The sequence below is a fragment of the Cylindrospermum stagnale PCC 7417 genome, assembly GCF_000317535.1.
Taxonomy (GTDB): Bacteria; Cyanobacteriota; Cyanobacteriia; order Cyanobacteriales; family Nostocaceae; genus Cylindrospermum; species Cylindrospermum stagnale.
The window spans coordinates 3,446,096-3,502,149 of the sequence record NC_019757.1 but is presented as its reverse complement, the minus strand read 5'-3'; the positions used below and the strand labels follow the sequence as shown (position 1 = coordinate 3,502,149).

At 42.6% G+C, this 56,054-nt stretch carries 70 protein-coding genes (2 of these 70 running past the window's edge); 48 read left to right on the top strand and 22 right to left on the bottom strand.

The features are described 5' to 3' along the window. The 28 genes from rplB to prfA all read left to right on the top strand — a co-directional run. Positions 1-149, top strand: partial view of a 50S ribosomal protein L2 gene (gene rplB, locus CYLST_RS14485; RefSeq protein WP_015208469.1) — the end only. 715 nt of this gene lie to the left of the window's left edge; 149 of the gene's 864 nt are visible here — the last part of the coding sequence; the start codon falls outside the window, past its left edge; the stop codon is at positions 147-149. A gap of 189 nt (positions 150-338) precedes the next feature. Then, a complete protein-coding gene (gene rpsS / locus CYLST_RS14480; RefSeq protein WP_015208468.1) occupies positions 339-617 on the top strand; it encodes a 30S ribosomal protein S19 in 279 nt (92 codons plus the stop codon). A 72-nt stretch (positions 618-689) separates the two neighbouring features. Continuing rightward, a complete protein-coding gene (gene rplV / locus CYLST_RS14475; protein ID WP_015208467.1) occupies positions 690-1,049 on the top strand; it encodes a 50S ribosomal protein L22 in 360 nt (119 codons plus the stop codon). A gap of 52 nt (positions 1,050-1,101) precedes the next feature. Further along, the gene (gene rpsC / locus CYLST_RS14470) at positions 1,102-1,869 is read left to right on the top strand and encodes a 30S ribosomal protein S3 (RefSeq protein ID WP_015208466.1); all 768 of its coding nucleotides are present in this window, start codon (positions 1,102-1,104) and stop codon (positions 1,867-1,869) included. Between the two features lie 93 nt (positions 1,870-1,962). Beyond that, positions 1,963-2,388: a 50S ribosomal protein L16 gene (gene rplP, locus CYLST_RS14465; RefSeq protein ID WP_015208465.1), complete on the top strand. Its 426-nt coding sequence runs from the start codon at positions 1,963-1,965 to the stop codon at positions 2,386-2,388. Between the two features lie 3 nt (positions 2,389-2,391). After that, positions 2,392-2,619 carry a 50S ribosomal protein L29 gene (gene rpmC / locus CYLST_RS14460; RefSeq protein WP_015208464.1) on the top strand — a complete coding sequence of 76 codons (228 nt, stop codon included), beginning with the start codon at positions 2,392-2,394 and terminating at the stop codon, positions 2,617-2,619. Between the two features lie 6 nt (positions 2,620-2,625). Then, a complete protein-coding gene (gene rpsQ / locus CYLST_RS14455) occupies positions 2,626-2,877 on the top strand; it encodes a 30S ribosomal protein S17 (protein ID WP_015208463.1) in 252 nt (83 codons plus the stop codon). Between the two features lie 42 nt (positions 2,878-2,919). Continuing rightward, positions 2,920-3,288 (top strand): 50S ribosomal protein L14, encoded by a 369-nt coding sequence (gene rplN, locus CYLST_RS14450; RefSeq protein WP_015208462.1) that lies wholly within the window; start codon positions 2,920-2,922, stop codon positions 3,286-3,288. After that, on the top strand, positions 3,288-3,638 hold the full coding sequence (rplX, locus tag CYLST_RS14445) for a 50S ribosomal protein L24 (protein WP_015208461.1): 351 nt from the start codon (positions 3,288-3,290) through the stop codon (positions 3,636-3,638). Before rplN ends, rplX begins: the two co-directional genes overlap by 1 nt. Before the next feature lie 69 nt (positions 3,639-3,707). Beyond that, the gene (rplE, locus tag CYLST_RS14440; protein WP_015208460.1) at positions 3,708-4,256 is read left to right on the top strand and encodes a 50S ribosomal protein L5; all 549 of its coding nucleotides are present in this window, start codon (positions 3,708-3,710) and stop codon (positions 4,254-4,256) included. A 20-nt stretch (positions 4,257-4,276) separates the two neighbouring features. Then, the gene (rpsH, locus tag CYLST_RS14435; RefSeq protein ID WP_015208459.1) at positions 4,277-4,678 is read left to right on the top strand and encodes a 30S ribosomal protein S8; all 402 of its coding nucleotides are present in this window, start codon (positions 4,277-4,279) and stop codon (positions 4,676-4,678) included. An 82-nt stretch (positions 4,679-4,760) separates the two neighbouring features. Further along, positions 4,761-5,309, top strand: coding sequence for a 50S ribosomal protein L6 (gene rplF / locus CYLST_RS14430; RefSeq protein ID WP_015208458.1), 549 nt, complete (start codon positions 4,761-4,763; stop codon positions 5,307-5,309). A gap of 2 nt (positions 5,310-5,311) precedes the next feature. Next, positions 5,312-5,674: a 50S ribosomal protein L18 gene (rplR, locus tag CYLST_RS14425; RefSeq protein WP_015208457.1), complete on the top strand. Its 363-nt coding sequence runs from the start codon at positions 5,312-5,314 to the stop codon at positions 5,672-5,674. Between the two features lie 255 nt (positions 5,675-5,929). Then, positions 5,930-6,457, top strand: coding sequence for a 30S ribosomal protein S5 (rpsE, locus tag CYLST_RS14420; protein WP_041233659.1), 528 nt, complete (start codon positions 5,930-5,932; stop codon positions 6,455-6,457). A gap of 48 nt (positions 6,458-6,505) precedes the next feature. After that, the gene (rplO, locus tag CYLST_RS14415; protein ID WP_015208455.1) at positions 6,506-6,952 is read left to right on the top strand and encodes a 50S ribosomal protein L15; all 447 of its coding nucleotides are present in this window, start codon (positions 6,506-6,508) and stop codon (positions 6,950-6,952) included. 71 nt (positions 6,953-7,023) lie between these two features. Beyond that, positions 7,024-8,337, top strand: coding sequence for a preprotein translocase subunit SecY (gene secY / locus CYLST_RS14410; protein WP_015208454.1), 1,314 nt, complete (start codon positions 7,024-7,026; stop codon positions 8,335-8,337). Beyond that, positions 8,337-8,891 (top strand): adenylate kinase, encoded by a 555-nt coding sequence (locus CYLST_RS14405; RefSeq protein ID WP_015208453.1) that lies wholly within the window; start codon positions 8,337-8,339, stop codon positions 8,889-8,891. The genes secY and CYLST_RS14405 overlap by 1 nt, the downstream gene beginning before the upstream one ends. 217 nt (positions 8,892-9,108) lie before the next feature. Next, complete coding sequence (gene infA, locus CYLST_RS14400; RefSeq protein ID WP_006276978.1) at positions 9,109-9,333, top strand: translation initiation factor IF-1; 225 nt, start codon at positions 9,109-9,111, stop codon at positions 9,331-9,333. Positions 9,334-9,432: 99 nt separating this feature from the next. Further along, positions 9,433-9,546 carry a 50S ribosomal protein L36 gene (gene rpmJ / locus CYLST_RS33395; RefSeq protein WP_010998333.1) on the top strand — a complete coding sequence of 38 codons (114 nt, stop codon included), beginning with the start codon at positions 9,433-9,435 and terminating at the stop codon, positions 9,544-9,546. A 111-nt stretch (positions 9,547-9,657) separates the two neighbouring features. After that, on the top strand, positions 9,658-10,038 hold the full coding sequence (rpsM, locus tag CYLST_RS14395) for a 30S ribosomal protein S13 (RefSeq protein WP_015208452.1): 381 nt from the start codon (positions 9,658-9,660) through the stop codon (positions 10,036-10,038). 54 nt (positions 10,039-10,092) lie between these two features. Then, on the top strand, positions 10,093-10,488 hold the full coding sequence (gene rpsK, locus CYLST_RS14390) for a 30S ribosomal protein S11 (RefSeq protein ID WP_015208451.1): 396 nt from the start codon (positions 10,093-10,095) through the stop codon (positions 10,486-10,488). Between the two features lie 349 nt (positions 10,489-10,837). Next, the gene (locus tag CYLST_RS14385) at positions 10,838-11,785 is read left to right on the top strand and encodes a DNA-directed RNA polymerase subunit alpha (protein ID WP_015208450.1); all 948 of its coding nucleotides are present in this window, start codon (positions 10,838-10,840) and stop codon (positions 11,783-11,785) included. Between the two features lie 33 nt (positions 11,786-11,818). After that, positions 11,819-12,169, top strand: a complete 351-nt coding sequence (rplQ, locus tag CYLST_RS14380; RefSeq protein WP_015208449.1) for a 50S ribosomal protein L17 — start codon at positions 11,819-11,821, stop codon at positions 12,167-12,169. Positions 12,170-12,253: 84 nt separating this feature from the next. Continuing rightward, positions 12,254-13,111 (top strand): tRNA pseudouridine(38-40) synthase TruA, encoded by an 858-nt coding sequence (truA, locus tag CYLST_RS14375; RefSeq protein ID WP_015208448.1) that lies wholly within the window; start codon positions 12,254-12,256, stop codon positions 13,109-13,111. Between the two features lie 63 nt (positions 13,112-13,174). Then, positions 13,175-13,630 (top strand): 50S ribosomal protein L13, encoded by a 456-nt coding sequence (gene rplM, locus CYLST_RS14370; protein WP_015208447.1) that lies wholly within the window; start codon positions 13,175-13,177, stop codon positions 13,628-13,630. Beyond that, a complete protein-coding gene (gene rpsI, locus CYLST_RS14365) occupies positions 13,630-14,046 on the top strand; it encodes a 30S ribosomal protein S9 (RefSeq protein ID WP_015208446.1) in 417 nt (138 codons plus the stop codon). The genes rplM and rpsI overlap by 1 nt, the downstream gene beginning before the upstream one ends. A 132-nt stretch (positions 14,047-14,178) precedes the next feature. After that, on the top strand, positions 14,179-14,418 hold the full coding sequence (gene rpmE, locus CYLST_RS14360) for a 50S ribosomal protein L31 (protein WP_015208445.1): 240 nt from the start codon (positions 14,179-14,181) through the stop codon (positions 14,416-14,418). Positions 14,419-14,519: 101 nt separating this feature from the next. Beyond that, positions 14,520-15,620 carry a peptide chain release factor 1 gene (gene prfA / locus CYLST_RS14355; protein ID WP_015208444.1) on the top strand — a complete coding sequence of 367 codons (1,101 nt, stop codon included), beginning with the start codon at positions 14,520-14,522 and terminating at the stop codon, positions 15,618-15,620. 9 nt (positions 15,621-15,629) lie between these two features. On the opposite strand, the gene CYLST_RS14350 is transcribed toward prfA, so the two are convergent. Beyond that, positions 15,630-16,076, bottom strand: a complete 447-nt coding sequence (locus CYLST_RS14350; protein ID WP_015208443.1) for a hypothetical protein — start codon at positions 16,074-16,076, stop codon at positions 15,630-15,632. Positions 16,077-16,266: 190 nt separating this feature from the next. On the opposite strand from CYLST_RS14350, the gene CYLST_RS14345 reads away from it, so the two are divergent. From CYLST_RS14345 to CYLST_RS14300, 10 genes are all read left to right on the top strand, one after another. Continuing rightward, positions 16,267-16,629 carry a helix-turn-helix domain-containing protein gene (locus CYLST_RS14345; RefSeq protein ID WP_015208442.1) on the top strand — a complete coding sequence of 121 codons (363 nt, stop codon included), beginning with the start codon at positions 16,267-16,269 and terminating at the stop codon, positions 16,627-16,629. A gap of 251 nt (positions 16,630-16,880) precedes the next feature. Next, a complete protein-coding gene (locus tag CYLST_RS14340) occupies positions 16,881-17,243 on the top strand; it encodes a helix-turn-helix transcriptional regulator (protein ID WP_015208441.1) in 363 nt (120 codons plus the stop codon). 91 nt (positions 17,244-17,334) lie between these two features. Then, a complete protein-coding gene (locus tag CYLST_RS14335; protein WP_041233658.1) occupies positions 17,335-17,793 on the top strand; it encodes a DUF29 domain-containing protein in 459 nt (152 codons plus the stop codon). Between the two features lie 74 nt (positions 17,794-17,867). Next, positions 17,868-20,555, top strand: coding sequence for a DNA methyltransferase (locus CYLST_RS14330; protein ID WP_015208439.1), 2,688 nt, complete (start codon positions 17,868-17,870; stop codon positions 20,553-20,555). Between the two features lie 115 nt (positions 20,556-20,670). Then, complete coding sequence (locus tag CYLST_RS14325; protein ID WP_015208438.1) at positions 20,671-21,471, top strand: Rpn family recombination-promoting nuclease/putative transposase; 801 nt, start codon at positions 20,671-20,673, stop codon at positions 21,469-21,471. 206 nt (positions 21,472-21,677) lie between these two features. Continuing rightward, positions 21,678-23,372: an ABC-F family ATP-binding cassette domain-containing protein gene (locus tag CYLST_RS14320; protein ID WP_015208437.1), complete on the top strand. Its 1,695-nt coding sequence runs from the start codon at positions 21,678-21,680 to the stop codon at positions 23,370-23,372. A 221-nt stretch (positions 23,373-23,593) separates the two neighbouring features. Further along, positions 23,594-25,192, top strand: a complete 1,599-nt coding sequence (gene gpmI / locus CYLST_RS14315; protein WP_041233657.1) for a 2,3-bisphosphoglycerate-independent phosphoglycerate mutase — start codon at positions 23,594-23,596, stop codon at positions 25,190-25,192. A gap of 70 nt (positions 25,193-25,262) precedes the next feature. After that, the gene (secG, locus tag CYLST_RS14310; RefSeq protein WP_015208435.1) at positions 25,263-25,496 is read left to right on the top strand and encodes a preprotein translocase subunit SecG; all 234 of its coding nucleotides are present in this window, start codon (positions 25,263-25,265) and stop codon (positions 25,494-25,496) included. A gap of 19 nt (positions 25,497-25,515) precedes the next feature. Further along, on the top strand, positions 25,516-26,385 hold the full coding sequence (locus CYLST_RS14305; RefSeq protein ID WP_015208434.1) for a Zn-dependent protease: 870 nt from the start codon (positions 25,516-25,518) through the stop codon (positions 26,383-26,385). A gap of 72 nt (positions 26,386-26,457) precedes the next feature. Further along, positions 26,458-26,733: a hypothetical protein gene (locus tag CYLST_RS14300; RefSeq protein ID WP_015208433.1), complete on the top strand. Its 276-nt coding sequence runs from the start codon at positions 26,458-26,460 to the stop codon at positions 26,731-26,733. Between the two features lie 93 nt (positions 26,734-26,826). Here the strand turns inward: CYLST_RS14300 and CYLST_RS14295 are convergent, their stop codons facing one another. Next, positions 26,827-27,270 (bottom strand): DUF29 domain-containing protein, encoded by a 444-nt coding sequence (locus CYLST_RS14295; protein WP_015208432.1) that lies wholly within the window; start codon positions 27,268-27,270, stop codon positions 26,827-26,829. 124 nt (positions 27,271-27,394) lie between these two features. On the opposite strand from CYLST_RS14295, the gene CYLST_RS14290 reads away from it, so the two are divergent. Beyond that, positions 27,395-28,012 carry a Uma2 family endonuclease gene (locus CYLST_RS14290; protein ID WP_015208431.1) on the top strand — a complete coding sequence of 206 codons (618 nt, stop codon included), beginning with the start codon at positions 27,395-27,397 and terminating at the stop codon, positions 28,010-28,012. 113 nt (positions 28,013-28,125) lie between these two features. Here the strand turns inward: CYLST_RS14290 and CYLST_RS14285 are convergent, their stop codons facing one another. The 7 genes from CYLST_RS14285 to CYLST_RS14255 form a co-directional block, all read right to left on the bottom strand. Further along, entirely contained in the window at positions 28,126-29,094 is a 969-nt protein-coding gene (locus CYLST_RS14285) for an orange carotenoid protein N-terminal domain-containing protein (protein WP_015208430.1), read from the bottom strand. A 949-nt stretch (positions 29,095-30,043) separates the two neighbouring features. Further along, positions 30,044-31,192, bottom strand: coding sequence for a glycosyltransferase family 4 protein (locus CYLST_RS14280; protein WP_015208428.1), 1,149 nt, complete (start codon positions 31,190-31,192; stop codon positions 30,044-30,046). A 350-nt stretch (positions 31,193-31,542) separates the two neighbouring features. Further along, positions 31,543-33,192 carry an MFS transporter gene (locus tag CYLST_RS14275; protein ID WP_015208427.1) on the bottom strand — a complete coding sequence of 550 codons (1,650 nt, stop codon included), beginning with the start codon at positions 33,190-33,192 and terminating at the stop codon, positions 31,543-31,545. Further along, entirely contained in the window at positions 33,179-34,087 is a 909-nt protein-coding gene (recO, locus tag CYLST_RS14270; RefSeq protein ID WP_015208426.1) for a DNA repair protein RecO, read from the bottom strand. The genes CYLST_RS14275 and recO overlap by 14 nt, the downstream gene beginning before the upstream one ends. 100 nt (positions 34,088-34,187) lie before the next feature. After that, positions 34,188-34,868, bottom strand: a complete 681-nt coding sequence (gene deoC, locus CYLST_RS14265) for a deoxyribose-phosphate aldolase (RefSeq protein ID WP_015208425.1) — start codon at positions 34,866-34,868, stop codon at positions 34,188-34,190. Between the two features lie 309 nt (positions 34,869-35,177). Beyond that, positions 35,178-36,305, bottom strand: a complete 1,128-nt coding sequence (locus tag CYLST_RS14260) for a DNA cytosine methyltransferase (RefSeq protein WP_015208424.1) — start codon at positions 36,303-36,305, stop codon at positions 35,178-35,180. 146 nt (positions 36,306-36,451) lie between these two features. Then, the gene (locus CYLST_RS14255; protein ID WP_015208423.1) at positions 36,452-37,198 is read right to left on the bottom strand and encodes a hypothetical protein; all 747 of its coding nucleotides are present in this window, start codon (positions 37,196-37,198) and stop codon (positions 36,452-36,454) included. Positions 37,199-38,127: 929 nt separating this feature from the next. On the opposite strand from CYLST_RS14255, the gene CYLST_RS14245 reads away from it, so the two are divergent. Next, positions 38,128-38,382 carry a hypothetical protein gene (locus CYLST_RS14245; RefSeq protein ID WP_015208421.1) on the top strand — a complete coding sequence of 85 codons (255 nt, stop codon included), beginning with the start codon at positions 38,128-38,130 and terminating at the stop codon, positions 38,380-38,382. A gap of 17 nt (positions 38,383-38,399) precedes the next feature. Here CYLST_RS14245 and CYLST_RS14240 read toward each other — a convergent pair whose 3' ends face one another. The 7 genes from CYLST_RS14240 to rsfS all read right to left on the bottom strand — a co-directional run bounded on the left by CYLST_RS14240 (position 38,400) and on the right by rsfS (position 44,658). After that, a complete protein-coding gene (locus CYLST_RS14240; protein ID WP_015208420.1) occupies positions 38,400-38,936 on the bottom strand; it encodes a dihydrofolate reductase family protein in 537 nt (178 codons plus the stop codon). A 73-nt stretch (positions 38,937-39,009) separates the two neighbouring features. After that, positions 39,010-40,440: a YcjF family protein gene (locus CYLST_RS14235; RefSeq protein ID WP_015208419.1), complete on the bottom strand. Its 1,431-nt coding sequence runs from the start codon at positions 40,438-40,440 to the stop codon at positions 39,010-39,012. A 41-nt stretch (positions 40,441-40,481) separates the two neighbouring features. Further along, positions 40,482-40,964 (bottom strand): group I intron-associated PD-(D/E)XK endonuclease, encoded by a 483-nt coding sequence (locus CYLST_RS14230; protein WP_015208418.1) that lies wholly within the window; start codon positions 40,962-40,964, stop codon positions 40,482-40,484. A gap of 29 nt (positions 40,965-40,993) precedes the next feature. Continuing rightward, complete coding sequence (locus tag CYLST_RS14225) at positions 40,994-41,908, bottom strand: hypothetical protein (RefSeq protein ID WP_015208417.1); 915 nt, start codon at positions 41,906-41,908, stop codon at positions 40,994-40,996. A gap of 562 nt (positions 41,909-42,470) precedes the next feature. Continuing rightward, positions 42,471-43,424 carry an asparaginase gene (locus CYLST_RS14220; protein WP_015208416.1) on the bottom strand — a complete coding sequence of 318 codons (954 nt, stop codon included), beginning with the start codon at positions 43,422-43,424 and terminating at the stop codon, positions 42,471-42,473. A gap of 275 nt (positions 43,425-43,699) precedes the next feature. After that, entirely contained in the window at positions 43,700-44,200 is a 501-nt protein-coding gene (locus CYLST_RS14215; RefSeq protein WP_015208415.1) for a CGLD27 family protein, read from the bottom strand. After that, the gene (gene rsfS, locus CYLST_RS14210; RefSeq protein WP_015208414.1) at positions 44,197-44,658 is read right to left on the bottom strand and encodes a ribosome silencing factor; all 462 of its coding nucleotides are present in this window, start codon (positions 44,656-44,658) and stop codon (positions 44,197-44,199) included. The genes CYLST_RS14215 and rsfS overlap by 4 nt, the downstream gene beginning before the upstream one ends. A 94-nt stretch (positions 44,659-44,752) precedes the next feature. Here rsfS and CYLST_RS34530 point away from each other — a divergent pair, with 94 nt between their 5' ends. Then, positions 44,753-45,010 (top strand): hypothetical protein, encoded by a 258-nt coding sequence (locus CYLST_RS34530; protein ID WP_157162585.1) that lies wholly within the window; start codon positions 44,753-44,755, stop codon positions 45,008-45,010. A gap of 6 nt (positions 45,011-45,016) precedes the next feature. Here the strand turns inward: CYLST_RS34530 and CYLST_RS34525 are convergent, their stop codons facing one another. After that, complete coding sequence (locus tag CYLST_RS34525) at positions 45,017-45,193, bottom strand: hypothetical protein (protein WP_157162584.1); 177 nt, start codon at positions 45,191-45,193, stop codon at positions 45,017-45,019. Between the two features lie 55 nt (positions 45,194-45,248). After that, positions 45,249-46,298 (bottom strand): anti-sigma factor antagonist, encoded by a 1,050-nt coding sequence (locus CYLST_RS14205; protein ID WP_015208413.1) that lies wholly within the window; start codon positions 46,296-46,298, stop codon positions 45,249-45,251. Positions 46,299-46,498: 200 nt separating this feature from the next. On the opposite strand from CYLST_RS14205, the gene CYLST_RS14200 reads away from it, so the two are divergent. Beyond that, positions 46,499-47,296 carry a 7-carboxy-7-deazaguanine synthase QueE gene (locus tag CYLST_RS14200; protein ID WP_015208412.1) on the top strand — a complete coding sequence of 266 codons (798 nt, stop codon included), beginning with the start codon at positions 46,499-46,501 and terminating at the stop codon, positions 47,294-47,296. Positions 47,297-47,529: 233 nt separating this feature from the next. Here the strand turns inward: CYLST_RS14200 and CYLST_RS14195 are convergent, their stop codons facing one another. Beyond that, positions 47,530-48,174: a DUF3318 domain-containing protein gene (locus CYLST_RS14195; RefSeq protein ID WP_015208411.1), complete on the bottom strand. Its 645-nt coding sequence runs from the start codon at positions 48,172-48,174 to the stop codon at positions 47,530-47,532. 77 nt (positions 48,175-48,251) lie between these two features. After that, positions 48,252-48,809 carry a hypothetical protein gene (locus CYLST_RS14190; protein WP_015208410.1) on the bottom strand — a complete coding sequence of 186 codons (558 nt, stop codon included), beginning with the start codon at positions 48,807-48,809 and terminating at the stop codon, positions 48,252-48,254. A 220-nt stretch (positions 48,810-49,029) separates the two neighbouring features. Between CYLST_RS14190 and CYLST_RS14185 the strand changes: the two genes are divergently transcribed. From CYLST_RS14185 to CYLST_RS14160, 6 genes are all read left to right on the top strand, one after another. Beyond that, positions 49,030-50,109: an amino acid ABC transporter substrate-binding protein gene (locus tag CYLST_RS14185; protein WP_041233655.1), complete on the top strand. Its 1,080-nt coding sequence runs from the start codon at positions 49,030-49,032 to the stop codon at positions 50,107-50,109. Positions 50,110-50,173: 64 nt separating this feature from the next. Further along, positions 50,174-51,076: an amino acid ABC transporter permease gene (locus CYLST_RS14180; RefSeq protein WP_015208408.1), complete on the top strand. Its 903-nt coding sequence runs from the start codon at positions 50,174-50,176 to the stop codon at positions 51,074-51,076. A 39-nt stretch (positions 51,077-51,115) separates the two neighbouring features. Then, the gene (locus CYLST_RS14175; protein WP_015208407.1) at positions 51,116-52,264 is read left to right on the top strand and encodes an amino acid ABC transporter permease; all 1,149 of its coding nucleotides are present in this window, start codon (positions 51,116-51,118) and stop codon (positions 52,262-52,264) included. Between the two features lie 218 nt (positions 52,265-52,482). Next, positions 52,483-53,223 (top strand): amino acid ABC transporter ATP-binding protein, encoded by a 741-nt coding sequence (locus CYLST_RS14170; RefSeq protein ID WP_015208406.1) that lies wholly within the window; start codon positions 52,483-52,485, stop codon positions 53,221-53,223. A gap of 203 nt (positions 53,224-53,426) precedes the next feature. Next, positions 53,427-54,449, top strand: a complete 1,023-nt coding sequence (locus CYLST_RS14165) for a hypothetical protein (protein WP_015208405.1) — start codon at positions 53,427-53,429, stop codon at positions 54,447-54,449. Between the two features lie 40 nt (positions 54,450-54,489). Further along, positions 54,490-55,290, top strand: coding sequence for a phospholipase D-like domain-containing protein (locus tag CYLST_RS14160; protein ID WP_015208404.1), 801 nt, complete (start codon positions 54,490-54,492; stop codon positions 55,288-55,290). A 22-nt stretch (positions 55,291-55,312) separates the two neighbouring features. On the opposite strand, the gene CYLST_RS14155 is transcribed toward CYLST_RS14160, so the two are convergent. Continuing rightward, positions 55,313-55,534, bottom strand: coding sequence for an AbrB/MazE/SpoVT family DNA-binding domain-containing protein (locus CYLST_RS14155; protein WP_015208403.1), 222 nt, complete (start codon positions 55,532-55,534; stop codon positions 55,313-55,315). Positions 55,535-55,677: 143 nt separating this feature from the next. Then, on the bottom strand, positions 55,678-56,054 hold the end of the coding sequence (locus CYLST_RS14150) for a ferredoxin:protochlorophyllide reductase (ATP-dependent) subunit N (protein WP_015208402.1). It continues 1,027 nt past the right edge of the window; the window shows 377 of its 1,404 coding nt (coding positions 1,028-1,404); the start codon falls outside the window, past its right edge; its stop codon occupies positions 55,678-55,680.

The following is a 56,054-nucleotide window of genomic DNA, read 5'->3' as shown; positions in this document are numbered from 1 at the left end:
CGCCTATCGGTAGACCAGGACCTGTGACACCTTGGGGTAAACCTACCTTGGGTGCTAAGACACGGAACCGGAAGAAACTCAGCAGCAAATTGATTGTGCGTCGTCGCCGCAAATCTTCTAAACGTGGTCGTGGCGGTCGTCAGTCCTAGAATTTGAAATTTTGGATTTTAGATCGGGTCTACTTTTAAGCATTCAAAATTTGTGAATTCTGAGCAGAAGCCTAATTATCCAAAATCCGAAATTCTAAATCCAAAATTCCTCCGGGTTCCGCAGTCGCTCATTGGGGAGACGCCCAAGACCGCGCTGCATCACCAAAATCCAAAATCCAAAATCTAACTATGGGTCGTTCTCTAAAAAAAGGTCCTTTCGTCGCTGATCATCTGCTCAGTAAGATTGAAAAGCTGAACGCTAAAAACGAAAAGCAAGTTATTAAAACTTGGTCGAGAGCTTCGACAATTTTGCCCCTGATGGTAGGTCATACCATAGCGGTTCACAATGGTCGCCAACACGTTCCAGTTTTTGTAAATGAGCAAATGGTAGGGCATAAGCTGGGGGAATTTGCCCCAACTCGTACCTACAGGGGTCATGGAAAAAGTGACAAAAAAGCAGGCAGATAGTCAATAGCTCTTAGTCCTTAGTCCTTAAACTAATGACTATTGACTAATGACTATTGACAAATGGAGAAAATTATGGCTACTGATACTACTGAAGCAAAAGCGATCGCGCGTTATATCCGCATCTCTCCCTACAAAGTACGCCGTGTCCTCGATCAAATTCGGGGACGATCATACAGAGAAGCGTTAATCATCCTAGAATTCATGCCCTATAGAGCTTGTGAACCAGTATTAAAGGTTCTCAGAAGTGCCGCTGCCAATGCCGAGCATAATGCTGGGCTAGATCGAACTGATTTGGTGATTACCCAGGCATACGCCGATCAAGGCCCGGTTCTGAAGCGGTTCCAGCCCAGAGCTCAGGGACGAGCTTACCAAATTCGCAAGCCGACGTGTCATATCACTGTTGCTGTTGCTGCTAACGCCACTGCCCAATAAGCACGCTTACACGAAAAACTGCGTAAAGTAAGAAATTTTAGAGGAAGCATTTGTGGGACAGAAGATTCATCCAGTTGGTTTTCGGCTGGGTATTACCCAAGAGCACCAATCCCGTTGGTTTGCCGTTCCTGACCGTTATCCAGAATTGCTACAAGAAGACTACAAACTTCGTCAATACATAGAACAAAAGCTCGGCAGACTGGCGCCAAATAACGCCGGGATTTCCGAGGTGCGGATTGAGCGCAAAGCTGACCAAATCGACCTAGAGGTACGCACAGCCAGACCTGGTGTAGTAGTAGGTCGTGGTGGTCAAGGTATCGAAGCTTTGCGTACCGGACTTCAAGAACTTTTGGGTAGCAATCGCCAAATTCGCATTAACGTAGTTGAAGTGCAACGAGTTGATGCTGATGCCTACCTGATTGCAGAATACATCGCTCAACAATTGGAACGCCGTGTTTCATTCCGTCGGGTAGTACGGCAAGCAATCCAGCGTGCCCAAAGGGCTGGTGTTCAAGGTATTAAAGTGCAAGTTAGTGGTCGGCTCAACGGTGCAGAAATTGCCCGGACAGAGTGGACTCGTGAAGGTAGAGTACCTCTACATACCTTACGGGCTGACATTGACTACTCTTATTGCACAGCCAAAACGGTTTATGGCATTCTCGGCATCAAAGTTTGGGTGTTTAAAGGAGAAATTATCCCTGGACAGGAAGAAACTCCTCCACCACCTACAACCCGTGATCGAGATCGCGATCGCGAACCTCGTCGTCGTCAACAACAACGCCGTCGCCAGCAATTTGAAGACCGCTCAAATGAGGGGTAATAAGTCATGGGTAATAGGTAATAGGAAATAAAAGAACTAATTACCAATTACCAATTACCTTTTTCCCAATTACCGATTACCAATTAGTAAGTCATGTTAAGTCCTAGAAGAACTAAATTCCGCAAACAACAACGCGGACGGATGGAGGGTCTCGCCAGCCGTGGTAGCACCTTCAATTTTGGTGATTTTGCACTCCAAGCTCAAGAGCCAGCTTGGATCACCTCCCGGCAAATTGAAGCTTCTCGTCGGGCAATGACCCGTTATATCCGCAGAGGTGGACAAATCTGGATTCGGATTTTCCCAGATAAACCTGTAACAATGCGTCCCGCAGAAACTCGGATGGGTTCCGGTAAGGGTTCACCAGAGTTTTGGGTAGCCGTAGTTAAGCCTGGGCGAATTTTATTTGAAATCGGTGGTGTGACCGAAGAAATAGCCCGTGAAGCTATGCGTTTGGCTTCACATAAGCTGCCTATAAAAACTAAGTTTCTTGTCCGCTCTCAACCACAGGAGCAGGAGTAGGTTATGCCGCTTCCCAAAATTTCAGAAGCTAGAGAATTAAGTGACGATAAACTGTCTGAGGAAATTCTCGCAGTTAAAAGAAAACTATTTCAGTTGCGCTTGCAAAAAGCAACAAGACAACTAGAAAAGCCCCACCAGTTCAAACACGCCCGACATCGCCTAGCCCAATTGCTGACGGTAGAGGTAGAACGCAAACGGGCAGCAAGTGTATCGGCTAAAGCAGAAAAGTAGGAGATTATGGCAGTCAAAGAACGAGTCGGCTTGGTAGTGAGCGACAAAATGCAAAAAACGGTGGTAGTCGCTATCGAAAACCGAGCTCCCCATCCCAAGTACGGCAAAATTGTAGTTAAAACCCAGCGCTATAAAGTCCACGACGAAGATAATAAGTGCAAAGTGGGCGATCGCGTTCGGATTCAGGAAACCAGACCCCTGAGTAAAACTAAGCACTGGCAAGTAACAGAAATCCTCAACGCCAAAGCTACCACGTAAATAGTTGTTACAAAGTTAACAACGACCTTAGGGAGACCGATTGTGATTCAACCCCAAACTTACCTAAATGTCGCAGATAATAGCGGTGCCCGCAAACTAATGTGCATCCGCATCTTAGGCGGTGGTAACCGTCGTTATGGCGGCGTAGGCGATAAGATTATCGCCGTTGTCAAAGATGCCCAACCCAACATGGCTGTAAAAAAGTCTGATGTCGTGGAAGCTGTAATTGTCCGTACTCGCAAAGCTATAAATCGTGATAGCGGCATGTGTATTCGCTTTGACGATAACGCCGCAGTAATCATCAACAAAGATGGTAATCCCAGAGGTACACGGGTCTTTGGACCAGTTGCACGGGAACTGCGTGACAAAAACTTTACCAAAATTGTTTCTCTGGCTCCGGAGGTGCTGTAATGGCAAAACAGCCGCAACCCAAAGTTTTTTATAAAATGCACGTCAAAACTGGGGACACTGTGCAAGTAATTGCTGGCAAAGACAAAGGTAAAGTTGGAGAAGTGCTCAAAGCTCTGCCCCAACTCAGCAAAGTCCTTGTCAAAGGTGTAAATATTAAAACTAAGCACGTTAAACCCCAGCAAGAAGGAGAATCAGGGCGGATTGTCACCCAGGAATTCCCCATCCATAGCTCTAACGTGATGCTTTATTCCACGAAACAAAACGTCGCTAGTCGCATCTGTTACACTTTCACCCCAGAAGGCAAGAAAGTACGGAAGCTGAAGAAAACCGGCGAGCTACTTGATAAATAGTCAATAGCACAACACAAAAGACACAAAACTTTCCCTGACCAAGCCCAGGGATAATCAGGACGAAAAAATATGGCGGCAACAAGACTCAAAAGCTTATACCAAGAGACAATCGTCCCCAAACTGATCAATCAGTTTCAATACACCAACGTGCATCAAGTACCGAAGGTGGTGAAAATAACTGTTAACCGAGGTTTGGGGGAAGCGGCTCAAAATGCTAAGTCATTAGAAGCGTCTTTAAACGAAATTGCCCTGATCACTGGTCAAAAACCAGTAGTAACGCGGGCAAAAAAGGCGATCGCCGGCTTCAAAATTCGTCAAGGTATGCCTGTTGGTATCATGGTAACCCTAAGAGGCGAACGGATGTATGCCTTTCTCGACCGACTTGTTAGCCTAGCATTACCCAGAATTCGGGACTTTCGCGGCGTCAGCGCTAAAAGCTTTGACGGTCGTGGTAACTATACTCTGGGTGTGAGAGAACAGCTAATTTTTCCAGAAGTCGAGTACGACAGCATCGATCAAATCCGTGGTATGGATATTTCCATTATTACCACAGCGAAAAACGACGAAGAGGGCCGCGCCTTACTTAAAGAAATGGGAATGCCCTTTCGCGATCAATAAGTTCATCTAAAGAGGGAACGATGGCGGCTAACGACACAATTGCAGATATGCTGACGCGCATCCGCAATGCCAATCTGGCAAGGCATCAAACTACACAAGTGCCAGCCACAAAAATGACTCGGAATATTGCCAAAGTGTTGCAGAACGAAGGCTTTATTGCTGAATTTGTAGAAGCAGAAGAAGGGGTAAAGCGCAATCTGGTGATTTCCCTGAAATACAAAGGTAAGAATCGTCAGCCCTTAATCACCGCTTTAAAGCGGGTGAGTAAGCCGGGTTTGCGTGTTTACTCCAATAGAAAAGAATTACCAAGGGTACTAGGTGGCATCGGCATTGCCATTATTTCTACATCCAGTGGGATCATGACCGACCGCGAAGCACGGCGTCAGAACTTGGGTGGTGAAGTACTTTGCTATATTTGGTAGTCGTCAAGTACGTCAATCGTCAGTAGTCCAGATCCAATCAACTGACAACTGACAACTGACAAAGGATAAAGGACAAAAATTCATGTCTCGTATTGGTAAGCGTCCAATTACTATTCCCGCTAAGGTACAAGTAGCGATTGATGGCACAAAGGTTGTAGTGAAAGGCCCGAAAGGAGAGCTTTCACGCAATCTGCCTGTCAATGTCACAGTCTCCCAATCTGGGGAAACATTGCTGGTAACACGTCGGGATGAAACCCGTACCTCCAGGCAACTGCACGGTTTGAGCCGCACTTTAGTTGCCAACATGGTTGAGGGAGTCTCCAGTGGTTTTCAGCGCCGTTTGGAAATTCAAGGAGTTGGCTACCGAGCGCAACTTCAAGGCAGTAACCTATTGTTGAATATGGGTTACAGCCATCAAGTGCAAATTGCTCCACCAGAAGGAATTCAGTTTGCAGTAGAAGGTACCACTAACGTCATCGTCAGCGGCTATGACAAAGAAATAGTAGGCAACACAGCAGCAAAAATTCGTGCCGTTCGTCCACCAGAACCTTATAAAGGAAAAGGCATTCGCTATGCCGGTGAAGTGGTAAGACGTAAAGCTGGTAAGACTGGTAAGAGTGGTAAGAAATAAACATGAAACTTACTCGTAGAGAATCAAAACAGCGTCGCCATCGACGCGTCCGTGGTAAGGTTAGTGGTTCCTCAGAACGTCCACGGTTAGCTGTATTTCGCTCTAACGAGCATATTTATGCTCAGATAATAGATGATACTCAGCACCATACCTTAGTAGCAGCTTCGACCATCGAACCAGAGTTGAAATCTAGTTTAGGTTCAGGCTCTAACCGCGAAGCATCTGTACAAGTTGGCAAGCTAATAGCAGCGCGGTCGCTAGAAAAAGGCATCACCAAAGTCGTATTTGATCGTGGTGGCAACCTCTATCATGGTCGCATCAAAGCACTAGCTGATGCAGCACGCGAGGCTGGTTTAGATTTCTAAAGTCATGAGTTATGAGTTATGTGTCATTAATTGAAAGCAACTGACAACTGATCCTTCGGGTGATGCCGACGGCACGCCTGACGGGGTTAGCGTAGATATCGCGTTGCGGCACGTCAGATGCTCACGGGGCAGACCCCCAAGACCGCACTGACTCACAAACAACTGACAACTGACCCTTCGGGTTCGTCAGACGCTCATGGGGCAGACCCCCAAGACCGCACTGACTCACAACTGACTTTCACCAGAGCATTAATTATGGCAACAGAGCGTAAAAGTAGAACAAAGCGTGCCAAAAAAGAAGAAACCACTTGGCAAGAGCGAGTTATCCAAATTCGACGGGTGAGTAAGGTCGTCAAAGGAGGTAAAAAACTCAGCTTCCGGGCCATCGTCGTCGTCGGTAACGAACGTGGTCAAGTCGGTGTGGGCGTAGGCAAAGCCTCAGATGTAATTGGTGCCGTCAAAAAAGGCGTTGCCGACGGTAAAAAACATCTGATTGATATCCCAATCACCAAATCAAACTCCATCCCCCATCCCATTAATGGTACCGGCGGTGGCGCTAAGGTGATGATGCGACCAGCCGCACCAGGTACTGGGGTAATTGCCGGGGGTGCTGTCCGGACAGTACTGGAATTGGCAGGAGTTCGTAATATTCTCGCCAAGCAACTCGGCTCCAATAATCCCCTGAATAATGCAAGAGCTGCGGTTAACGCCCTATCTACACTGCGTACCTTTGCCGAAGTCGCTGAAGATCGAGGCGTTCCCATTGAAAATCTCTACATCTAGTAGAGACGAGATCGCAAAGTATTAGTGTAAATAATTACTAACTACATCATGAGACTCAACGATGTTAAGCCTCAAAAAGGCTCAAAAAAACGCCGTAAGCGTGTAGGTAGAGGTATTTCTGCCGGTCAAGGTGCCAGTGCTGGTCTAGGGATGCGTGGTCAAAAATCTCGCTCTGGTAGCGGTACTCGACCTGGTTTTGAAGGTGGTCAACAGCCCCTGTACCGTCGCTTACCTAAGTTGAAAGGCTTTCCAATTATTAATCGTAAAATTTACACTACGATTAATGTAGAGAAGCTAGCCACCCTGCCTGCCAATACAGAAGTAACTTTAACCTCCTTAAAAGCTGCTGGTATTCTCACTGCTGTCAAGGGGCCATTGAAGATTTTAGGTAATGGAGAATTGGGCGTCCCGCTCAAGGTGCAAGCGGCAGCTTTCACGGGTCAAGCTCGTAGCAAAATTGAGGCTGCTGGTGGGAGTTGTGAAGTCTTAGGGTGAGCCAGAAGCAGCGCACTTCCATGCCAGCCAACTCTCTTCCAGCGCCTGGTTCACTCTAAAGGTAGCACTCTATGATCAGTCGAGATAAAGCCCCAACGGCTCAAGAAACTTTCATGCAGATGGCGCAAGCAGCTGGGTTGAGAGGTAGGCTGCTTGTCACTGTCGGTATTTTAATTTTGGTTCGCCTAGGCATCTTTTTACCAGTGCCAGGAATTAATCGCGAGAGGTTTTCCGAAGCCATATCGGGCAACAATTCCATATTCGGTTTATTGGATATATTTTCTGGGCGGGGACTTTCCACTTTGGGCGTCTTTGCCTTGGGGATTTTACCCTTTATTAATGCCTCCATTATCATCCAATTGCTCACCGCTGCCATTCCCTCTTTAGAAAATCTCCAGAAAAATGAAGGCGAAGCAGGTCGGCGGAAAATATCGCAAATTACACGTTATGTCACTGTAGGTTGGGCGATTGTTCAAAGTGTGGCTTTTTCGGCATTATTTCTCCAGCAATTTGCCTTAAACCCAGGCCCAATATTTGTAGCTGAAACTGCGATCGCTCTCACCGCTGGTTCTATGTTCGTTATGTGGGCCTCGGAACTGATTACAGAGCGGGGTATTGGCAATGGCGCATCTTTGTTGATTTTTGTCAACATTGTTGCTTCACTACCAAAATCCTTGGGTGATACCATTGACTTAGTACAGGTTGGCGGTCGGGAAATAGTGGGTCGCGTTATCGTACTGGTCTTAGTTTTCCTAGCGACTATTATTGGTATTGTGTTTGTGCAGGAAGGTATCCGTCGTATCCCGATTATTTCTGCTCGACGCCAAGTGGGTAGACGAGTATTAGCAGAGCAACGCAGTTATTTACCCCTGCGCCTAAATTCTGGTGGTGTAATGCCGATTATTTTTGCGGCAGCAATCCTGAGTTTGCCACTTTTAATCGCCAATTTTACCAAAAATCCAGATTTAGCAAACATCGTTAACACCTATCTCAGTCCTAGTGGCTCTGCACCTTGGGTATACGCCTTAGTCTACTTAACTTCCATTGTCTTTTTTAGCTACTTCTATTCTTCGTTGATACTCAACCCCGTAGATGTAGCTCAGAACTTGAAAAAAATGGGTTCTAGTATTCCTGGGATTCGTCCCGGCAAGGCTACAAGTGAGTATATTGAGCGTGTAACTAACCGACTGACCTTTTTGGGTGCTATCTTTTTAGGCTTGGTGGCGATTATTCCCACGGCTGTAGAAAGTGGTTTGAATGTGCCAACTTTTAAGGGACTTGGCGCAACATCTTTGTTAATTCTGGTTGGCGTAGCAATTGATACCGCTAAACAAATACAAACGTATGTTATCTCTCAGCGCTATGAAGGAATGGTGAAACAATAGTGACCCGATTAATCTTCTTGGGACCACCAGGAGCTGGGAAAGGAACTCAAGCTCAAACCTTGTCTGAATTCTGTAAAATTCCCCATATTTCTACGGGTGAAATATTACGGCAATCCATGAAAGAGCAAACTCCTTTAGGAATTAAGGCTCAAAGTTATGTTGATAGCGGTGAGTTAGTTCCTGACCAGCTAGTACAGGATTTGGTACAGGAGCGCCTCAATCAACCAGATGCCAAATCTGGTTGGATACTTGATGGCTTTCCCCGCAAAGTAACACAAGCTGTTTATTTGGGGAAACTGCTGGACAAAATCAGTCAGGGTGGCGAAAGAGTAGTCAACTTGGATGTGCCAGATGAAGTTGTGATTACCCGGCTACTAGGGCGGGGACGAAAAGATGATAGCGAAGAAGTGATTCGTCGTCGCTTAGAAGTGTACCGCGCTGAAACTGCACCCTTGATCGATTATTACGGCGATCGCCATAAGCTCCTGACGGTCAACGGCAATCAATCCCAAGAAGAAGTCACTACCGCACTAAAACAGGTAATATCCGTCTAGCCAAACAAGATGAGGGCAGGAGGGGGAACGTAAAATTCAAAAAAAAAAATTTTCTTACTTCCCCACAGCCCCCATGCCTCACTCTTTGGGCAGGAAGTAGGTCAATTTTAGCTAAGATATATTAATAAACAGTTGATATATTTCTTAAATTGTGTTCTTGTGCAGATCAAAGATACTGCCACAGAACAGGAGACTGTTGAGTTGAGGAAAAAACAAATTGTCTAAGCAAGATTTGATTGAAATGGAAGGCACTGTCACCGAATCATTGCCAAATGCAATGTTTCGTGTTGACTTGGACAATGGCTTTAACGTCCTGGCACACATTTCCGGCAAAATCCGCCGCAATTACATCAAGATTTTACCTGGAGATCGCGTCAAAGTGGAGTTGACTCCCTACGACCTGACGAAAGGCAGAATTACCTATAGACTACGGAAGAAGTAAATCTATGCAGAGAATTTTACCATAAAGCCGCCTCTTGTTAACTGAAATACTTTCCCTAAAAATGCTATAATCTACTATTTGGAGTCAAGTACAAAAGGAATGAAAGTCAGAGCCTCAGTCAAGAAAATTTGTGAAAAGTGTAACGTGATCCGACGCCGTGGTCGCGTCATGGTGATATGTGTGAATCCCAAGCACAAGCAACGTCAGGGATAGCAATCTGACTATCAGAGTGAGGTGCGGTATAACATCACCATAAAAACTAAAAGACGCGATTAATCACGTTTTGCTAACTGTAATTACGAGAACAAGAGGGAGAGATTCATTGTGGCACGGATTTCCGGAGTAGACCTTCCACGTGATAAACGCGTCGAGATCGGTCTAACTTACATCTACGGAATTGGGTTATCAAGGTCGCAGGAAATTCTTGCGGCTACCAGTGTAAACCCAGACACCCGCGTTAAAGATTTAACTGATGCCGATGTAGCAGCCCTGCGTGGGGAAATAGAAAGCAACTATCAGGTTGAAGGAGACTTGCGGCGCTTGGAAGCCATGAGTATCAAGCGCTTAATTGACATTGGCTCCTACAGGGGGCGTCGTCATCGCATGGGCTTACCAGTCAGAGGGCAAAGAACCCGTACGAATGCCAGAACCCGCCGTGGGAGAAGGCAGACAGTTGCTGGTAAGAAGAAAGCGCCTGGCAAATAATTATTCCCTGCTCGTAAATGAGAGCAACTTGTACCTTAAATTCATTAAACAAATATGGCGAGACAACCAACTAAAAAATCTGGGAGCAAAAAGCAGAAACGGAATGTACCCAACGGCATTGGCTACATTCAGTCTACTTTCAACAATAGCATTGTCACCATTACTGATCAAAATGGAGATGTCATCTCCTGGGCAAGTGCTGGTTCTAGTGGATTTAAAGGGGCCAAAAAAGGAACTCCCTTTGCCGCGCAAACCGCCGCAGAAAGCGCAGCACGTCGAGCTATCGATCAAGGGATGCGCCAAATCGAGGTAATGGTCAGCGGACCAGGCGCAGGTAGAGAAACTGCTATCCGGGCCCTCCAAGGTGCAGGACTGGAAATTACACTTATTCGGGATATTACCCCTATTCCTCATAACGGTTGCCGTCCACCCAAGCGCCGTCGGGTTTAAACAAAACCTATCAGGTTAGGTACTGAAGGTAAGAAGTTAGAGCTAAGAGAATTCATCTGTAATAGCTGTTTGGGCGTTTAACGCATAAAATGCTTTAGCAATGTTAAGGCTTGTCAACTTCAGACGGATTAGGAAACCAGAAGTGCGTCAGATATTCCCACAGGCAGGGCTGCTAAAGTTTGGACAACCCAAAATAATATCAGCGCCCGTGGGCTGAACAAGGGCGTCAAATTCAACGTATATTGGATTTTGGCAGTTTGATCGACCTCAGCACAAGCTCAGGGTATGAAGTAAATTCGAGAGGCAAATCAATTGCCTGCTAGCAGCACCTTAAAAGGGAGGCTACTCCGTGGCGCAGTTTCAAATTGAATGTGTAGAGTCTAATACTGAGGAAAGTCGCAGCCATTACAGTAAATTTGTTCTAGAACCTCTGGAGCGTGGTCAAGGAACAACGGTTGGTAACGCACTGCGGCGAGTTTTACTTTCCAATCTAGAGGGTACAGCAGTTACAGCAGTAAGGATTGCTGGCGTTACCCATGAGTTTGCTACAGTTCCAGGCGTGCGGGAAGACGTGTTGGAAATCCTCATGAAAATGAAGGAAGTGGTACTCAAAAGCTTTTCCTCTCAACCCCAAATTGGTCGGTTACTCGTTAACGGACCGGCAACAATTACTGCGGCACATTTCGATTTGCCAAGTGAAGTAGAAGTCATCGATCCAACCCAGTATGTAGCCACCCTAGCAGATGGCGGAAAGCTGGAAATGGAATTTCGAATCGAGAAAGGTAAAGGTTATCGCACCGTAGAGCGAGGACGTGAGGAAGCCACATCTTTGGACTTTCTCCAAATCGACTCAGTGTTTATGCCAGTGCGAAAAGTCAACTATAGCGTCGAGGAAGCCCGTGGGGATGGCTCGATCACCAAAGACCGACTGCTCTTGGAAGTTTGGACTAATGGTAGTCTCTCTCCTCAAGAAGCCCTATCCTCTGCCGCTGGGATCTTGGTAGATTTATTCAACCCTTTGAAAGATATTTCCCTGGAACCAACGGACACAGGTTCAGATATTCCAGACGACCCAACCGCCCAGATTCCGATTGAAGAGTTGCAACTTTCTGTACGGGCCTATAACTGCCTTAAACGAGCACAAGTAAACTCCGTAGCAGACTTGTTGGATTACACCCAAGAAGACCTCCTAGAAATTAAAAACTTTGGTCAGAAGTCAGCGGAAGAGGTAGTTGAAGCTTTACAGCGACGCTTAGGTATTACGCTGCCCCAAGAAAGAAGCTCTAAACACAGCTAAGACAAAACCGTTAATAATTCATAGTGCATTATTATGCGTCACCGTTGTCGAGTCAAAAAACTCAGTAAACCAACTGACCAGCGCCGCGCTCTGTTGCGGGCGCTTACCACCGAGCTAATCCGTCATGGTCGGATCACCACTACTTTAATCCGAGCTAAAGTATTACGAAGCGAAGTGGACAAAATGATTACGCTAGCCAAAAATGGCTCTCTAACAGCACGCCGGGAGGCCCTGGGCTACATTTACGATAAACAACTTGTTCATGCGCTGTTTGAGCAAGCTCCCACTCGGTATGGTAACCGCCAAGGTGGTTATACTCGCATCCTGCATACCGTGCCGCGTCGGGGCGATCATGCTGAGATGGCAATCATTGAACTAGTCTAATCAGATTTTAGTCATTAGTCATTAGTTATTGGTCAAGAATCGTAGACAGATGACTCAAGACTAATGATCAAGGACAAAATTTGTATGTTAGAAAGTTGTCAGCTTACACCAATTCATAGAGTAGCCTTGGTAATCCAATACCTGGGCACTCGCTTTCACGGCTGGCAAAGGCAAAAGGCACAGCGAACAGTTCAGGAAGAAATAGAAACAGCTATAGCTACTGTTCTGGGCCATCATGTGACCCTACACGGCGCTGGGCGAACTGACGCCGGAGTTCATGCCGCTGCTCAGGTAGCCCATTTTGAAGCTACAGGTTTAATTCCGGCTCATAAGTGGGCAACGATTCTTAACGGCTATCTGCCCCACGATATATTGATCAGGGCTTCAGCTAGTGTAGATCACCGTTGGCACGCTCGCTTTAGTGCAGCCTATCGACGGTATCGCTATACACTCTATACTGAAGATTTACCGAACTTGTTCGTGAGCCAATTAAGTTGGCATTATTATTATGCACCCCTGGATGAATCCTTAATCCAAGCTGCACTAAAACCTCTGATGGGAAAGCATCACCTGGCTGCTTTTCATCGTGCAGGGTCGAAGCGATCGCATTCTTGGGTAGAGGTGCAAGCAGCAGAGTGCCGTCGCAGTGGTTCATTTCTCCATATTGAAATTCAGGCAGATGGATTTTTGTATGGCATGGTGCGCCTGTTGGTAGGGATGCTGGTACAAGTAGGTTCTGGGCAACGCACGCTGGCTAGCTTCACCGAAATCTGGAAAGAACAACGCCGGGAAGAAGTGAAATATGCCGCGCCCCCCCAAGGACTATGCTTATTGCGAGTTGGCTATCCAGATTTTCCCTTGAACAGAGAGATTTGGTATGACACCCTGCCACAGTTCGTCTGTCCTATAAATATTCCAGGAGAATATCCCCTGGATGATTAGGGTATCTTATTTCCCCTAACCAAACCGTTTATCTTAATTCCACACAAGCAAATCACAACCCCAATGAACAAAACATACCTTCCTCCTCAAGATTCCCTTGAGCGTGAGTGGTACGTAGTAGACGCCACCGATAAACGCCTCGGTCGCCTGGCCAGCGAAATTGCCATGATCCTCAGAGGGAAAAATAAACCGGAATATACTCCCCACTTAGATACAGGTGATTTCGTTGTTGTCATCAATGCCGAAAAAGTAGCAGTCACAGGCAAAAAGCGCACCCAAAAACTCTACCGGCGTCATTCTGGACGTCCTGGCGGAATGAAGACAGAAACTTTTGCCAAACTGCAACAGCGCTTACCAGAAAGGATTCTAGAACATGCTGTCAAAGGTATGTTGCCTAAAAATAGTCTGGGTAAGCACTTGTTTACTAAACTAAAAGTCTACGCTGGGCCCACTCATCCCCACGAGGCTCAACAACCCAAAGAATTAAACATTAATACAATTCCTGGAGAAGAAAATTAATGGTAGCAGTAGAAACTACTAGCGGTCGCGCTGTGTATTGGGGTACTGGTCGTCGTAAGTGCTCGGTAGCGCGGGTACGCTTGGTTCCAGGTGAAGGCAAGTTGACTGTAAATGGCAAGGATGGAGTATTATACTTCCAATTCAATGCTAATTACCTAGGAGTCATCAAAGCGCCCTTAGAGACTTTGGGACTAGAAAATGAATATGACATTTTGGTGAAAGCAGAAGGCGGTGGCTTGACTGGACAGGCAGATTCCATCCGCCTGGGAGTTGCTCGCGCCTTGTGCCAACTAGACCCAGATAACCGCTCACCTTTGAAAACCGAAGGCTACCTGACTCGTGATCCTCGGGCAAAAGAACGGAAAAAATACGGTTTGCACAAAGCCCGGAAAGCTCCTCAGTACTCCAAGCGTTAATCAATTTTGGATTTTGGATTTTAGATTTTGGATTTTGGATTTTGGATTCAGATAAAAATCTAAAATCTGAAGTTATACAAACGCCCAAAGACTGAAAGTTATAATTGATATAGATTCACCACAAAAAGAACAATGGCTAAAGCTGATATTCATCCCAAGTGGTATCCAGACGCTAAAGTTTACTGCAACGGTCAAGTTGTAATGACCATTGGTTCTACAAAGCCAGAATTGCACGTAGACGTTTGGTCTGGAAACCATCCATTTTACACTGGTACTCAGAAGATTATTGATACTGAGGGTCGAGTGGAGCGCTTCCTCCGCAAATATGGCATGAGCAGCACTCAAAGCGCTGAGGGCACAGATCAAAAGTAGCCGGTTGGCTGTAGCTGTTAACGACGGCCCTGCATCTGCTGGGTCGATTGTCATTTAATGCTCAAGCCAACTTGTTATTTTAAGGAGCGATCGCACTCGTTATGGCTGAAACATACCTGCTGGAGAAACTAAAATCCGTTGAACAAACCTTCAATGAATTAACTCGTCGCCTGGCTGACCCCGATACTGCCAGAAACCCCGATGAGTATCAGACAATCGCCAAGTCTCGTTCTTCCTTAGAAGAGGTAGTAAATACCTATGAGATTTGGAGAACTGTCCAAGAAGACTTGGCTGGAGCGCGTCAAGTACTCAAAGAGGCCAATGGCGATCCAGAGTGGCAAGAAATGGCAGCCCTGGAAGTAGAGGAATTGGGTCAAAAACTGGAATACCTAGAAAGCCGCTTGAAAATCTTGCTGCTGCCCCGTGACCCTAATGATGATAAAAACATCATGTTGGAAATTCGCGCTGGCACTGGTGGTGATGAAGCGAGTATCTGGGCTGGAGATTTAGTCCGAATGTACACGCGCTATGCCCAAACCCAAAATTGGCGAGTCAAGCTGGTGAGCGAGTCTGAGGGGGAAATGGGCGGTGTTAAAGAGGCAATTCTAGAAATTCAAGGTGATAGCGTTTACAGCAAGCTGAAGTTTGAAGCTGGAGTGCATCGTGTGCAGCGCGTGCCCGCAACCGAAGCGGGTGGAAGGGTTCACACCTCTACAGCCACGGTGGCAATTATGCCAGAGGTGGATGAGGTAGAAATCCATATTGACCCGAAAGATATTGAAATGAGCACAGCTCGTTCTGGTGGTGCTGGCGGACAAAACGTCAACAAGGTGGAAACCGCTGCTGATTTGTTCCACAAACCGACTGGAATCAGAATTTTCTGTACAGAAGAACGTAGCCAGTTGCAAAACAAAGAACGGGCGATGCAAATTCTCCGGGCGAAATTGTACGAAATGAAGTTACGCGAACAACAAGAAGCTGTAACCTCTATGCGGCGATCGCAAGTTGGGACAGGATCGCGCTCAGAAAAAATTCGTACTTACAACTATAAAGACAGCCGAGTTACTGACCACCGTTTAGGTCAAAACTATTCCCTAAACCCTGTGCTAGAAGGCGATATAGAGACGGTTATCCAATCTTGTATATCTCTAGACCAGCAGGAACGTTTGGCAGAGTTAGCCGTTTCCGGCACTGCTAGCTAATCCCCGCTGTTAAATAACGTGGAAAACCGCTTGTTGGGCTGTTCCTTTTAACACATATAGGCGGTTTTCTAATGCCGTGTTAAGTGCATCTTCTATTTCACTCGGATAACTATAATAAGCAAATTCGTAGTGCATGATGTGATTTAATTTCGTCCACTCCTTCAGGTTTGGGCAGTGGTAAATTAACTTTTCTACTTCTTTTTGCCAACGGGCAAAAATCCGGTAGCTGAAGAAGCTGCTGCACACGTTGCCTTGATCATCCCAGAAAGAAATAGACACCTGATGCTTTAGGCAGTGGATTTTCTTGATTTGCTTAACTTTGTAGCCTTTGGCTTTTAGAGCTTCTTTGGCCTCGGTGTTGGAAATTTGCCACTGTTCTGGTTTAATCTTATTAGCGGCTATTAGGCTTTTGCCTTTGCGGCGATATTGGCTAGTTTTGCGTGGCTGACGAAACATGATGCACCGTTGAAATTATTGGCAATGATTCCCAAAATCTTACTGGTGTTATCTAATAATTAAAGTAAAACTTTTATATCGACAACTTTACTTTTAGAATAACAACTACAACGACGCTTGTCAATATAAAATTTTAATTTTAGATTTGGCTCACTAAACTTGTAAATGCGGTTGAGTAGCTAGATAAGCAGTGAACATTGAAAGCAGAGAAAAACTGGTTGAAATTATCAAACTAGCTCGTGGTTCCATGAGTCAGCGTGGGTTTGGCAAGCTTTTGGGGGTTTCTGCTACTGCTGTTCAGTTGTGGGAAAAGGGCGTGAACGTGCCAGACACAGAATATTTGGTGAAAATTGCAGCGAGAGCAGGTTATACACTCGATGAATTACTTAGCTGCTTGGATGGTAAGCCAATACAAGAAGCCTCCGATTTGAGTCTAATTCTGAGACAAATCCAGCATATGCCTCTAAGCCAAGTCGCTAAGATTGCTCAAGCTGCTGCGGAGCGATTTGCTGATGTCGCTGAGTCTTTGGGAGATGGGGCAAAAGCTAGTTAAATAATTACTGAACATGAGATGATGCACTGAACACAAACCTTTTCCTAAGATTTGACTAAAAGCTTGCTGCTAGAACGTTTCACGATAAAATAAGTTAGTCTAACTATTGTTCTAGATAATATTACAGCCAAACTTGCAAACTACAAATTTAGATTTAGTCTAGCATTGGCAAGCAGAGTTGTAAATACCTAAATAAAATATTTATAGCCGAGAAAAACCCTAGTAAGTACAGCGGAAGAAATATTACAGTTGTGGATTTAGAAGCTAGAAACAAACTGATTGAAGTAGTGAAACTTGCTCGTGGCTCCATGAGTCAGAGGGGCTTTGGGAAACTTCTGGGCGTTTCTGCTACTGCCGTGCAGCTATGGGAAAAGGGAGACTCGATTCCAGATACACATAATTTAGCTAACATTGCAGATAGAGCAGGCTACACAATGGAAGAACTGCTTAACTATCTTGGTCTTAAACCTACATCAGAATCTTCAGATGTAAACCAGATGGTAAAGCACATCAGGTCTATGCCATTAAGTGAAGTAGCAATAATTGGTAGAGCTGTAATGGATAGATTGGCTGCTGCTGCTGAGGCGTCTGTAGATGAAGCAAAAGCTAGTTAAATTTATTTAAATTAATAGTTACAAATTTAGCGGCGCGGTTTTCTTTTATTAAGTGTGATGTCCTTTGCTGTAAAGATTAAACTCTATGGATATGGACAAACATTTTTTGTATGACCAAGACTTTTATGGATGGACACAGCAGCAGGCTAAAGCTTTAGAGCAGAGGCTAGTTCTGGAACTAGACTGGCAAAACCTGCAAGAGGAAATTCAAGCTTTGGGGAGACAGGAGTATCGGGAACTGGTAAGCTGTCTGAGTTTATTAATCGGTCATCTCTTGAAGTGGGAGTATCAACCCGAACAACGCTGTCGCAGTTGGTTTTTAACAATTAGAGAACAGCGTCGCGCTATCCACAGGTATCTGCGACAGAACCCCAGCTTAAAGTCTCGAATAGAAGAAGCCTTGTTAGATGGTTTTGAAGCGGGAGTCGATTTGGCGCTACGAGACACTAACTTACCATTACGAACTTTTCCAGAGCAATGCCCCTATCTATTTGATGATGTCATCGCGGACAGTTTTCTGTGCGATATTCGTCAGGACTGGGAAGGATAATTCCTGCCATTTTGGTTGATTAATTTTTAACATGGGAATTATGGAAAGTACTTAGGGTAATTCACCAATCCAAAATGGCAGCAGCGACACCGGAAAGTTTGGCGAAGTTTGTGAGTTTTTGTCAGCAGCACATCACGGGACAGGAACGGAAGGAAGCGCAAACGTTTTTAGACCGCTTGTTTCGGGCGTTTGGCCATGAGGGAGCGCTGGAAGCGGGTGCGAATTATGAGGAAGCGATTAAAAAAGGTAGTAAACAGGGTAAAACTGGTTTTGCTGATTTGGTGTGGAAACCTCGCGTTTTGATTGAGATGAAAAAGCGCGGGGAAGATTTGAGCAAGCATTATTCTCAGGCTTTTGATTATTGGACGCGGTTGGTTCCAAATCGCCCTAAATATGTAATTTTGTGCAATTTTGATGAATTTTGGATATTTGATTTTGATCTTCAACTAGATACACCTGTAGATAAAATTACGCTGGAGCAACTGCCAGAACGGGCAGGAGCTTTGGTATTTATGGAATTAGGGGAAAAAACTCCTGTATTCCAAAATAACCAGGTAGAGGTAACAGTACGCGCTGCAAGGCGGATGGGTGAATTATTATTAGAGTTGGAAAAGCGGGGAATTGAGAAGTTAACAGCGCAGCGTTTTATTTTGCAATGTGTGTTAGCGATGTTTGCGGAAGATAGGCAACTTTTACCCCGTGATATGTTTATTTCTTGTGTGCAAGATTGCATGAAGGGAGCGAGTTCTTATGATGTTTTGGGTGGGTTATTTCGGGAAATGAATCTTCCGGGAAAAACGCCAGCGGGACGTTATCAAGGGGTGGATTATTTTAATGGTGGGTTATTTTCGCTGATTCATGGAATTGAGTTGACGCGGGAAGAATTAAATTTTTTGGATGTCTCAGCGCGGGAGAATTGGAGTAAGATACGTCCGGCTATTTTTGGGAATTTGTTTGAAGGTACGGTGGATAAAAAGGAGCGTCACGCTAGAGGAATTCACTATACTTCAGAAGCGGATATTATGAAAATTGTTCGCCCAACTATTAGCCGATATTGGGAAGAAAGAATTGAAGCTGCTAATACAATTGGGGAACTTTCTACGCTGCAAATAGAATTGCAAAGTTATCGCGTACTTGATCCTGCTTGCGGTTCTGGGAATTTTCTTTATATTGCATATCAGGAATTGAAAAGAATAGAGATTTTGCTGTTAGACAAAATCCAACAGCGGCGGAAATCTGAAGACAAGCAAATGCAAATAGGTTTGGTGACACCTTTACAATTTTATGGGATGGATACGAATCCTTTTGCGGTGGAATTAGCACGGGTGACTTTGATGATTGCGCGGAAGATTGCAATTGATAATTTGAATTTGACTGAGCCGGCTTTACCGCTGGATAGTTTGGATAATAATATTGTTTGTCAGGATGCTTTGTTTAGTGAATGGAGGCAAGCTAACGCAATTATTGGAAATCCGCCATTTTTGGGTGGAAATCGAATACGTTTAGATTTAGGTGATAAGTATGCTGAAAGTATATTTAGTAAATTTCCTGAAGTAAAAGCACAAGTAGATATTTGCACTTATTGGTTCAGACTAGCTCACGAAAATCTTAATGGTAAAGGTCGAGCAGGTTTAGTTGGTACTAATTCTATCAGTCAGGGAAATAGTAGATATGTTTCCCTGGATTACATCACTCGAAATGGTGGTTATATTCATGAGGCGATTTCAACTCAAAATTGGTCTGGAGAAGCAAAAGTCCATGTTAGTCTTGTCAATTGGTGTTATGAAGAACCATCTAAATTTTATTTAGATTATCAGGATGTCAAGCAAATCAGTTCCTCTCTAAGAACAACAGTTGATGTTTCAATAGCTACTAGATTAAAGTCAAATTTAAACAGATGCTTTGAAGGAGTCAAGCCAAATGCAAAAGGCTTCGTTATTACAGAAAATCAGGCTCAATACTGGATAAAATATAATGATAAAAACAAGTTAGTGATTAAGCTATTTTTGGATGCAGGAGACTTAACTAAAGTTCCACATGGGAAACCGAGTAGGTGGGTTATTGACTTTGATAATATGAATTTAGAAGAAGCCAGTGATTATATTCTTCCTTTTGAACATGTTAGAGTTACTGTAAAACCGGAACGAGAGAATAACCGCGAATCTGTTTTAAGAGAAAGATGGTGGAGGTTTAAACGTACTCATGCAGCAATGAGACAAGCACTTACTCCTCTAAAAATTTATTTCACTGTTCCTGCTCACTCAAAGTGGTTTATTTTTGTCCCTTCATTTTCAAACTGGCTACCTAATAACTCTACTAAAGTTGTAGCATCAGATGATTTTTACATTTTAGGAATTCTTACATCTAAAGTGCATCGTGTCTGGGTGAAGGCTCAAAGTTCAACTTTAAAGGGTGACACTCGCTACACTCACAATACCTGCTTTGAAACTTTCCCCTTTCCCCAAACACCAGACACTAAGTTAGTTAATCAAATTCGTGCTAAAGCTGAAGAACTCCATGAATACCGCACAGAACAAATGGAGTCAAAACAGTGGGGAATTACCACACTCTATAATAAATTCTTTAACGAACCAACTAGCCAACTTTATAAACTGCATTCACAGTTAGATAAATTAGTGATGGAAGCTTATGACTTTAATCCCAAAGACGACATTTTAGAAAAACTGCTGGGATTAAATTTAGAATTAGCAGAAAAAGAAAAACAGGGGATAAAGATTATTGGACCTTGGGCACCCAATTAAAATATAATCTTTTTTAATAATATAAATATATAGTGCGTTACGCTGTCGCTAACAAACCCTACAATCTTCGTGAGAAATTACTCAAAAGACCCCGCGTTCTGTTCCTTTTAAAAAAGTGAAAACCGACAGCATATTTTATCGATTATTTCAAGAATTACCCAGCATCTTTTTTGAACTTATTGGTAATTCTCCAGAAACAGCTAGTGTTTATCAATTTTCATCAGTTGAAGTTAAACAAACAGCTTTGAGAATTGATGGTGTTTTTCTTCCTACACAGACAAAAGATAACCCTATTTACTTTTTAGAAGTACAGTTTCAACCGGATGGGGAAATTTACTCACGTCTGTTTACAGAAATCTGCCTTTATCTACGCCAAAATAAACCGGAAAATGATTGGGGTGCTGTGATTCTATACCCAAACCGGAGTATAGATACAGGAAACATCAAACATTATCGAGAATTCTTTAGCAGTAAGCGAGTCAGACGTATTTATCTAGATGAATTAGGTGAATCTGCATCTTTAACTCTTGGCATTGCTACTATTAAATTAGTAGCTGCCGATGAAGATATAGCAATTTCCCAAGCCAGAGAGTTGATAGATAGAACAAGACAAGAGTTGAACTTTCAATTACAGCAGCAAATATTACAATTGATAGAGACTATCTTGTTTTACAAGTTTCCCACAATGAGCAGACAAGAGGTAGAAGCAATGTTTGGATTAAGTGAGTTTAAGCAAACGCGAGTTTATCAGGAAACCTTGGAAGAAGGTAAGCGGGAAGGAAAACTAATAGCAGTTCCCTATATGCTGGCAGCAGGTTTAAGTGTGGAACAGGTAGCTACAGCATTAAGTTTAAATGTTGAAGAAGTGAGGCAGGTAGCACAACAGCAGCTTCCTAGTCTTCCAGGTGATAGTTAAAGGGAATAAGTTGCTGAGGAGTTAGATTTGAGTGTGGAAGAAGTGAGGGAAGTGGCAGAAAATCTCTCTTGAGAGGGAGTTAGCAAGATTTATGCCTAATTACTTCTGTGAAATAATCGAGGGAGTATTTGTAGTTAAATTTTGTTAAGATTTGGACAAAGCGTTAGCACTCCTCCCCAACTTATCCCCTACCTGAGACATACTTCATGCTAAGACTAGAACATATAAGTAAAATTTATCCTACAGGCGAAGTTCTTAAAGATATCAATTGGGAAGTTAAGCCAGGCGATCGCATCGGCTTAGTCGGCGTTAACGGTGCGGGGAAATCCACCCAACTGAAAATCATCTCTGGGGAAATGGAACCCACCGCTGGCGAAATCATTCGCCCTTCTAGCCTACATATAGCTTACCTCAACCAAGAGTTTGAGGTTGACCCCACCCGCACGGTGAGAGAAGAATTTTGGACTGTTTTCAAAGAAGCCAACGAAGTCCAGATGGCTTTAGCTCATATACCACAACAGATGGAAGCTGCTAATCCAGAAGAACTGGATGAACTAATCCACAAGTTAGACCGATTACAGCGGCAGTTTGAAGCTTTAGACGGCTACAACTTAGACTCACGCATTGGGAAAATTTTACCAGAAATGGGTTTTCAGTTAGAAGATGGCGATCGCCTCGTCAGTGCTTTTAGCGGCGGTTGGCAGATGCGGATGAGTTTGGGTAAGATACTTCTGCAAAAACCTGATTTATTGCTGCTGGACGAACCGACAAACCATCTAGACTTAGAAACCATTGAGTGGCTGGAAAATTACCTCAGAGGGCTAATTACCCCAATGGTGATAGTTTCCCATGACCGAGAGTTCCTTGACCGCCTCTGCAACCAAATTGTCGAAACTGAACGCGGCGTTTCCGCTTGTTACCTCGGCAATTACTCAGCATACCTACAACAAAAAGCCGAAAATCAATCAGCACAACTAAGCGCCTACGAACGCCAGCAGAAAGAACTAGAAAAACAGCAAACCTTTGTAGATAGGTTCCGCGCCAGTGCTACCCGCAGCACCCAAGCGAAAAGCCGGGAAAAGCAACTAGATAAAATTGAGCGCATTGAAGCACCGATTGCGGGTGTGAGAACCCTGCACTTCCGCTTTCCTCCCGCACCCCGCAGCGGCCGGGAAGTGGTGGAGATTAAGGATTTAACCCATATCTATGATGATAAAATCCTGTTTTTGGCAACAAATCTCCTGATTGAAAGAGGCGATCGCATTGCTTTCTTAGGACCCAACGGTGCCGGCAAATCTACGCTGTTGCGCGTGATCATGGGTATGGAACCACCCACAGAAGGCAGCGTTCAATTAGGTGATCACAACGTCATCCCCGGTTACTTTGAACAAAATCAAGCGGAAGCTTTGGACTTGAAGAAAACTGTCATGGAAACTATCCATGATGAAGTTCCCGACTGGAAAAATGAAGAAGTCCGCACACTCTTGGGACGCTTTTTGTTTGCTGGTGACACTGTATTTAAGCAAGTTGCGGCATTGAGTGGGGGAGAAAAAGCGCGTCTGGCATTAGCAAAAATGCTCTTGCGCCCAGCGAATTTACTAATTCTCGATGAGCCGACCAATCACTTAGATATTCCAGCTAAAGAAATGTTGGAAGAAGCTCTACAAAACTATGATGGCACGGCAATTGTGGTTTCCCACGACCGCTATTTTATCTCTCAAGTAGCTAATAAAATCGTGGAAATTCGTGATGGTGAATTCCGAGTTTACTTAGGAGACTATCATTACTATCTCCAGAAAATTGCCGAAGAAAAAGAACAGGCAAAGTTAGCGGCGATAGCGGCGGAAAAAGCTGCTAAAAAAGCGGCAAAAGCTGCTAAATCTACTACGAAAGGTAAATGAAGGACTGGGTAAGGGCTTGGTAGTAGCACTCAAGCGCTACTACCAAAGTAATCACTAATTGCCGACTATTGCATAAAACTCGCAAAAGTTAGCGATATTTTAAAGATATCTAAACAACTGCAAGTCATTAATAAAAGAAGTTAATCAGCATAAATTCACTTGCAGCGGTGATGAGCAGTGGTATCATGCGGTTATTACAAAAAGTAAAGGGCAATTTTACTATGACCAAAGCACCTGTTGCTCCTGTGGTGCTAGTCATTTTAGATGGATGGGGCTACTGTGAGGAGACGCGAGGAAACGCCATTGTCGCTGCCAAAACTCCAATCGTGGAAAGTTTATGGGCAGCTTATCCGCACACCCTCATCTGCACATCAGGAAAAGCCGTAGGGTTGCCAGAAGGTCAAATGGGCAACTCGGAAGTTGGTCATTTGAATATTGGCGCTGGGCGTGTGGTACCCCAAGAACTGGTACGCATTTCCGATGCAGTAGAAGACGGTTCTATTGCCTCAAACCCAGCACTTGTCAAAATTTGCCAGGAAGTTCGCGATCGCCATGGCAAGTTGCATTTAGTAGGGCTTTGTTCTGAGGGAGGGGTACATTCCCACATTACCCATCTATTTGGACTACTTGACTTAGCCAAGGATCAGCAACTTTCACAAGTTTGTATCCACGCCATTACCGATGGTCGCGACACTGCCCCCTCTGAGGGCAAAAAAGCCATCGGTCAACTACAAGACTACATAGACCGCAACGGGGTTGGGCAAATAGCCACCATCAGCGGCCGCTATTACGCAATGGATCGCGATCGCCGTTGGGATCGAGTCCAACGTGCCTACGATGTAATGACACAAGATGGTGCAGGTAATGGACTCACGGCGGTGGAAGTCTTGCAAGCATCTTACGCCGAAGGGGTGACCGACGAGTTCGTTCTACCAGTACGAATTGCCCCCGGCGCTATTGAACCAGGGGATGGGGTCATATTCTTCAATTTCCGCCCCGACCGCTCTAGACAACTGACTCAAGCTCTTGTCAGTCCCAAGTTTAACGGTTTTGGAAGACAGCAAATCACCCCACTGTCCTTTGTCACCTTTACTCAATACGATCCAGAGTTACCAGTGTCTGTAGCTTTTGCGCCGCAGAATTTGAGTAACATTCTGGGGGAAATCATCGCCAATCATGGACTAAAACAGTTTCGTACCGCCGAAACAGAGAAATACGCCCATGTTACCTACTTCTTTAATGGAGGTTTGGAAGAACCTTTTGCTGGAGAAGACCGGGAACTAGTCAGCAGTCCAATGGTAGCGACTTACGACAAAGAACCAGCGATGTCTGCTGCTGCTGTCACAGATGTGGCGATCGCTGCTATTCAAAAGGGCATCTACTCCCTAGTGGTGATGAACTATGCCAACCCAGACATGGTAGGGCATACTGGACAAATACCAGCGACAGTTACAGCCATTGAAACGGTAGATCGCTGTTTGGGTCGCCTGATTGATACTATAGGCAAAGCCGGTGGGACAACAATTATTACTGCTGACCACGGCAACGCTGAGTATATGCTAGATGATGAAGGTAATCCCTGGACAGCACATACTACCAACCCAGTGCCCTTCATCCTGGTAGAAGGTGAGAAAGTCAAAATCCCCGGATATGGTACAAATGTCGAACTGCGAAACGATGGCAAGCTGGCCGACATTGCCCCCACGCTTCTAGAGATTTTACAGTTGCCTCAGCCACCAGAAATGACGGGGCGATCGCTATTAAAAGTTGCAGAATATGACTTGCAACGCACTCGTACACCCGCGCAAGTAGGGCTGTAGAATAGATTCAGAGAAAACAGTTAACCTTTAAGTGTTAGCTGTTTTCTCACTCCACTTCTTATAAATTCTTATGACAGTTAGTTCCATCGTGCAAGGTATTTGGGCATTTTCTGCCCTTGGTCTGATCATCCTAGTATTACTCCATAGCCCCAAAGGTGATGGTATTGGCTCAATTGGCGGACAAGCCCAGTTGTTTAGCAGCACCAAGAGTGCAGAAAATACACTAAACCGAGTTACTTGGGCATTAGTAGTGATTTTTCTCGGTTTAACAGTGGTTTTAAGTGCCGGTTGGTTGCCTAAATAGGCAATAGGGAGATAGGGACATGGGGAAAATCACCCAACACCCGAAATCTAACACCCAAAAAAATCTATTTTTACAGCGGTTGTTAGCAGCCTTGGTCTTATTTATAGGCACAGGGCTGTTAGTTATTTTTACTAATCTCCAAGCCACTGGCATTTTGACAAATTCTGCACCAGAGAGACCTAACCCCCAACCCCCTTCCCTACTAGGGAAGGGGGCTTTTGTTTCCCCTCCCCTCCTAGGGGAGGGGTTAGGGGAGAGGTCAGTTAATATTGCATCTCAACAAAAACTTCATCCCCTACCGCCCACATTGGCACAGTGGCAAGATAAAACTAATAGTGGTGATTACTTTTCTCAAGTTACATCCACCCCAGTTGGTTATTTAGTTTGGTCGCAGTTTCCCTTGAGGGTTAAGGTAGAAGCACCAAAAGCTGTTAACGAGAAACAATCCCAAGCATGGGTTAACAGCGTTTTGCAAGCGGTTCAGGAGTGGAATGTTTATTTACCTTTAGTAATAGTTAAACAGCCGGAAGTTGCTGATATTACAATTGTCCAAAAAGCGCCACCGCTTCAGTTTTCGCCCGATGGTAAAATCCCTCGTGCGCGTTCTGCTCAAACTACTTACGAAGTCTACATTAATAATAATCTTTTAAATCACCGGTTTACTATTCTGTTAAGTCCTAGTCAAACAGGTGAATATTTATTAGCAGCAACCCGTCATGAACTAGGTCACGCTTTGGGAATTTGGGGTCATAGTCAGTTACAAACTGATGCGCTTTATTTTTCCCAAGTTCGCAAACCGCCGTCTATTTCTATTAGAGATGTGAATACTTTGAAGCGGGTTTATCAACAGCCAACGAGTTTGGGTTGGTCTGTCACAGATGGAGAATAAGGCGGTAATTACAGTATTTATACTAATAAATTTAAAATCACTTTACTTTATAATATCTTAGTGATTTTGTAATTGAAAATTAGTGCGGTAAATTATGCAATATTTTACTCGGCAGATCGTAGAAAAATTTTACAAGTAGGACAGCAGATAGAGTTAGTTAAGGACTATTCTGTACTATTACCTTCAGGACAAAGCTTTTTTCCAGATTCAGATTTGGAAGATCATCTAAACGATCTATTTCCAGAAGGTTTATCCGTTCATGGCTTTCAATATTTATTGAATTCTAATTGCTTATTTAAGGACAATTATAATAAACTTCCTGTTCAGGTTGTTGAGCAAGTTGCGTAGTTTTCGAAAACATCTGGGTAGGCTATTCAAAAATATACTACAGATGATTATGAATATATTTCACTCAAAGTCGTAACTAATTAAAGTTTAAGATTAAGGCAACCAATTCTTATCTAAAATTTGCTCTAAGGTATAAGGACATACTTCAGGTAAATTAGTTAGCGTTGTTTTAGCTTTAACATAATCTAATGCATAACTATAAATAATCCTGAAATTTTCCTCTAGATGGTTGCGTAAATTGGCAGTTAAATCTTCATTTAGTTGATTACGAAAACTGGTAATTTCTGCTGCCCAATGATTAGCATTTCTTGGCTTTTCTAAACCCCAATATTGATAAAGCAATAAATGTCTAATAATCTGTTCCAACAGACTTCTTACTCGCCTTTTTTCGTTTTTAGCCAAATCTTCCAATTCGTCTATTAAATTTTCACAGTCAATATCTGCCAATTGGCGATTTTTGAGACATTTAATAGTCTCCTCTAACCATTGCAGGTAGTTGGATTCATATAAAGTTTTTATGTCAATGATTGCAGTCATTGGTTGATTTTGTGGCTTCGATATCTTATTATAGCTTTTCCCTATCGGGTGAGGTACACATTAAAAAAAGCTATGATTATTGTTAGTGATACCTCGCAACACCATCAACAGAGGGAGGTAAAGTATGATTCAATCGCTACCCAAAACTAAACCAGTAACGTTTGAAGAGTTTGTGGAATGGAAGCCAGAAGGAAAGCGGTATGAATTACACAACGGAGTGATTTTTGAGATGGCACAACCGTTAGGAGATCATGAAGATATTACTAGTTTTTTGGCTGAGAGAATCACGGCTGAATATCTTCGCTTAAATTTACCCTACCGTATTCCTAAAACTGTACTGGTTAAACCGCTTGAAAACGAATCAGGTTATTCACCAGATGTTTTAGTGCTGGATCGCTCTAATTTAACAAATGAGCCGTTATGGAAAAAAGAATCTACAGTTACTCAGGGTGCATCAATACCGTTAGTTATTGAAGTTGTCAGCACCAACTGGCGGGTTGATTACTTAACTAAGGTTAAAGATTATGTAGAGATTGGCATCCCTGAGTACTGGATAGTTGATTACTTAGCTTTGGGCGGAACTCCCTACATAGGCGACCCAAAACAACCAACCATTTCGATCTATGAGTTAGTAAACGGGGAATATCGAGTTAGTCAATTTAGAGGAACTGACCGGATAGTATCACCAACTTTCCCAGACTTAAACCTGACTGCTAACCAGATTTTTCAAGCTGGTGCATAGAGAATTCTTAATTCGGTAGGTGTAGCTCGTTCTAGACACGGCACTTTTCAATAATTGGGAGGCGCTAGGAATTGCTTAACAAAAACGTCATTTCCTAACGCCTCCCTATTTGATTACACGCGACGCAGGTTCATGAGTTCTTGGGGAGATGCAAGCATATCAATCGCTACGAAGAAGATTTTTCCTTCGGGATTGATTAAAAAGCGCCAAGAAATATTCATGCCTACAGTAACACCAAACCAAGGAGTTTGGACTACACCTGTAACTTTTAGCTGCTTAGAGCCATCTGGTTGAACGTCGCAGATACCCATTTGTGGCATCATGTTCAGTCCTTGGGCTTCTTCACGCATATATTTTGCGATCGCTTCCCGACCAACAATCGGCTTCTGGAATGGTGGTTGCAGCGCACCGTCAGCAGTGAATAAAGCAATAGCCGCATCAAAGTTATCTGCGTTCATGGCTTCAATGTAGCCCAATACAGCAGGCTCTGTGACACCTTCAATCTTGACCGAGGAAATAGTTGGAGTTGTACGTTGGAAAGCCGGTTCTGCAACTGCTTTTGGATAACTACTTGGACCCAGATCAGAAGTATCAAATCCCATGTCTACTACGGTATTCCGCAATACTGTGATTTGTTGACCTGGATCTAGCTTCTTGGTTGCTTCTAGCACAAATTGCACACCAGGAGACATTTGATAACCACTGGGAATGGGAGCTACAAGTCCCTTTTTCATCAACTCTCCTAACTCAAACCAGAAAGCCAGTTTGGTATTGACACTGAAGAATCCATAAGAACGGCTGATGGGAGTATCAGCACGGTTGGCAAGATCCCGCATCACTTTGGTTTGCTCTTCAGGAGACATCAGCTTAATTTGGGTTAGCAAACCTTCCGCTAGTTGCAGGCGTGCAGATCCAGGTGCTGCGGGCGTAATTGTCTTACCCATTTCTGTGTAGGCATACCAGAGATATGCCAGTTGATCATCAACGTTAAGTTGATCGAACAATGCGATAGTTGCGGGAATCGGGCTAGGAACTTGAGTGTTAGAAAAAATACTTTGAGCAGACTGGATAGTTAAAGCCATGATCTGAATCTCCAATATTGTTTGTTAATTAGCTGCTTTCAAAATTCCGACGCAGAACCTTAAAGCTGAGACTTTTCTGGTAAAAACCCCATCAACTCTCGTCAATTCAAGGTTTACATTGCTAAAAGTGAGCTTAAACCAACCCAAAAGGACTTGCGGCAACTAAGTTTTTTACATAGAAACCGAAGCTAGTCTAAAGACTGTCTTGCAGGTAAATTTTTAGTTCAATAGCAAAGGTGTTGGTTCACCTTCGGTCGTCAATTACGAAACTGCACTTAGTTATGCAATTTCATCATCAAAGGTTTAGCTTTAATGTAAAGAACTGTAACAATAGTTTTAATTTTTGTAAAGTTATTGAAATCACTAATTGACAGAAATCCTCAAATGTGGAGTATAAATTTTCATGCAAGAAAGTTTCATTTTTTCACTACTAGCAAGCAATATACCACTGAGCGCGAAGCTTTCCGTATCTCAGGGATATGCGCCTGCGCTACCTATTCTGAAGGCAGTCATCAGAAGCCTAAAACAACAGAATTTAGTTAATTCAGATGATGGTTAATCTGTAAAGTGCGTAATTCCTAAGCTATTTAAATAACTGGGGATATATATCAGCAAAACTTGTTTCCTACTCCCTCTTATTAGCCAATTGCGACACAACCAGGGTGGATGAGGAGTAATTTTCTCTGTCACCAAACCAAAAAAAACACAAATCTGAAGGAGTGACAAAGGGTCTAAAGTACTTGGAGTAAGGAAGGTGAGGGTTTCGCAGTACAGCAAAGATAGGTCAAGTATTGTCAACAATACCTATCAATGGCAATCGCCTACTGTGGGTGCATGAATTAACCACATAAATATCTCGCACACTTAAATTTATTTGCTAGAGACGCTTTAGTGGCAGATATTGAGACAATTTGTAGTCTGCTGTTAAAGGTGTAATTTACAAAATAAACTAAGCTCCCCGACTTAGCGGTACAGGTCGCTGAGATAAAATTTTGGTATAAAGTTCTACTAAATGAGTGATGTTATCGCTGAGGGTATAGCGTTCTAACACCCGTTTTCTGGCTTTTTGCCCTAGTAGAGTTGTTAACTCTGGATGGTCTTGGAACAGTGGCAAAAGCGTTCTTAATTGCGATCGCACTGTTTTAGTGTTCACAATCACACCTGCACCCTTTTCTAATACTTCGCCATCTGCACCCACATCTGTTGCTAAACAAGCTAGTCCACAGGACATTGCCTCTAATAAAGATAAAGAAAGCCCCTCAACTAAAGAAGGCAAAATAAATACATCTGCTCCCCGTAAAATTTCGATGCGTCGCTCTTCATCCGCTACAAACCCTAGCCAGATAATGCCGGATTCTGAACCATAAAACGGCTCTAAAGAGGACTTCAAAGAGCCATCGCCTACTATTAGCAACTTGCTATTAACTCCCATATCTGACTGCTTCCAAGCACGCAGAAGGGATTCTACGTTTTTCTCTGGGGCGATGCGACCTTGGTAGACAAACAAGCGATCAGCGGCAAATTCCGCTTTGATTTTGGAAGTACCAGGAGAATATTTGGTGGTATCGACACCGTTGGGAATGACGGCTATCTTTTCTTCGCCCACACCCAGACGTGCCAATAATTCCCGCTGAATTTGGGAAAATACAATTACGCGATCGTAGTTACCCAAAAAAGGAGCGTAAAGTTGATAAGCCAAAAATTGTGTTCCGGATATCAGCTTTGCTCCCTTGCCAGCAAACGGTGTGTGGAAAGTCGCAATTAGAGGCAGATTTAATTCCTCACAAATTTCTGGGAGAACAAAGTCAAGCGGAGATAAGGTTAAGGAAGCATGGACGATATCTGGCTTGATTTGCCGCAGGGAATCGGTTAAGACTTTAGTCGCTTTAAAAGTGGGAATTGTGTAAACCTGGGACTTATAAATGAAGGGTAAGGAAACTTCTTGGCAATTTGGCCAGTTGTTGGGTTGAGATTCTTCTTGGGCAAAGTGAAGAAAGCTAACTTGATGTCCCCGGTCTAGCAAAGCATTTGTAATTTCTCGACTGTAGGTGACATTGCCACAAAAGGGTGATTTTTTTCCAATCCAGGCTATACGCATTCTTTGATTAGCTATAAATAAAAGCGGGTTTGAAATACCAGTACTGTTTACTTTGCTGTTTTCTTATCCCGGTATACTTACTGAATTTTTATTTAACATGAAATTCCACCTGATTTTCGCTAAAAAGCCTAACTATAAGCTGTTTTAACCAGTGGATTCATGGCATGATTAAATCTAGTTATAAGTTGTTAATTTTTTAAGTTGATAACAACTTATTTTGGCTAATGGTCTGGTTGATCTTCAGCAAGTATCTGATAATTTTTTGCTGACCTAAGTTTAGCACGAAAACAAATGCTTTCAGTAAATTAGTGTTTATGTCAAGGGGATGAATAATGACTCCTACCTGATAACTAATCACGGGAGTTATACCAGGTTAATATACCTCCTGAGAAGACGATCGCAGCTAGTGCCAAAAAAACCGCCTGCAATCCGATAAAGGTTTCTGCCACACCTGCTAACGCCAAAGGTAAGGTGAGGGCGATGTTAATCACATTGTTTTGCAGTCCAAATACTTTGCCACGCATTTCTGGTGGTGTTTCTGTTTGAATTGCAGTTTGCATCGGGATACCAACTAAGGCCCCAAAGACACCCAAAAGTGCCAGCAATAGCAGGATAATCCATAGCTGGGTGGTGAATACCGACAAACCAATCAGGGAAACTGCCATGCCTAAACAACCCCACAGACTTAGCTGCTGATAGGAGAAGCGTTGACCAAATTGACCAAGAATTGTAGCCCCAGCCGCGATTCCAACGCCACCAGATGCTAGTAAAAAGCCGAATTGGGAGGCTTTCATGTTAGGAATAATTTCTGCCATGCGAACGGCGAGAACAGTTAAAGCGGCAAAAACAGAAAATAAGATGACCAGTTGCAATAAAGCATTGCGGACACGATAATTAGCTTTGAGGTATCGCAAACCATCCCGCAGGTCTGCGAAAACGTGGGGAAATTCGGTTTCGGGAGGGTGAGGTTTTTCGTTAGTTGCTAGCAGAAATAAAATTAGCCCAGCGATCGCGTAACTGCCTCCCACCAAAATTTCTTTACCCAGTCCACCACGACCACCAAGCTTAAACCAAAGTCCATCGGCGATCGCTAATAGAGGTTCCCCAACAGCAAACCCGACAATCACCGACGCCATCATCGTAGTCGTATACAGGGAATTAGCCGAGAGTAAATGCTGTTCTTCCACCACCAAGGGAATAGCCGCCTGTTCTGCCGGTGCAAAAAACTGCGTCAGCGTGGAAACCAAAAAAGTCACACCCAAAATGATCAGAAAACCCACTGGCAAAACTCCCACAGGTTTCCAATCATGGGTTAACCACAGCAGCAGAGGAATTGCCAAAACCAGGATACCGCGCCAAGCATTTGTTGCCACCAGCACAACTTTTTTTGACCAGCGATCTACAAACACACCAGCGACAGAACCAAATAACACCGCTGGAATAGTAAAAGCCATCATCAAAGCCGACACCCAACCACTAATGCTCTGATCGCTCGCCTGAAACTGGCTGTTAATCAAAGCAATCATTAGCACCAGATACACTTTATCAGCTAGTTGACAAAAAACTTGACCACCCCAAAGAGCTAGGAAATTAGGGTTTTTCAATACTGGCCAAAACCCTTGCGGTTTGACATTACCTGATACTGTATCCCCACCTGAACCAGACCCATTTAATTGAGTAGATTCTTTTTCTATGTCAGTCGCTACTTGTAAATTCTCCCCAGAGGCATCACCTTTGCCATTGCTTTGGGCAATAGTTGATTGAGCATCTGATGTTTTTTCTGATTGCTGATTAACATCGGTTGATGGTATTTCCGATATCCAATTTTGAGCCTTTGGGGAAACGTCTTTTGGGGACATTTCTTGGCTATTGATTTGACTGGATATGGTGGGAACAGCACTCAGGTAATTAGGTACTGTAGGATCAGATGCCCCCTCAAGTTTTTTGGTGTGGCTGGGTGACAAAGGCAGGATTTTCTTATCCAAATCAGACGATTGCATGATGGTTGGGGGCAAAATAAGAATCAATCAAGGTGGCAGAGCGAATCGGGCGACCAAAATGATACTGAGCATACTGGCGCAAAATTTGCTCAACAGATAACCAGCCATAATTTGTGGCTGCATCTATTTGCATTATCTCTGGTTGCGACAAATGCTGAAGCATAACCAGTTCTGTAGCACTCAGGCGGCGAGAAATCACTGGTAGGTCTTGGTGGTGGACAATTGTTTGGACAATTGTTTGAGAGCCAGGTTTTGAGGGATCGGGTGATGGGGAAGAATTTGTTTGTCTCCCCCTTTCCCCCTCTCTTCGCAAGCCTTCCCAAGCCTCTAAGCAAACTGTTCCCCCCGTAGGAACGCTAAATCCTACCTGCCAGTTGGGGTTGGTAAAGTCTGGAATTAGAAGACGTTGAGTTAGGCAACAGACTTGCACCTGAGGCGTCAGTCCTGATAAAGCTAAAAGGTGAAACACCCCATGAGCCAGATGTGCCACCACAGATGCTGGCTCGTTTCTGGGTAATGCTTCTATCCGCTGGAGATGTTCATTGAATAATTCATAAAGTTCTTCTTGGGGTTGTTCGCTTAAAGCCTGAAACAACACTATTTCTGCTAAATATTGGCTAGCAGCGAGTTTGCCCAAATCTTTAGTCAGACCTGGATAAGTTTTTATAGTTTGTGCTTGAGTAATTCTATCGAGCGATCGCCCCTGAGCAATCAGTAATTCATTTACCACAAACATCCCACTCCTGCCACCCAGGCTAGAGTTGTGCTTGCGTGCCCCAGGAGCAACTACTCGAATTAGACCGAATTCCTGAGTCAAAATTGTTACTATTCGATCCGCTTCTCCCAGCGCCTGGGTTTTGAGATTAATGCCAGTTGCTTTGTAGGTTCTACTCATTAGTTATTAGCCATTGGTCATTAGTCATTGGTCATTAGTCATTGGTCATTAGTCATTTGATCAGGACAAGGACAAATGACAAGGCACAAAAAACAGATGACTACTCGCTCTTTTCTACATTTTCGCGCTGGCGGAGCAAATCAACGCCGCGAGATGTGCCTAATCTAGTAGCACCGGCTAATATCAAGTCCAAAGCTTGATTGTGGGTGCGAATACCGCCTGATGCTTTAATTCCCACCCTTTCCCGCGCTATTTCCTTCAACATCTGCACATCGGCCACCGTCGCCCCGCCATTCCAACCAGTACTGGTTTTTAAGAATGCTGCTCCCGCCTCCATAGCTATTTCCGCAGCTATTTTTTTCTCCGCATCCGTCAGCAGGTTGGTTTCTAAAATTACCTTGACGCATTGTCCAGCCACTTCACAAATTGTAGCGATTTCCTGGTGTACTTCCTCAATTTTTCCAGCCTTCAACCAGCCTAAGTTAATGACCACATCCAACTCATCAGCGCCATTTTCTAACGCTTCCTGAGCCTCATAAAACTTGACTGCTGAAGTCGTCGCCCCATTAGGAAAGCCAATCACAGTACAGACTTTCGGGTTTTTATTGTGGAGGAGTTCAACTGCTTGCCTCACATAGACGGGGTTCAAGCAAACCGTTGCAAAATTATATCTGTCTGCTTCTTCACACCATTGTACCACCTGCTCTGGGGTAGCCGTAGGCAACAGGAGAGAGTGATCGATAAATGGCGCAATATCAATGTTGGGATAGTCTGCTGCCATCGTTTGTTCTGCCAGTGTTAGATTATTAAACTTTATAAAAAATTAAGACATTTCTTATATATAGATTAAACCATATTTATATACGAGTTTATCCTGAAAACCGCCTTCTCCATCGGTCTGATATGCCGGCTTTCCATGTGTCACCAAATTATTGTAGGTATTTGAGTTGACAGCAGGTAAATATTATGTTACTGGTATTAACTGAAGTTGTAATCTTTCTTAATAAAAACGAAAATTTTGTTCGTAGTCAGCGATTTATTGCTTAACCCAAGCATTTTAAGGACTAAAGTCCTTACTACGAGCTTTTATCTAGATTTGTAACCCAATTTGTAAGAAGTCAAGAATAGTTTGAGCCAACGCCTTGGCTGCTAAGTATGGCACGCCATTACCAACAGTTTTAAACATATTGGTGAGAGACATATTCTCTGGAAGAATAAAATTTGCAGGTAGAGATTGTATTGCTAAAGCTTCCGCTACAGAAATTCGCCGGATTTTGTAAGGATGCAAATGTACTTCATTATTTCCATAGCAAGCTGTAGGAGAATAACGCCATCGGTGTAGACGTTTAAAAGACTTTTTAGAAACATCTCCTTCATCAACAGCAGCAAATTTTATAATACCTGCTCTTGGTTGAAAATAATGTTTAGAATTGGGATGATTCAGTACTTTATTTTTCCTAAACCAGTATTCAACAGTTAATTTTTCAGGAAGATTATCAGGACAAGGAATTAGAGAATCTATTTTAAATGGTTCGCTTTTGCACCAAGGGTAAGCGAAGACTTGTTTTTGAGGATATAAAATATATTTCTCCCAAGGAAATATCGCTTCAGGATTTATTTCCATATCCTTGAGGAAATTATTTCTAAAACCTATCAAAATAATTCTGTCTCTATCTTGGGGTACACCGTACTCAATAGCATTAATTAATCGTTCTGTTAATATATAACCTGATTGCTGTAATTGGATTTTTAAAGATTCAAAAAATAAACGGTGTTTTGTTGTTTTCCACAAACCTTTGACATTTTCAAATAAAAAGAAATCTGGTTGATGATGACAAATTAATTCGACATAAGCGGCGGAAAGTTTACCATTATCTCCTAAATGTCCTCTGTTTTTACCCCCAATAGAGAAATCAGGACAAGGAGGCCCGCCAATAAAGCCAATTATATTATGTGAGTTGCGGCAGTCTTTGACTAATTCACTCAGGTGTTGTGCGTGGGTTCCTTCTATTAGTTGGGTTACATCTGCTGCTTCCCCGTGATGATATCCATATTCAGGTGATGGAAGGTTGAGAATTTCCCGTGAACGGCGATATGCAGCGATGAATGGGGGAAAGATTTCGTTAACGTAAGCGATTTTATAACCGCTGGTTTCAAAGCCTAAATCTAGGAAGCCGGCGCCGGAGAAGAAGGAGAAGATGGAGGGTGAATTGGCCATTAAGTTGTAGAATAATTTCAGCAATATTTAGAATAATTGTAAATATATATGAAAAATCTATAGGCTTTTAATAAATTTTCAAGCTGGCATTTAAGCAAACTAAAAAATTAATTCAAATGGAATTTGATTAGCTATATTATATTTTTTCATTTTATATCTTGCTCAATAGCAATATTAGATAAGTCAATATATGGATCAAATAAAGATTTTATTTTAGGCATTTCATCAGCCAAGTATTCTCGAATTATTTTACGTTTAGCCATGTCATCTTTTAAACGTTTTGTTGATTCTTGTTTATTAGAACTCTCGTACCAGCCATCAATTGTTGACTGATCTTCTGCATAATTTTCTTCATCTTTAATATTGATTTTTAGCGTAATCAGATCATAATTTTTGGCATAAATCTCTTTAAGCTTTTCGTTGACATCTTTACTAAATAAGAATTGTGCTTCATATAAGTGAATCTCGAAAGCATTTAGTTTCTCTTGTATTATTTCAGGACTATCCTTTCTACCAGAAGCAACTAAAGTCATGGCAGATACATAAATTTGTAACCGCTTATCAGATAAGTTTTTCCTTAACTGCTGTCGATTAATTTGGTACTGTTGGTATGCGATATAAGCTGCAATGCAGGTAATTGGAGTAAAAGCCTTTATAAACTCATCTGAATTTTTCGAGAAATTCTGAAATGTAAAAGTAGAAATAAATGGAGATAATATAAATATTAAAGATGGCATAATAATTGGTTTTTGATTAAACCAAGCCGAAGTTTCTTTGAAAATATCTAATTTATAAGCGATTAACATAGATTTGTAAATAAGCCACACGCCTGCAAAGAATAAACCTGTGATAGCTGGTAGGTTGTCAAGCAAATTACTGTAAATCATATACATTTGAATTTTTAACCAGCGTTAACAATATGGGTATGATAATTAACACAAATATGATAACTCACAACTTGTCTGGTGTGCTAACGCAGTTTAACGCATTCTACCAACCCAAATATGAGGTTATTTTTTTAAGTATAATTGCGGTTTAACGAACCAATCTATCGGTTATCACTACCAGCAATACTGAGGTTGTAGTGTCTAGAATACAGAAAATTCATTACCGAGGTAATACACATGACTGTTTATTGTTGGTATTCTGACAACCAAGCTGTCAATAACCAAGACAATTGGGATAAAATTAGGTTTTGGTGGGAAAGCTTAAATGGGTGTAACGTAAAGCTATGCCGCACGTCTGGCTCTTATTTGTATGCGACTTTAACTCACAACAGCGATTTAACTATCTATAGCCCACGCTTAGGAGAAAGCTACCTAGAATATAATGGTTCCAAGAAAATTATATTTAAAAAGCTAGAGCTAAATATCAGTAACAATACGTTAGATGTTTCACTATCAAATTCTTCTCAAAATTACAGGTTCACTCTAAATTCTGCCTGGTAAAAATATGATTTCTTAGTAAAGATAGTAATAGTAAGTTGGGTTGAGCAACAGCGAAACCCAACACCTACATAGATTGTTTCGTCAACTGAACTACATTGAGGCATAAAGAGCCTTTTGCTCACATCTTCTAACTGTAGTCCGCCTGGGAATCAATTCCCAGGCTAATAGCTAAAGTCTACTTAAGTAGACTAAAGATTGCTTTTCAGTCCACTTTAGTGGAGTTAGGCTATTAGCCTGCTATTTCAATCGTAGGCGGATAAGGTGCGTAGTGCAAGATTTGATTTTTTGCGCCTTTGCTATGAGTGCGTGAAATTATCCCAAAACCTTAAATTGGTGCGTTACACTTCGTTAACGCACCCTACAAAATTTTAGCCATGTATGAGCAATTTATCGACTTTGAAGGTATTTTCAATCTTGCAGTTCAGGAAACTGAAGAATTAATAAAACTCGGCTTTGATATTAGTGAACCTTGTCTTGTAACACCAATTGAATGGTACGCTAATAGATTTCCAGAAATTGCCAAACGCTGTAATAATGCTTTACTAAAACTAATTGAAGAAAACCCAACTATAATTAACCCTAAATTGGGAAAGATTTTACAGTCTGACGATGATTTATATGGGTTTTAATCAGTTATATATAAACCTTATTCACCCTTTCGCTTTCTTCTATAATGCGCTTGGAGTAAACCAGTTGGATATTGTTTTGAGTTGATAAGTTCTAATTCTTCTTCAGGGCTGGGCGGTGGGAAAAGGCGGATACCGTTACCTAAGATAATTGGAATAGTTGAAATAATATATTCGTCAATTAAGCTGTGCTGAAGAAATGAATTGATTAATTCTCCACCACCAACTAGCCAGATGTTTTCAAAGCCTTGCGCTTCTATTTTTGCTAAGGCGTGCTGCACATTATCAGAAACAAACTCAATATCTTTTCTGTCAGATTTAAAATTACGCTGAGTGAAAACGAAAGATTTTTTATCTGGATAAGGCCACTCATTGAAACTGAGTCCTATTTCGTAAGTCTTGCTACCCAAGATAACAGCGTCAACTGATTCATAGAAAGAAGTGTAACCGTAGTCTTCTCCTTCTATATCTAGCGGCGATAACCAATCAATTCCTCCATCACTTTTAGCAATATAGCCATCTAAACTGGCTGCAATATAGAGTGTAACTTTTGTCATTGTATTCCCAACTTGCTAGTTTTCAGGCAATGGTGTAAAGACGCAAAGAAAAACTTTGCGTCTTGGCGCGAAATTATCCCACAACTTCAACCTGCTGCGCTTCTGGTAATAACCGTTTCACACCTTGCTTAACAAAGCCTTGCAAAAATGCCATCTGCTGATTTTGCTGGAAGACATTTTGCAAAGTTTGACGCAGTTTATCCAGATTTAAAGCATTTCCTGAATCTAGAGCAATTTCTTGCTGTTCAAAATAGGCAACTAAACTTAACCCTGCTACTCTGGTGAGATAAGCTGCACTCACTCCCTGCACCATTCCCCCTGCTACGAAGGTAACGGCGTTAGTTTTGAGAACTGTAGTAATAGCTTTTGTCGAAAGTTCGACTAAACCTAATTTCAGCATCAAACTTCCCATAGTTCCGGCGACTGTTTGCGCTTGTTCTAGGGAAAACTTCTGCTGATAGATTTTACCCAAATCCATGACCATTTGGGCATTAATTGCCGCAGTGGCTAATATATCTAATGCGGGGACTGGGTTAGCAAAGGCAGCAGCGGCAGCTATCCACTGATATTGTTCTATGATGGGGGTGGCGCGATCGCATCTCGTCGCGTTTAACCAGTTCTTCACCTCGGCTTGTAGCAGCCTAGCACTCCTCATGGTAGTTGCTAAAACTAGCTGCTGTGCTTGGATAGCGAGAATTTCGCCTAACTGCTGCTTCAACTGCTGAATGTCTGGTGCTGGTTGTTCCATCCACTCTTGCACAGAACCATCAGCTTCATGTTTCCGCACTTTCACCGGCAGGGGAGACACCGCCGTAGCCACAACATTTCCCTGCATCCGCTGTTTCAACGACTGCAAAACGCTGGCGCGTTCATCTGGCATATACTGATCTTGTTTGTTAAAAACCAGCATTGTCGGCTGATGCGCTGCTTTTAGCTGCTGTAAAACTTGAAATTCTGAATCTGTCAAATCGCCGTTTGTCAAGAACAGGACAAAATCAGCTTTTTGCACTGAAGCTAAAATCTCTGCGTCTGACTTGTCACCCGCTTCTCTAAATAACGGTGCTGTCTCTTGGAAATGTAACTTCTCTAGATTTTGCTGTAAGACTTGAATAACAGTACTTTTACCGACAGACGAACCGCCAGTTACAGCGAGTGTAATTTCTTGTCTGTCTAACTCAAAGAATAACTGAGTAACTTGTTCTCGCAGTCTCTCTAAGGCGGGATGGTTTTCTGCTTCTTGCGCTAGCTGATTAATTAAAGCTTCGGTTTTAGCGATCGCATTTTGCACGGTAGCTCTATCTACAAGCATACCATCTAGCTGTTCTAAACCGACTTTCGGGCGTTTTTGCTGGAACAACCACAAACCACCACCAACCGCTAAAGCACTCAACAAACCAAACTCACCCACCTGCACTATAGAATCGTGCCAACTGTCCAACATCCACAGGGAAAAGGACAGTCCCAACCCTCCTACTAAAATTGGTCGTTGCAACTTCACAACCATGTTTCTCCGAGCTATTTGGATGGCTATTCTTCCAGAATAGATCAAAACTCTACTTGAACGAGTTCGACGGGGGAACAGACACAATTTTCTTTACTTGTAGATGTTTGTAAGATTAACTCCCAAGCATTTCGATATTGTGCTGAACGCGGTTTCCGCTGTCGTTTTTCAGTTTCAACAAGGTGTATTTCGCTACCGTAGTCTATGAATACGTCTACCGGGAAGATATAAAACAGGTCAAGATTTTCTATATAGACTAAAGCAAAATCAAAGTCTGCTGGCTTATAGGCTTCTCGAATCATTATCCGCCGATTGGTTTTGGTGCGGCGATTATCTACCACATAATTACCCGAAGGTTCATCAAACCAAGCATATTTAACTTGGATTTTTACTAGAGTTCCCTCTACATCAAATGCTAAATCATAAGGTAGTCTATCACCAACAGTTTTCAAAACTCCCCAACCACGCTTTAAAGCATGAAGAACCGCCGCTTGTTCTGCTATGTCTCCTTTAAGTTTTGTGTCCATCTGCAAAATAAAAATGGTTAATGTGTTTCTTACTTAGAAGTATTAATAATTGTATTTATTATATTTTCTACAGCATTTTCTTGAGTCAACATATTCTTTAAATGCAAACTATTTATGATGATAATATCCATTCTGGCGAAAATATCTCTTTTGCCATTTAACATAATATCAACTATGTCTGATACCGTAGGTTGAAGGTGTCTGGGTAAAGGATATTCATAAAATATAAATGGCTCTTTTTGTAAATTAACTTCATCAAAATTTATTTCTCCTCGACTAGGATCTACATCTTGCGGATCAAAACTACACGAATAAAGGTTTGCTGTGGTTACAATACATGGAATAAATGTTTTTATACGGTACTTCAATTGAGATGTTAACTGTTTCCTCTGTAATTCAAAGGCTAAATTTGTTTCTTCACTCCATATAGCTTGAGTGGCCACTGCTACTTGATTAGATGCTTCTGTTACAGCATGATTGGATGTCTTAGTTCTTTGTGTTTCGGGGGTCTTTTTAGATGTATAGTTACCACGAGATTCTCTAGCTTCATTGAAAAAATTTACTAGGCTAGTTTCCTGCAAAGCAGACATATATGATTGAATATTTTCCTGATTCCTTATTATACGAGAAACAAGGTTTCTTCTGGAATTGTTTCCTCTTTTAGGAAAAAATATCCAGTCAACAAAGTCTGGATTATTCTTTTTACATTCTATTAAAAAAGCATAAACTTCATCTTGATTAGATAATTCAACCCATATATCAAGTGCGCTTTCTTTACTTTTCAAAGAATTACTCTGAAGAGGAAACTCTACCGGATAGTTAGTTGATACTACATTACAACCGGGTACAGACTGAAAAATATCCGCACACCATTGTTCAAAAAAAGTTCCATGTATATTGAGAGAATGAATTGTCCATTCACTATCGGTTTGTGGGTTAACCATGAATTTATCTCATTTTTTAGAAATTCAATTGTGGATGGATTACATCCCAGTGTATTTATACGTAAAAATGTCTTGTTACAAATTATATTAACACAGCAATAATTGACAACTGTATAAAATAGGTGAATTATCATCAGCATAAAATAAAACCCCGCAATCCGTTAAGATTACAGGGTTTCATTTTTGATTTGGTGGCGGGAAGTGGATTTGAACCACTGACCTTCGGGTTATGCTTACCAACTACAACTTTCGTTGCCTGGATCAACCAGTTTGTGGTCTGGACTGTCCCTTCACCCTCGTCATTAACGTTAGGGTGTCTGCCTTCCAGTCTCTACACCTTCCTCATTTCTGAGGCTTGGTTCGGGATTACCGCGCTATTGGCTTCCCCGAGTTTGACAGATAAACGCATATAAGTTTCTTTATATGCCGCCCACTGTGAAGTTAACTGATAAGCGTTTAGTTAATTTCACCGTTGAGCCCGACGAGCTACCAGGCTGCTCTATCCCGCGTTGCTTTCGTCTCTCGACTTCCTTAATATAACTCGAAGTCAAAAGTTTGTCAACTACAAAAGCGATAATTCTCCAATTACCTCTAAACGCTTGTATTTCCCCAAGCTCATGAACTTTTCTGACAGCCTTTGGGCGATGCTGGGAGTAATCCAGCCCATTTGCTGGAGCAGGTGGATGGCTACGGCATATTTTGCCCGCTTGGCTCCATCCATGACTTTAATGGCTAATCCCATACCCTCACCGAGCCTACCAATGCACTGCACTCCTTCAGCGCCGGCTTTGCTTACCAGTTCCCCTGGAGTTAAGCGCATCAATTCCGTGTCAAATTCCCCTTCTCCTGCCACCAAGACTGGGTGATGAGTCATGGCACGGACAATGCGTTCCATATCCAAGTTAGTGCTAGAGGCTAGCAGGGCATACAAAGACGCCATTTGACTGAGTTGCATGAGATATGTGGGTGCGCCGCAGTCATCGTGAGCGGTGAGAAATTCCTCCGCAGGCATTCGCAACAATTCTGCTACTTTGCCGAGAATTAACTGCTGGATCGGGTGTTTGCGTTCCAAGTAGTTGTTCAGAGGCCAATGGCGCTGCTGACAAACAGCTAACATCCCGGCGTGTTTACCAGAGCAATTGTATTCCAGAGGGCTGCGCTTGCCTTGAGGAATTGGGCATTGAAGTGCGGTTGGGTCAAGATCGGTTCGCCACAGGATGTTAAATACCTGTCTTACCTGCTCTATAGCTCCCTTGTGGGAACTGGTAATAATTGCCAAATCGCGATCGCTGAGTTCGTAACGTTCCAGTGTGCCTGTGGTGGTGACTGCAAGTGCCTGGAATGGTTTGAGCGCCGAACGGACAAATGCGGCAGTTTCCGAGTTGCCGGCAACAGACAGAACCCGTCCCCGTTCGTCGCAGACAACAGCTTGGACTGTATGCCTAGATTCTATAATCCCTTCCCGTAGCAGCCTGACTTCCAGTGCTGCGGCCTGAGTTCGTTTTCCCATTGTCATGGGTGAAAATTCATCACTTTTTAATGAGTTGTCAGTTGTCAGTTGCCAGTTGTCAGTTGTTTTTTCTTAAGCGCGGATCACTGTAAGGACTGGGTAACCCCCTACTGACCAATGACTAAATTAAAACAAATGCCAAACTATAGTGCCAATAAAAGACATTTTCCCATTGTCAGGGGTGAAAATGCATCATTTTTTTATGAATTGTCAGTCGTCAGTTGTTTTTTCTTAACCACTGACCACTATACGGACTGGGTAACCCCGGCCCTAATGACTAATTAAAACAAATGCCAAATTATAGTGCCAATCAGAAATATTCCTGCCAAGCCAGCAAAGGTAATTTGTAGGCGTTGGAGAATAGGTTTAATGGAGTATGTGACAATCAAGCGATCGCGTGTGAGGACAGACTCTGGCTTTGTCCAAGTTTGACCGTCATACCAGCCTGACTCTTCATAAAATACCGTGGAGCTGTAGAGGCGACCGCGCACGTAAAACCAACCCAAATACAACCGCACCAGCGCTAGCACTACCCCGACACTCGCTCCTGCGGCAGCACAAAGAATAAAATGGGAAATATACTTGTGTGGGGGAAAACTTGCCGCTGCTACAGGCCCTGCCAATAGCCACGATAATCCCCAGATCCAAAGTATTTTCCTGATATACTCCCCCCAATTTAAGGTGCTATCACGAAACAACCAAGAGGTTTTTAACTCTTCGTACTCATTGAGTGGTTGTTGTTCTGTGGGAACTGGGCAATTTGGAACTGAGGACTGAATCATTTTGGCTTACCCCCGCTGTCATCGGAGTTTGGCAGCTCCAGGCGTTCTGCATGCACCCAGAAAGCTTCTAAATTATAAAACTCCCTTTCCTTTGGCATCATGATGTGAACGATCACATCGCCGTAGTCTTGTAGCACCCAACTTCCCTCAGCTTTTCCTTCTGTTCTGAGGGGGCGCCGTTGCCACTCACTTTCGACTTGTGCCTCAATCGCTGCGGCGATCGCCCTTACCTGTACCCGAGAATAGCCAGTCATGATCACAAAGTAGTCAGACAGGTAAGATACATCTCCTACATTGAGCAACAAAATCTCACCTGCTTTGCGGTCTGATGCAGCTTCGGCGATGGTTAAAGCTAATTTTCCGCTCACCTCTTCGGTTTGCGCCAGTGGGCTTCTCACCGTATTCTTAGTCAGAGGGATAGATTGTAATGGGAAGTTTCCTTGGAAATAATCAGTCATTAAACCTCAGGTGCTTTCTTCCTCTTGTAACAACTCTCAACATTTACTTAAAAAACAACAGACAATTGAACTGCAATTGTATGAATAGGTTTTTTTGAATACTAACAAAAAAATAGGTGTCTATGGGGCTGGTTTGATAATTAGCTATTCAGATTTCGTTTTCTTGCAAGCGATCATCGGGGGCGAATCGTGTAGAGATGATTCTGCCAATGGGTTTTCAGCCGGGATTTACAGCAGCCCCCTAAATCGGGATTTATCGCTACATCCGGCTTCTAGGCTTTCAGATAAAAATAAGCTGCTAAACATCAAAATACAACACAGCATCCTCATAGTTGGTCTACCTAAAGACTGATTGGTATCAGCGCTGGTTATATTTCTTCACCAAAAAGGTCGCCAGCACACTGCCTAGATCAACAAATAGTAGCGATCGCTTCCGCGCCATCGCGCGAGCGGGCATGGTGGAGGCTTGCTGGATACAGCAAGCCTCGGCAACATACGTACTATCTGGGCAGGAGCGCCCTCGTCTTTCGGACACGCTTGGGCGTTCTCCCAATCACTAAAAAGTGGGCCGAGTGCCCATCGCCATCTGGCTAAACAGCACCACTATTTCTGTTAAATAGAATGGCTACGGTTTTGAAAATCAGCTTTAAATCGTAGACTAAGCACCAATTTTTTTGATACTGCAAATCCAGGCGAATCACATCTTCAAAACTACGTACTGTCGAGCGACCATTCACTTGCCATTCACCAGTCATACCAGGTTTAACATCTAAACGTTGCCACTCTGGTACTTCATAGCGTTCCACTTCGTCAGGTGTGGGTGGTCTGGTACCAACTAAACTCATTTCTCCTTTGAGGACGTTCCAAAATTGTGGTAGTTCATCCAGGCTAGTTCGGCGCAAAAATCGCCCTACCCGCGTAACTCTAGGATCGTCCTCATTTTTGAAGAAGGCACCTTGCACTTGGTTTTTAACTTGGGATTTTTTGGCTTCTGCATCCACACACATGGAGCGGAATTTCCAAATCGGAAACCGCTTCCCCATCCAACCACACCGGGTTTGACGAAAGAAAAGGGGACCGGGATCGTCGATTTGAATAGCGATCGCAATGGGAATAATCAGAATTCCTGTAATGACTAAACCGACAATTGACCCAACAATGTCGATGAATCGTTTCATCCAAGATGCTACCGAAGGATGAGTCTGGGGTAGCGGCTCTACTTTCCGGGAGTTACTCTTACGGCTATCTACAGAGTTATTTGCTTCTGTCGGCGGTGCGCTGCTAAGAGAATCAATCGGTAAAACCTGATCCAATCCCGTAAGGTTTAGCACTGCCATCACCTGGGGGGTAACATTCCGCAGTCTAAAGGCGATCGCTTTTTCCTGGGCAATTTTTAAATTACTCACCAAGGCCCCTAAACCACTACTATCCATAAAAGTAGTTTGCTGAAAATCAATGATAATTTGCCCTGGAGGTGAATCGGCTTGGGTTAAGTTTTGGCAGGTTTGCTTAAAACCTACAGCTTCAAGCACGCTCAACCGCTTAGACACCTGCACTATTACCGTGTCATTTAGGTAAGTAACTGGAAAATCTGCCTCTGTGGGTTGGCTGCTCATGAAGCTATGCACTTTAGTTGCCATCTAAAATCTAATCGGCCATTCATCATTTTGTCCTAAAAATTACCTAACCTCATGTAGAATCGGTAGGGATCATAACCAATTGCTAGTTGCTAGCAATGAGATTAGAGATCGCTGGTAACGGTTCACAATAGAACAAGAAGCCAAAAAACATCCTTGTTGTTGTGTTATGCCGACACGGCGCATCGCGTTGCTATCATCATATGATTGCTAAAACTACAGTTAAACCTACCGCACGCCTGGTTGAAGTCTTTTCTGCCATTCAAGGGGAAGGACTGAATGTCGGGACACGTCAGATTTTTATTCGCTTTGCTCTTTGTGACTTGCGCTGTCACTTTTGCGATAGTGCCCACACTTGGAATGCACCCACTACCTGTAGAATCGAGCGCTCCCCTGGATTACGGGACTTTGAAATTCACTCTAACCCCGTCCCACTACCCATATTAATCGAATGGGTTGAAAGACAAAATCTTCCTTGTCTACACGATAGCATTAGCTTAACTGGGGGCGAACCACTTCTGCATGCTCCATTTCTGGAGCAATTTCTACCTGAAGTCCGAGCTATTACGGCTCTACCGATATATCTGGAAACCGGTGGACATCGCCCAGAACAATTGGCGGTGATTCTCCCCTACCTAGATTCTGTGGGTATGGATTTAAAATTGCCCAGTGTCAGCGGCGAAAGTTATTGGCCAGAACATGCAAAATTCCTCCAACTATGCTTTGATTCACATTTAGATGTTTTTGTCAAGATAATTGTCTCGCAAAAAACTGACCCCAGTGAGTTGGAACGTTCAGCTTTGTTAGTCGCAGGAATAAGTCAGGATATCCCCATATTTTTACAACCTGTGACGCCGTTGGTGGCAGCGGAACAATTTAGCCAAATACCTGTGAAAGCTCCAACTCCTGACCAAGTTTTAGTTTGGCAAGCTTTGATGAAACGGTTTGTCAAGCAAGTGCGCGTCATACCCCAGACACATAAAATGCTGAACCAGATGTAAAAGTTTTTGCCAACTTGTAGTTTCACGAAGATGTGCTCAAAAAAAAACCAAATTCGCTGAATTTTTGATGTTAAAGCTAGCAGTGAAGAGTTGAGGAAGTTTTTACCACCAGCCAAAGTATTTAAACCTACGGTAACTGCTGGGCTAATGCTGCTGGGTTTGAGTGCTTTTAGGCTTTGCGGTATCTCTTGGCGCTGGGGTGGGAAATCCCCACCCAAACTACTTTTTGCTGGCTACAATCCGCCATCATCGATCGGCTTGGATTTAGCTTTTGCTTTATTGGCACTACGCTTGAGGGCAGAAAGCCGTGCTTCATATCGCGATCGCTGGCGTTTGCTAGGAGTATTTTCCACCAAAGTTTTTAAGGCACTGCCCAAACTCTTATAGGCGTTGGGGAGGCTATAACCAAAACGAGTTGCTAAGGCGATCGCTTTCTCGTCAGCATCAAGAATTTCTTTGAGTTGCTTGTCTCCATTATTCTTCTGATACAGTCGCCAGCCGGAAACACCACACAAGGCCAAAGCTAACACCAGCAGCAATCCATCCTGTACCCACAACTCACCAACAGCACCACCTAAACCGATCGCCAGTGCCGCCATTTCCCAACCATCTTTGGGAATCGTGTCATTTTGAACGCGAGCAACTTCGTGCCAGAACAGCAGATTACGCTGATCCATTGCGAGGGCATCCCATTTCACCAAGTCAATTTGAATTTCTACCTGGTCTTTACCAATTTCTTCGCAGCGGATCAGGGGTGGATTGACCTCAGTTGTGCCTTCTACCGTGACCCAACTCTGCAATTCTGGCGGTAGTAAGCCTTTCAACCGCCGGAGTTCACTCATTTCCGCTTTGGCAGAGGAGGTTGCATAGGATGTCATAAAATCCAGCCCTAAAAAATTTCAGTATATAGTGAGGGTATCACTTTGGAGTATAGCGATTTCAGTGATGATCCGCCTCACTCGTTGGGAAAACTTCCCCGCTTTTTCCGAGCTTCCATTGCCTTCTCTAGCAGTTCTAGCAATCCCGGCGCTTCTTCCTGAATAGTGAGTAACAGTCTTTCCCCAAGTTCTACATTCCCCGGATCAATACCTGTTTCCATCACCTCTTTCAGGCGGGGCATGGCTATACTATCAACAATCTGAATTAATCCACTCAGACAACGGTTAAATTGTCTTTCTGTAAGAATTGAGTCTTCTAGGGGAAACTCTATAATCGCCCGAATTTCGCCATCGGCTGGGTCATACTCCCATTGCAGCATTTTGGTTTCCCAAGAAATGGCCAGCATTGTCTGTAGAATCGCTCCTTTGTTGGGATGCTCTTGAACTCCAGACAAAACTTGAGGTGCAAATACCCGGAAAAATTTTCCCTCCTCATCTAGCTGGACAACTATCAGAAAATCCTCTAGATTATCAGCTTCCACACCTGTGATAATCCGGTCTTCTTCATCATCAAAACGGTAGTCCCATCCAAGGTTGTCTAAGTACTTGGCTATCTGTGTCAGATTAGCTCCCATAAAAGCCTCATAAGGAACGGTGGAGCGGCTGTTACCAGACCTAGTTTAACCTGCTAGTGGCAGTTCCTGAGGTTGGAGCGGCTACTTCTGGACATCTAGAAGCCTAAAGGAAAATTCAGCACAGATGCTCAAAAAGTTTTATATTACGAGCATCTACTTGCTTTTACATAATTATCGTATTGATCAATACATTTATTCTCGTCGATTGTCCGTGAAGCGTATGCATAAATCAGCGTTAATTCTAGCGATTGCCCCCCTAATCTTTACACTCGGCGCTTGTGGTGGCGACTCAGGAAAAACAACAAATACAGTTAGTAATCCAGGTAATACTCCAGGTACACAAGTAACTCGAAACCTTTGGGACACAGTTAAAAGCCGTGGTAAGTTAATTTGCGGCGTCAGCGGTGAATTACCAGGGTTTAGCTTTGTGGGTCCTGACGGCAAATACAGTGGACTCGACGTGGATGTTTGTCGGGCTGTAGCAGCGGCTGTATTTGATAACCCAGATGCCGTAGAATATCGCAATCTCAATGCTAAAGAGCGGTTTACAGCCTTGCAAACTGGGGAAGTAGATATTCTCAGCCGCAACACTACTTGGACATTAAGTCGCGACACCTCCCAAGGTTTGGATTTTGCCCCTGTAGTCTTTTACGACGGTCAAGGGGTTATGGTTCGCAAAAATAGCGGCATTAAGTCCCTAGCCGACCTGAAAAACAAAGCTATCTGCGTTCAAACTGGTACGACAACAGAACAGAACTTAGCAGACCAAATGCGGAAACGGGGCATCACCTACAAACCTGTTGTCTTTGAAGACGTTAACATTACCTTTGCTACCTATTCAGAAGGGCGTTGTGATGCGATTACCACCGACCGTTCAGGGTTAGTCTCGCGGCGCACAACTCTACTTAAACCTGACGATAACGTGATTCTTGATGAAGTCCTCTCCTCAGAACCTCTTGCACCAGCAGTTGCCAAAGGGGATAGTAAGTGGAGTAATGCTGTGAAGTGGGTGGTTTATTCCCTGGTAAAAGCCGAAGAGTTAGGGATTAATTCCCAAAATTTGGCGCAGTTCGCCAGCAGTAATGACCCAGATATCAAGCGCTTTTTGGGAACAGAAGGCAACCTCGGTGAGGGACTCGGCTTGACAAAAGACTTTACGGCTAGAGTCGTCAAACACGTTGGTAACTATGGCGAAGTTTACGATCGCAATCTTGGAGCCAAAACAAAACTCAATCTAGCTCGCGGTCAAAATCAACTCTGGTCAAAAGGCGGATTACTCTATTCTCCTCCATTCCGGTAATTGGGAGACAAAGAGGACTTGCTAAGGGGCACAATCGAGACTAATGACCAATGACTAATGACTAATGACTAACAATCGCTTTTGGCAAATTACCGCACAACTGATTGCCGTATTTTTAGCAGCAGTTGTGGTAACACTACTGTGGGGAAATCTCAACCGCAATTTGCAGCAATTAGGCATTCAGTTAGGATTTGATTTTCTCCAGCAGCAAGCGTCTTTTGACATTGGCGAAACCCTGATTGCCTACAAACCGACTGATACCTACAGTCGCGCCTTGTGGGTGGGGTTAATTAACTCCTTGCGGGTGGCGCTGCTGGGAATCTTTCTGACGACAATTGTCGGCATAAGTGCGGGAATCGCCCGCCTGTCTGATAACTGGCTAGTGCGGAATATCACAGTACTTTACATAGAGATTTTTCGCAATACGCCCTTACTGCTGCAATTGCTGTTTTGGTACTTTGCAGTTTTCCTGAGTTTTCCTGCCTCAGAAAATAAAGTCTCGCTTTGGGGGTTGGGCTACTTAAGTCAAAATGGTCTAGAACTTCCTTGGTTTACCTTGTCTCCAGAGTTTTCGGCTTTGCTGCTAGGGTTGACTTTTTACACTGGTGCGTTCATTGCAGAAATTGTGCGCGGTGGAATTCAATCAGTGTCGAAGGGACAATGGGAAGCTGCGCGATCGCTAGGACTAAAACCAGGGTTGGTGATGCGGCTGGTGATTTTTCCCCAAGCCTTACGAGTGATTATTCCACCACTCACCAGTCAGTATCTGAATTTGACCAAAAATTCCAGTTTAGCGATCGCGATCGGCTACCCTGATGTTTATTTTGTCGCCTCCACCAGTTTTAACCAAACCGGGAGAGCAGTAGAAATCATGTTACTAATTATGCTCACCTATCTCACCCTCAGCTTAACCATTTCTCTAATCATGAATTTATTCAATCACGCCGTGCAAATTCAGGAAAGATAAGCAGATTCAAAATTTAAAATAGAAAACAGTTAATGACTAATGAATTCAAAATTATCATGGTTACGTAAAAACCTATTCAGTACTTGGTACAACAGCTTATTAACACTTATCTGCTTAGTATTCTTATTTTGGGTAGTGCGGGGAGTTTTCACCTGGGCACTTTATCAAGCACAATGGGCAGTAATTCAAGTTAATTTACCTTTATTTTTAGTGGGGAGATATCCCAAAGAGTTATATTGGCGCCTTTGGATTGCACTAGCAATTACTGCAACTTTAAGCGCTATGAGTTGGGGGGTATTTTCACCAAATCAGAATTTAACAAAGCGCACTATTGCAATTTATGCTTTGACTGTCGGCGGTTTATTATTTATTTTACCTGTACCGTTGGTTCCTCGCCTTTGGTTACTGCTAATTGCAGTTTTACTGTTTGCAGGTTTTTGGATGGCGAAAAACCTTACTAAGTTAATCACTCCCTGGCTTCCCCTAGGATGGTTATTATCTTTTCCCATCATGTTGTGGTTGATAGGTGGTGGTTTTGGCTGGGAATCTGTCTCGACAAATTTGTGGAACGGTTTGCTGCTTACCCTACTAATGGCAGCAGTGAGTATTGTACTTTCCTTTCCCATTGGCGTTTTACTGGCTTTAGGAAGAACTAGCAATTTACCCGTAGTCCGTTGGTTTTCTATCCTTTACATTGAAATTATCAGAGGAGTACCACTAATTGGAATTTTATTTCTCGCTCAAGTCATGTTACCGTTATTTTTACCAACAGAAATACGTTTAGATCGAGTACTGCGGGGAATCGCCGGACTCGTGTTATTTAGTGCTGCTTACATGGCAGAAAACGTGCGCGGTGGACTTCAAGCAATCCCACGGGGACAAATTGAAGCAGCGAAAGCATTAGGATTAAATACAGTTTTAGTAATAATTTTAATTGTTTTGCCTCAAGCTTTACGCGCTGTTATTCCCGCACTTGTAGGACAGTTTATCGGCTTATTTAAAGATACCTCACTTTTATCTCTAGTGGGATTAGTGGAACTTACAGGAATTGCCCGTTCTATCTTGGCGCAGCCCCAATTTATCGGTCGTTATGCAGAAGTATATATATTTATTGGGTTCATTTATTGGCTATTTTGTTACTCGATGTCTTTTGCTTCTCGGCGGTTGGAGAGGCAGTTAAGTAATTAGTTTTTATTCGTTTATAAACGATGTATAACAATCCTATTTTATTTGTGAACGCGAACAGCTTGCCGTAGGCATAACAGTATTTTTTAAACTAACCGCTCCAGACGCAGAGGGCGCAGAGGTAGAGAAAAAAGAGACGTTAATATCTTATTTAGGAGCGATATATTTTTAAACTAACTGCAAAGAAATAAATAAAATTAATTATTTGGAGGTTTAAGCCTGTGTCTGAACAAAGCCCGATAATTGTTGCTGAAGATGTCCACAAATGGTATGGTAAATTTCACGCCCTTCAGGGTGTAACTTTAACAGTGAATCGTGGAGAAGTTGTAGTGTTAATGGGCCCCTCTGGTTCAGGTAAATCTACTTTTATCCGCACATTTAACGCTTTAGAAGAATACCAAAAAGGGAAAATTACCATTGATGGTATTACTCTCAGCCATGACTTGCGAAATATTGAAACGATTCGCCGTGAAGTGGGAATGGTATTTCAGCAGTTCAATTTATTTCCCCATTTAACAATTCTAAAAAATATCACTTTAGCGCCAATTTGGGTGCGTAAATTGCCAAAAGCAAAAGCCGAAGAATTGGCAATGCAACTTTTAGAAAGAGTGGGAATCTTAGAACAAGCACAGAAATATCCAGGACAGTTATCTGGTGGACAGCAGCAACGAGTTGCGATCGCCCGCGCTTTAGCCATGCAACCGAAAATTATGCTGTTTGACGAACCCACCTCAGCCTTAGATCCAGAGATGGTAAGGGAAGTATTGGATGTAATGCAAAATCTCGCCAGTGATGGAATGACAATGGTAGTCGTTACCCACGAGGTCGGATTTGCCCGTGAAGTCGCCGATCGCGTAATTCTCATGGATAGCGGTTCCCTCGTTGAGTCAGCCACCCCAGAAACCTTTTTCACCAACCCCAAAGAAGAAAGAACACGCAAATTTCTATCACAAATTCTCTAGAAAAATGCTGTTATCAAGCTATCAAATTGAACTTTAGAGCAACATAAATAATTAAAGGTTCGTAGTGAGGGCTTCAGCCCTCAAAGTAGGGATAATTTCATTTTTTACCGAATGGCCTTACAAAAAAAAAGAACGCACTTTATAGTGCAATATACTTATTGCTTGGCATGACGCTGCTGAAATTTTGACCACTATAAAAAACTATGGAAACAGTTACAGCTACTTTTTCAATTCCAAACTGGATCGAAGATGGTTTGAAAAATCTCACATACGAACGTTATGGAGGTGTTATTCGTGATTCAAAAACAAAATCCATAGTTGCTATGTTACGCGAAACAACACCTAATCTTAGACAAACTGGAACAATACTTTTTCAATTTGGATCAGTTGCCAGTGTTTTGAATTTAGGTGTTTCAGTCATAGGATTTGCTATAGTCATTAAGCGCTTAGGTGAAATTGAACAACAGGTAAAAAAAGTACAGAAACATACCAAGGAACTTAATCTTAAACTTGACTTGGCTGTTTATTCTAATTTCCATGCAGCCCTTGGTTTAGCCCGTGATGGTTTTACAATGAATAAGCCTGAAAATCGCGTTAATATGACAAATTTAGCTATCAATCGATTTTTAGAAGCCCAATATATTTATGCTGGTTATTTTGAGAAAGCATTAGAAGAAAATATTCAAGTTGCTGATGAGTATCTTAAATCATTATTTTTAAGTTATGTAGCTAGAGTGCGTTGCTATTTAGAATTGGAGGAAACTCATACTGGACTGCTTTGTTTACAAGAAGGTGCAGAGTTTCTTTATGAGAAAGTATGTAGATATGTTTATAATATGTTGCCTTTTCTTGAAGAAGAAGAACGAAATTATTTGTATAAAAAATACTTAAATTTATTTCCCCCATCAATTATTACTCCTCCTTCTGTAAGCGTTAATATTGCTGATGTAATCACAATAGCAGCAGCATTTACCCCATTAGTACCGATGCTAGGAAGTTTAGAGAAGAATTATGATCAGGAAAGTAAAATGCAATTTCCTCAAGCATTGGAAAAAATTGAGATTATAATTGAAACTAATAATCGCTTTGAATCTTACCAAATAGAAATAAAAGCAATATCCCAAATAGGAATTAGCTTTCATGAATGGTTACAGTTAAAATCTTCTACAGAGACTCAACCAGAAGATGCAGAATTAATGTATATCATTCCTTCTCAGGCTTTATAATAAGGATATCAATTATCACAAACAATTTTAGGTAAAAGCAGTGAATCTTTCAGAATTTGCAATAGATCAACTTAAAACAATAGTAGCTGGTGAACATGAATTAACAAAAACGCAGTATAAGACAGGTAGGGATTTAGTTGATTTTTTTAACTCATTTGGTGAAAGGGATACTTATGATCAGGTTTTCAATGACCCTTCTAATCGTTTCTATTCTAGACCACTGTTTGTTGTTGATAAATTGAAAAAATTAAACGGTACAAAGAGCATCAAAAATATTATTGAGAAAATTGTCAATGATGACAATAATGATAAAAGAGTAGTTGCGGATAAACTAAATGAAATTATTAAACCGGATAATTATTTTTTAGAAGAAATAGATGGTACTTATACAGTAATAAGCCAAGATAACTATGATGAAGATATAAAAATAGAAGCTTCTTTTGAAGAGAATCAAACAAAAATTGTTGAAGAAATAAGCAAGGCTAAATTCATTATATGGGTAGCTGTCGCTTGGTTTACAGATGACGTTTTATTTAGAAAGCTAATAGAGAAGAAAAAACAAGGTATTAATGTTCAAGTGATTATTATTGATGATGATATTAATAGCACCTTGAATTTTGAAGAACATTTTGAAATTTATAGGATTCCTAAAACTCCAAAATTTGCTAACATGATGCATCATAAGTTCTGTGTAATTGATTTGTGTACTGTCATAAATGGCTCTTATAATTGGACTAAAAAGGCTCAATTTAATTGTGAAAATATTACGATATTTAATAGTAGACAATTAGCAGAGGAGTTTGCGAATGAATTTATTTGCTTGAAATCACTAAAAAATTAAATTTCAATTAGAGATAAAGTTATTAAAAGTTTATATCTTCAAGAGTCTTAGGCTTATCGTAATATTTTAAACAACCTGCCACATCATCTAATTTAGTTTCTGGAAAAGGATTCTTAGGCTTTAACAAAATCCCATCACCCATATCAATAATTACAAATTCCTGACCAGCATTCCAATGATGAGATTCCCGTAAAGATTGGGGAATAATTACTTGTCCTTGAACAGATAATTTTGTGACTTCCATAACTTTAAAATCTTAAAAACATAACACTAATCCAACAATTCTAACATTCCTCTTCTCTCCGCGCCTCTGCGCCTCTGCGTGAGACAATAAAAAAGGACGAACTCAAAAGCCCGCCCTTAATATTCTCGAAAAAAACCAAAAATCTAAATCTTCGCTTCTTCCCTTACCAACTTATCCCAACCTAAATCCTTCAAATTGTTATTCCGACGCAGCGGACGAGTTACCAATTCAAGAACATCACGGGCATTAGTAAAACCGTGAATTTGAGCAAAAGTGAACTCCACAGACCACTTAGTATTAATACCCCTTGCTTCCAGAGGGTTAGCATGAGCCATACCAGTAATAACCAAATCTGGCTTCGACTCATAAATTCGCTGAATTTGATTGTAATTATCTGGCTTTTCGACAATTGTTGGTAGAGGTGAACCCATTTCCTGACAAGTCTTTTCTAGCAAAGCCAACTCAGCAGCTTGATAACGCTTATCCATGTAGGGAATGCCGATTTCTTGAACCGTCATTC

Coding starts and splice junctions, on each gene's coding strand:
- CYLST_RS14195 (WP_015208411.1), bottom strand. CDS start 48,174: ATGACATCCTATGCAACCTCCTCTGCCAAAGCGGAAATGAGTGAACTC.
- CYLST_RS14255 (WP_015208423.1), bottom strand. CDS start 37,198: ATGTATATGATTTACAGTAATTTGCTTGACAACCTACCAGCTATCACA.
- rpsK (WP_015208451.1), top strand. CDS start 10,093: ATGGCGAGACAACCAACTAAAAAATCTGGGAGCAAAAAGCAGAAACGG.
- CYLST_RS14320 (WP_015208437.1), top strand. CDS start 21,678: ATGCTAAGACTAGAACATATAAGTAAAATTTATCCTACAGGCGAAGTT.
- secY (WP_015208454.1), top strand. CDS start 7,024: ATGATCAGTCGAGATAAAGCCCCAACGGCTCAAGAAACTTTCATGCAG.
- recO (WP_015208426.1), bottom strand. CDS start 34,087: ATGAGTAGAACCTACAAAGCAACTGGCATTAATCTCAAAACCCAGGCG.
- CYLST_RS14205 (WP_015208413.1), bottom strand. CDS start 46,298: ATGGCAACTAAAGTGCATAGCTTCATGAGCAGCCAACCCACAGAGGCA.
- CYLST_RS14285 (WP_015208430.1), bottom strand. CDS start 29,094: ATGGCTTTAACTATCCAGTCTGCTCAAAGTATTTTTTCTAACACTCAA.
- CYLST_RS14290 (WP_015208431.1), top strand. CDS start 27,395: ATGATTCAATCGCTACCCAAAACTAAACCAGTAACGTTTGAAGAGTTT.
- CYLST_RS14335 (WP_041233658.1), top strand. CDS start 17,335: ATGGACAAACATTTTTTGTATGACCAAGACTTTTATGGATGGACACAG.
- CYLST_RS14275 (WP_015208427.1), bottom strand. CDS start 33,192: ATGCAATCGTCTGATTTGGATAAGAAAATCCTGCCTTTGTCACCCAGC.
- secG (WP_015208435.1), top strand. CDS start 25,263: ATGACAGTTAGTTCCATCGTGCAAGGTATTTGGGCATTTTCTGCCCTT.
- CYLST_RS14240 (WP_015208420.1), bottom strand. CDS start 38,936: ATGACAAAAGTTACACTCTATATTGCAGCCAGTTTAGATGGCTATATT.
- CYLST_RS14175 (WP_015208407.1), top strand. CDS start 51,116: ATGAATTCAAAATTATCATGGTTACGTAAAAACCTATTCAGTACTTGG.
- rplO (WP_015208455.1), top strand. CDS start 6,506: ATGAGACTCAACGATGTTAAGCCTCAAAAAGGCTCAAAAAAACGCCGT.
- CYLST_RS14235 (WP_015208419.1), bottom strand. CDS start 40,440: ATGGTTGTGAAGTTGCAACGACCAATTTTAGTAGGAGGGTTGGGACTG.
- CYLST_RS14215 (WP_015208415.1), bottom strand. CDS start 44,200: ATGATTCAGTCCTCAGTTCCAAATTGCCCAGTTCCCACAGAACAACAA.
- CYLST_RS14305 (WP_015208434.1), top strand. CDS start 25,516: ATGGGGAAAATCACCCAACACCCGAAATCTAACACCCAAAAAAATCTA.
- CYLST_RS14330 (WP_015208439.1), top strand. CDS start 17,868: ATGGCAGCAGCGACACCGGAAAGTTTGGCGAAGTTTGTGAGTTTTTGT.
- rpmE (WP_015208445.1), top strand. CDS start 14,179: ATGGCTAAAGCTGATATTCATCCCAAGTGGTATCCAGACGCTAAAGTT.
- rplR (WP_015208457.1), top strand. CDS start 5,312: ATGAAACTTACTCGTAGAGAATCAAAACAGCGTCGCCATCGACGCGTC.
- rpsH (WP_015208459.1), top strand. CDS start 4,277: ATGGCGGCTAACGACACAATTGCAGATATGCTGACGCGCATCCGCAAT.
- rplQ (WP_015208449.1), top strand. CDS start 11,819: ATGCGTCACCGTTGTCGAGTCAAAAAACTCAGTAAACCAACTGACCAG.
- CYLST_RS14350 (WP_015208443.1), bottom strand. CDS start 16,076: ATGTTTCGTCAGCCACGCAAAACTAGCCAATATCGCCGCAAAGGCAAA.
- rpsE (WP_041233659.1), top strand. CDS start 5,930: ATGGCAACAGAGCGTAAAAGTAGAACAAAGCGTGCCAAAAAAGAAGAA.
- rpmJ (WP_010998333.1), top strand. CDS start 9,433: ATGAAAGTCAGAGCCTCAGTCAAGAAAATTTGTGAAAAGTGTAACGTG.
- prfA (WP_015208444.1), top strand. CDS start 14,520: ATGGCTGAAACATACCTGCTGGAGAAACTAAAATCCGTTGAACAAACC.
- rplE (WP_015208460.1), top strand. CDS start 3,708: ATGGCGGCAACAAGACTCAAAAGCTTATACCAAGAGACAATCGTCCCC.
- rplM (WP_015208447.1), top strand. CDS start 13,175: ATGAACAAAACATACCTTCCTCCTCAAGATTCCCTTGAGCGTGAGTGG.
- truA (WP_015208448.1), top strand. CDS start 12,254: ATGTTAGAAAGTTGTCAGCTTACACCAATTCATAGAGTAGCCTTGGTA.
- rplF (WP_015208458.1), top strand. CDS start 4,761: ATGTCTCGTATTGGTAAGCGTCCAATTACTATTCCCGCTAAGGTACAA.
- CYLST_RS14260 (WP_015208424.1), bottom strand. CDS start 36,305: ATGGCCAATTCACCCTCCATCTTCTCCTTCTTCTCCGGCGCCGGCTTC.
- CYLST_RS14185 (WP_041233655.1), top strand. CDS start 49,030: ATGCATAAATCAGCGTTAATTCTAGCGATTGCCCCCCTAATCTTTACA.
- CYLST_RS14225 (WP_015208417.1), bottom strand. CDS start 41,908: ATGGTTAACCCACAAACCGATAGTGAATGGACAATTCATTCTCTCAAT.
- CYLST_RS14180 (WP_015208408.1), top strand. CDS start 50,174: ATGACTAACAATCGCTTTTGGCAAATTACCGCACAACTGATTGCCGTA.
- CYLST_RS14155 (WP_015208403.1), bottom strand. CDS start 55,534: ATGGAAGTCACAAAATTATCTGTTCAAGGACAAGTAATTATTCCCCAA.
- CYLST_RS14190 (WP_015208410.1), bottom strand. CDS start 48,809: ATGGGAGCTAATCTGACACAGATAGCCAAGTACTTAGACAACCTTGGA.
- CYLST_RS14165 (WP_015208405.1), top strand. CDS start 53,427: ATGGAAACAGTTACAGCTACTTTTTCAATTCCAAACTGGATCGAAGAT.
- rpsQ (WP_015208463.1), top strand. CDS start 2,626: ATGGCAGTCAAAGAACGAGTCGGCTTGGTAGTGAGCGACAAAATGCAA.
- CYLST_RS14245 (WP_015208421.1), top strand. CDS start 38,128: ATGTATGAGCAATTTATCGACTTTGAAGGTATTTTCAATCTTGCAGTT.
- CYLST_RS14200 (WP_015208412.1), top strand. CDS start 46,499: ATGATTGCTAAAACTACAGTTAAACCTACCGCACGCCTGGTTGAAGTC.
- rpsI (WP_015208446.1), top strand. CDS start 13,630: ATGGTAGCAGTAGAAACTACTAGCGGTCGCGCTGTGTATTGGGGTACT.
- gpmI (WP_041233657.1), top strand. CDS start 23,594: ATGACCAAAGCACCTGTTGCTCCTGTGGTGCTAGTCATTTTAGATGGA.
- CYLST_RS14230 (WP_015208418.1), bottom strand. CDS start 40,964: ATGGACACAAAACTTAAAGGAGACATAGCAGAACAAGCGGCGGTTCTT.
- rpmC (WP_015208464.1), top strand. CDS start 2,392: ATGCCGCTTCCCAAAATTTCAGAAGCTAGAGAATTAAGTGACGATAAA.
- CYLST_RS14220 (WP_015208416.1), bottom strand. CDS start 43,424: ATGACAATGGGAAAACGAACTCAGGCCGCAGCACTGGAAGTCAGGCTG.
- rplV (WP_015208467.1), top strand. CDS start 690: ATGGCTACTGATACTACTGAAGCAAAAGCGATCGCGCGTTATATCCGC.
- CYLST_RS14280 (WP_015208428.1), bottom strand. CDS start 31,192: ATGCGTATAGCCTGGATTGGAAAAAAATCACCCTTTTGTGGCAATGTC.
- rplX (WP_015208461.1), top strand. CDS start 3,288: ATGGCAAAACAGCCGCAACCCAAAGTTTTTTATAAAATGCACGTCAAA.
- CYLST_RS14295 (WP_015208432.1), bottom strand. CDS start 27,270: ATGACTGCAATCATTGACATAAAAACTTTATATGAATCCAACTACCTG.
- rpsS (WP_015208468.1), top strand. CDS start 339: ATGGGTCGTTCTCTAAAAAAAGGTCCTTTCGTCGCTGATCATCTGCTC.
- rsfS (WP_015208414.1), bottom strand. CDS start 44,658: ATGACTGATTATTTCCAAGGAAACTTCCCATTACAATCTATCCCTCTG.
- deoC (WP_015208425.1), bottom strand. CDS start 34,868: ATGGCAGCAGACTATCCCAACATTGATATTGCGCCATTTATCGATCAC.
- rplP (WP_015208465.1), top strand. CDS start 1,963: ATGTTAAGTCCTAGAAGAACTAAATTCCGCAAACAACAACGCGGACGG.